This window comes from Gulosibacter sp. GYB002, assembly GCF_036577665.1.
Lineage (GTDB): Bacteria > Actinomycetota > Actinomycetes > Actinomycetales > Microbacteriaceae > Gulosibacter > Gulosibacter hominis.
Window position 1 is genome coordinate 1 of record NZ_JARBDD010000014.1, and the last position, 57,671, is coordinate 57,671.

General features: G+C 61.7%; 51 protein-coding genes, 1 tRNA gene and 1 pseudogene (1 of these 53 running past the window's edge). 16 read left to right on the forward strand and 37 right to left on the reverse strand.

Annotated features, from left to right (window positions below):
- Positions 1-123: 123 nt before the first annotated feature.
- Complete coding sequence (locus PV375_RS07995) at positions 124-576, reverse strand: PaaI family thioesterase (protein WP_332106860.1); 453 nt, start codon at positions 574-576, stop codon at positions 124-126.
- Between the two features lie 129 nt (positions 577-705).
- Here PV375_RS07995 and paaZ point away from each other — a divergent pair, with 129 nt between their 5' ends.
- Positions 706-2,817: a phenylacetic acid degradation bifunctional protein PaaZ gene (paaZ, locus tag PV375_RS08000; protein WP_332106861.1), complete on the forward strand. Its 2,112-nt coding sequence runs from the start codon at positions 706-708 to the stop codon at positions 2,815-2,817.
- A 27-nt stretch (positions 2,818-2,844) separates the two neighbouring features.
- On the opposite strand, the gene PV375_RS08005 is transcribed toward paaZ, so the two are convergent.
- From PV375_RS08005 to PV375_RS08015, 3 genes are all read right to left on the reverse strand, one after another.
- A complete protein-coding gene (locus PV375_RS08005; protein WP_332106862.1) occupies positions 2,845-3,459 on the reverse strand; it encodes a TetR/AcrR family transcriptional regulator in 615 nt (204 codons plus the stop codon).
- Between the two features lie 123 nt (positions 3,460-3,582).
- The gene (locus tag PV375_RS08010) at positions 3,583-4,875 is read right to left on the reverse strand and encodes an AMP-binding protein (RefSeq protein WP_332107100.1); all 1,293 of its coding nucleotides are present in this window, start codon (positions 4,873-4,875) and stop codon (positions 3,583-3,585) included.
- A gap of 111 nt (positions 4,876-4,986) precedes the next feature.
- Positions 4,987-5,463 carry a hotdog fold thioesterase gene (locus PV375_RS08015; RefSeq protein WP_332106863.1) on the reverse strand — a complete coding sequence of 159 codons (477 nt, stop codon included), beginning with the start codon at positions 5,461-5,463 and terminating at the stop codon, positions 4,987-4,989.
- A gap of 230 nt (positions 5,464-5,693) precedes the next feature.
- On the opposite strand from PV375_RS08015, the gene paaA reads away from it, so the two are divergent.
- The 6 genes from paaA to PV375_RS08045 all read left to right on the forward strand — a co-directional run bounded on the left by paaA (position 5,694) and on the right by PV375_RS08045 (position 10,522).
- Positions 5,694-6,680 carry a 1,2-phenylacetyl-CoA epoxidase subunit PaaA gene (gene paaA, locus PV375_RS08020; RefSeq protein WP_332106864.1) on the forward strand — a complete coding sequence of 329 codons (987 nt, stop codon included), beginning with the start codon at positions 5,694-5,696 and terminating at the stop codon, positions 6,678-6,680.
- Between the two features lie 108 nt (positions 6,681-6,788).
- The gene (paaB, locus tag PV375_RS08025) at positions 6,789-7,100 is read left to right on the forward strand and encodes a 1,2-phenylacetyl-CoA epoxidase subunit PaaB (protein ID WP_201517032.1); all 312 of its coding nucleotides are present in this window, start codon (positions 6,789-6,791) and stop codon (positions 7,098-7,100) included.
- Positions 7,097-7,927, forward strand: coding sequence for a 1,2-phenylacetyl-CoA epoxidase subunit PaaC (gene paaC / locus PV375_RS08030; protein WP_332106865.1), 831 nt, complete (start codon positions 7,097-7,099; stop codon positions 7,925-7,927). The genes paaB and paaC overlap by 4 nt, the downstream gene beginning before the upstream one ends.
- 8 nt (positions 7,928-7,935) lie before the next feature.
- On the forward strand, positions 7,936-8,475 hold the full coding sequence (paaD, locus tag PV375_RS08035; RefSeq protein ID WP_332106866.1) for a 1,2-phenylacetyl-CoA epoxidase subunit PaaD: 540 nt from the start codon (positions 7,936-7,938) through the stop codon (positions 8,473-8,475).
- Positions 8,475-9,662 (forward strand): 1,2-phenylacetyl-CoA epoxidase subunit PaaE, encoded by a 1,188-nt coding sequence (gene paaE / locus PV375_RS08040; RefSeq protein ID WP_201614764.1) that lies wholly within the window; start codon positions 8,475-8,477, stop codon positions 9,660-9,662. Before paaD ends, paaE begins: the two co-directional genes overlap by 1 nt.
- Before the next feature lie 83 nt (positions 9,663-9,745).
- Positions 9,746-10,522 (forward strand): enoyl-CoA hydratase/isomerase family protein, encoded by a 777-nt coding sequence (locus PV375_RS08045; RefSeq protein ID WP_332106867.1) that lies wholly within the window; start codon positions 9,746-9,748, stop codon positions 10,520-10,522.
- Between the two features lie 44 nt (positions 10,523-10,566).
- Here PV375_RS08045 and PV375_RS08050 read toward each other — a convergent pair whose 3' ends face one another.
- The 6 genes from PV375_RS08050 to PV375_RS08075 form a co-directional block, all read right to left on the reverse strand.
- Entirely contained in the window at positions 10,567-11,787 is a 1,221-nt protein-coding gene (locus PV375_RS08050; protein ID WP_332106868.1) for an HAD-IA family hydrolase, read from the reverse strand.
- A 66-nt stretch (positions 11,788-11,853) separates the two neighbouring features.
- A complete protein-coding gene (locus PV375_RS08055; protein WP_332106869.1) occupies positions 11,854-12,369 on the reverse strand; it encodes an SRPBCC domain-containing protein in 516 nt (171 codons plus the stop codon).
- Positions 12,370-12,455: 86 nt separating this feature from the next.
- Complete coding sequence (locus PV375_RS08060) at positions 12,456-13,940, reverse strand: S1C family serine protease (RefSeq protein WP_332106870.1); 1,485 nt, start codon at positions 13,938-13,940, stop codon at positions 12,456-12,458.
- An 894-nt stretch (positions 13,941-14,834) separates the two neighbouring features.
- The gene (locus PV375_RS08065; protein ID WP_332106871.1) at positions 14,835-15,866 is read right to left on the reverse strand and encodes a phosphotransferase; all 1,032 of its coding nucleotides are present in this window, start codon (positions 15,864-15,866) and stop codon (positions 14,835-14,837) included.
- A complete protein-coding gene (locus PV375_RS08070) occupies positions 15,863-17,149 on the reverse strand; it encodes an aspartate aminotransferase family protein (RefSeq protein ID WP_332106872.1) in 1,287 nt (428 codons plus the stop codon). Before PV375_RS08070 ends, PV375_RS08065 begins: the two co-directional genes overlap by 4 nt.
- A gap of 9 nt (positions 17,150-17,158) precedes the next feature.
- Positions 17,159-19,138: an FAD-dependent monooxygenase gene (locus PV375_RS08075; RefSeq protein WP_332106873.1), complete on the reverse strand. Its 1,980-nt coding sequence runs from the start codon at positions 19,136-19,138 to the stop codon at positions 17,159-17,161.
- Between the two features lie 238 nt (positions 19,139-19,376).
- Here PV375_RS08075 and PV375_RS08080 point away from each other — a divergent pair, with 238 nt between their 5' ends.
- Positions 19,377-19,556: a hypothetical protein gene (locus PV375_RS08080; RefSeq protein WP_201614757.1), complete on the forward strand. Its 180-nt coding sequence runs from the start codon at positions 19,377-19,379 to the stop codon at positions 19,554-19,556.
- 77 nt (positions 19,557-19,633) lie between these two features.
- Positions 19,634-20,098, forward strand: coding sequence for an SRPBCC family protein (locus PV375_RS08085; protein WP_332106874.1), 465 nt, complete (start codon positions 19,634-19,636; stop codon positions 20,096-20,098).
- 34 nt (positions 20,099-20,132) lie between these two features.
- Here the strand turns inward: PV375_RS08085 and PV375_RS08090 are convergent, their stop codons facing one another.
- A complete protein-coding gene (locus tag PV375_RS08090) occupies positions 20,133-20,909 on the reverse strand; it encodes an SDR family oxidoreductase (RefSeq protein WP_201614755.1) in 777 nt (258 codons plus the stop codon).
- A 46-nt stretch (positions 20,910-20,955) separates the two neighbouring features.
- Here PV375_RS08090 and PV375_RS08095 point away from each other — a divergent pair, with 46 nt between their 5' ends.
- Together PV375_RS08095 and PV375_RS08100 are read left to right on the forward strand one after the other, a co-directional pair.
- Complete coding sequence (locus tag PV375_RS08095) at positions 20,956-21,711, forward strand: glycerophosphodiester phosphodiesterase family protein (protein ID WP_332106875.1); 756 nt, start codon at positions 20,956-20,958, stop codon at positions 21,709-21,711.
- Positions 21,712-21,936: 225 nt separating this feature from the next.
- Entirely contained in the window at positions 21,937-22,446 is a 510-nt protein-coding gene (locus tag PV375_RS08100; RefSeq protein ID WP_201517012.1) for an RNA polymerase-binding protein RbpA, read from the forward strand.
- Between the two features lie 61 nt (positions 22,447-22,507).
- On the opposite strand, the gene lnt is transcribed toward PV375_RS08100, so the two are convergent.
- The 11 genes from lnt to PV375_RS08155 form a co-directional block, all read right to left on the reverse strand.
- On the reverse strand, positions 22,508-24,115 hold the full coding sequence (gene lnt, locus PV375_RS08105) for an apolipoprotein N-acyltransferase (protein WP_332106876.1): 1,608 nt from the start codon (positions 24,113-24,115) through the stop codon (positions 22,508-22,510).
- Positions 24,116-24,169: 54 nt separating this feature from the next.
- On the reverse strand, positions 24,170-26,587 hold the full coding sequence (locus PV375_RS08110) for a DEAD/DEAH box helicase (protein ID WP_332106877.1): 2,418 nt from the start codon (positions 26,585-26,587) through the stop codon (positions 24,170-24,172).
- Positions 26,584-27,432 carry a twin-arginine translocase subunit TatC gene (gene tatC / locus PV375_RS08115; protein ID WP_332106878.1) on the reverse strand — a complete coding sequence of 283 codons (849 nt, stop codon included), beginning with the start codon at positions 27,430-27,432 and terminating at the stop codon, positions 26,584-26,586. The genes PV375_RS08110 and tatC overlap by 4 nt, the downstream gene beginning before the upstream one ends.
- An 86-nt stretch (positions 27,433-27,518) precedes the next feature.
- Positions 27,519-27,755, reverse strand: a complete 237-nt coding sequence (locus PV375_RS08120) for a twin-arginine translocase TatA/TatE family subunit (protein ID WP_201517009.1) — start codon at positions 27,753-27,755, stop codon at positions 27,519-27,521.
- 7 nt (positions 27,756-27,762) lie between these two features.
- Positions 27,763-28,125, reverse strand: coding sequence for a hypothetical protein (locus tag PV375_RS08125; RefSeq protein WP_201517008.1), 363 nt, complete (start codon positions 28,123-28,125; stop codon positions 27,763-27,765).
- Between the two features lie 7 nt (positions 28,126-28,132).
- Positions 28,133-29,116 carry a helix-turn-helix transcriptional regulator gene (locus tag PV375_RS08130; protein ID WP_201517007.1) on the reverse strand — a complete coding sequence of 328 codons (984 nt, stop codon included), beginning with the start codon at positions 29,114-29,116 and terminating at the stop codon, positions 28,133-28,135.
- A complete protein-coding gene (locus PV375_RS08135; RefSeq protein ID WP_332106879.1) occupies positions 29,103-30,125 on the reverse strand; it encodes a helix-turn-helix transcriptional regulator in 1,023 nt (340 codons plus the stop codon). The genes PV375_RS08130 and PV375_RS08135 overlap by 14 nt, the downstream gene beginning before the upstream one ends.
- A gap of 19 nt (positions 30,126-30,144) precedes the next feature.
- Positions 30,145-31,128, reverse strand: coding sequence for an FKBP-type peptidyl-prolyl cis-trans isomerase (locus PV375_RS08140; RefSeq protein ID WP_332106880.1), 984 nt, complete (start codon positions 31,126-31,128; stop codon positions 30,145-30,147).
- 4 nt (positions 31,129-31,132) lie between these two features.
- Positions 31,133-32,032 carry a hypothetical protein gene (locus PV375_RS08145; RefSeq protein WP_332106881.1) on the reverse strand — a complete coding sequence of 300 codons (900 nt, stop codon included), beginning with the start codon at positions 32,030-32,032 and terminating at the stop codon, positions 31,133-31,135.
- On the reverse strand, positions 32,029-33,234 hold the full coding sequence (locus PV375_RS08150; protein WP_332106882.1) for a tRNA (adenine-N1)-methyltransferase: 1,206 nt from the start codon (positions 33,232-33,234) through the stop codon (positions 32,029-32,031). Before PV375_RS08150 ends, PV375_RS08145 begins: the two co-directional genes overlap by 4 nt.
- A 61-nt stretch (positions 33,235-33,295) precedes the next feature.
- Entirely contained in the window at positions 33,296-33,997 is a 702-nt protein-coding gene (locus PV375_RS08155; protein WP_332106883.1) for an HAD family hydrolase, read from the reverse strand.
- A gap of 177 nt (positions 33,998-34,174) precedes the next feature.
- On the opposite strand from PV375_RS08155, the gene PV375_RS08160 reads away from it, so the two are divergent.
- A complete protein-coding gene (locus tag PV375_RS08160) occupies positions 34,175-35,032 on the forward strand; it encodes a proteasome assembly chaperone family protein (RefSeq protein WP_332107101.1) in 858 nt (285 codons plus the stop codon).
- 35 nt (positions 35,033-35,067) lie between these two features.
- On the opposite strand, the gene mshC is transcribed toward PV375_RS08160, so the two are convergent.
- The 3 genes from mshC to PV375_RS08175 form a co-directional block, all read right to left on the reverse strand.
- On the reverse strand, positions 35,068-36,363 hold the full coding sequence (gene mshC, locus PV375_RS08165) for a cysteine--1-D-myo-inosityl 2-amino-2-deoxy-alpha-D-glucopyranoside ligase (RefSeq protein ID WP_332106884.1): 1,296 nt from the start codon (positions 36,361-36,363) through the stop codon (positions 35,068-35,070).
- 70 nt (positions 36,364-36,433) lie between these two features.
- Positions 36,434-37,285: an undecaprenyl-diphosphate phosphatase gene (locus PV375_RS08170; RefSeq protein WP_201516998.1), complete on the reverse strand. Its 852-nt coding sequence runs from the start codon at positions 37,283-37,285 to the stop codon at positions 36,434-36,436.
- 93 nt (positions 37,286-37,378) lie between these two features.
- Positions 37,379-38,695: a M20/M25/M40 family metallo-hydrolase gene (locus PV375_RS08175; protein WP_201516997.1), complete on the reverse strand. Its 1,317-nt coding sequence runs from the start codon at positions 38,693-38,695 to the stop codon at positions 37,379-37,381.
- Between the two features lie 145 nt (positions 38,696-38,840).
- Here PV375_RS08175 and PV375_RS08180 point away from each other — a divergent pair.
- Positions 38,841-38,927: transfer RNA gene (locus PV375_RS08180), tRNA-Leu, on the forward strand.
- 79 nt (positions 38,928-39,006) lie between these two features.
- On the opposite strand, the gene PV375_RS08185 is transcribed toward PV375_RS08180, so the two are convergent.
- From PV375_RS08185 to PV375_RS08225, 9 genes and pseudogenes are all read right to left on the reverse strand, one after another.
- On the reverse strand, positions 39,007-39,858 hold the full coding sequence (locus tag PV375_RS08185; RefSeq protein WP_201516996.1) for a site-specific integrase: 852 nt from the start codon (positions 39,856-39,858) through the stop codon (positions 39,007-39,009).
- A gap of 398 nt (positions 39,859-40,256) precedes the next feature.
- Positions 40,257-40,907, reverse strand: coding sequence for a TetR/AcrR family transcriptional regulator (locus PV375_RS08190; RefSeq protein ID WP_201516995.1), 651 nt, complete (start codon positions 40,905-40,907; stop codon positions 40,257-40,259).
- Between the two features lie 20 nt (positions 40,908-40,927).
- A complete protein-coding gene (locus tag PV375_RS08195; RefSeq protein WP_332106885.1) occupies positions 40,928-43,114 on the reverse strand; it encodes a YhgE/Pip domain-containing protein in 2,187 nt (728 codons plus the stop codon).
- Positions 43,111-45,909 carry a YhgE/Pip domain-containing protein gene (locus PV375_RS08200; RefSeq protein ID WP_332106886.1) on the reverse strand — a complete coding sequence of 933 codons (2,799 nt, stop codon included), beginning with the start codon at positions 45,907-45,909 and terminating at the stop codon, positions 43,111-43,113. Before PV375_RS08200 ends, PV375_RS08195 begins: the two co-directional genes overlap by 4 nt.
- Positions 45,910-46,037: 128 nt before the next feature.
- A pseudogene (locus tag PV375_RS08205) lies at positions 46,038-47,038 on the reverse strand (IS481 family transposase).
- Between the two features lie 437 nt (positions 47,039-47,475).
- Positions 47,476-49,317 (reverse strand): DEAD/DEAH box helicase, encoded by a 1,842-nt coding sequence (locus PV375_RS08210; protein WP_332106887.1) that lies wholly within the window; start codon positions 49,315-49,317, stop codon positions 47,476-47,478.
- Complete coding sequence (locus PV375_RS08215) at positions 49,314-50,531, reverse strand: acyl-CoA dehydrogenase family protein (protein WP_332106888.1); 1,218 nt, start codon at positions 50,529-50,531, stop codon at positions 49,314-49,316. Before PV375_RS08215 ends, PV375_RS08210 begins: the two co-directional genes overlap by 4 nt.
- Before the next feature lie 32 nt (positions 50,532-50,563).
- Positions 50,564-51,382, reverse strand: coding sequence for a TrmH family RNA methyltransferase (locus tag PV375_RS08220; protein ID WP_332106889.1), 819 nt, complete (start codon positions 51,380-51,382; stop codon positions 50,564-50,566).
- Positions 51,383-51,415: 33 nt separating this feature from the next.
- A complete protein-coding gene (locus PV375_RS08225; protein WP_332106890.1) occupies positions 51,416-52,294 on the reverse strand; it encodes an alpha/beta fold hydrolase in 879 nt (292 codons plus the stop codon).
- A gap of 50 nt (positions 52,295-52,344) precedes the next feature.
- Here PV375_RS08225 and treS point away from each other — a divergent pair, with 50 nt between their 5' ends.
- Together treS and PV375_RS08235 are read left to right on the forward strand one after the other, a co-directional pair.
- The gene (gene treS, locus PV375_RS08230) at positions 52,345-54,129 is read left to right on the forward strand and encodes a maltose alpha-D-glucosyltransferase (protein WP_332106891.1); all 1,785 of its coding nucleotides are present in this window, start codon (positions 52,345-52,347) and stop codon (positions 54,127-54,129) included.
- Positions 54,126-54,818 (forward strand): exonuclease domain-containing protein, encoded by a 693-nt coding sequence (locus PV375_RS08235; RefSeq protein WP_332106892.1) that lies wholly within the window; start codon positions 54,126-54,128, stop codon positions 54,816-54,818. The genes treS and PV375_RS08235 overlap by 4 nt, the downstream gene beginning before the upstream one ends.
- 73 nt (positions 54,819-54,891) lie before the next feature.
- Here the strand turns inward: PV375_RS08235 and PV375_RS08240 are convergent, their stop codons facing one another.
- From PV375_RS08240 to glgA, 3 genes are all read right to left on the reverse strand, one after another.
- Complete coding sequence (locus tag PV375_RS08240; RefSeq protein WP_201516986.1) at positions 54,892-55,149, reverse strand: type B 50S ribosomal protein L31; 258 nt, start codon at positions 55,147-55,149, stop codon at positions 54,892-54,894.
- Between the two features lie 165 nt (positions 55,150-55,314).
- Positions 55,315-56,097, reverse strand: coding sequence for an ABC transporter ATP-binding protein (locus PV375_RS08245; RefSeq protein WP_332106893.1), 783 nt, complete (start codon positions 56,095-56,097; stop codon positions 55,315-55,317).
- A gap of 5 nt (positions 56,098-56,102) precedes the next feature.
- The gene (gene glgA / locus PV375_RS08250) at positions 56,103-57,302 is read right to left on the reverse strand and encodes a glycogen synthase (protein WP_332106894.1); all 1,200 of its coding nucleotides are present in this window, start codon (positions 57,300-57,302) and stop codon (positions 56,103-56,105) included.
- A 99-nt stretch (positions 57,303-57,401) separates the two neighbouring features.
- Between glgA and glgC the strand changes: the two genes are divergently transcribed.
- Positions 57,402-57,671, forward strand: the beginning of a protein-coding gene (gene glgC / locus PV375_RS08255; protein WP_201615111.1) for a glucose-1-phosphate adenylyltransferase. It continues 972 nt past the right edge of the window; only the first 270 of its 1,242 coding nucleotides appear in the window; the start codon lies at positions 57,402-57,404; the stop codon falls past the right edge of the window.

The following is a 57,671-nucleotide window of genomic DNA, read 5'->3' on the forward strand; positions in this document are numbered from 1 at the left end:
GGGACATGGAAGACCTCTGTATGTGCGAGATGGCGGCTGTGGTAAGTCCCACACTCCAATCAGAGGTCTTCCCCTATGTCCAGCCGACCCGCCGCGCGTGCCTAACCTCCGTGGTCAGTACACCTAGTCGCTCACCGGCACATATTCAAAGCCGGGGATTTTGCGGTCGATTACGGCATTGGTGATGCGGAAGGTGCACAGGCGAGCGCCGGTTTGTTCGTGTTCAATGATCACCTCGTGTGAGGTGAGGGTGCGACCGAGGTGGATGGCCGTAGCCGTGGCTCGCACCCAGCCATCGCGAGCGGATGCGTGGTGGGTGCCGGATGCGTCGACGCCGACGGCAACTTTCCCGTAGGTGGAAGCGTGAATCACCGCGGCCCACGAGCCAACCGCCTCACCGAGCGCCAGCGATGCTCCGCCGTGGAGCAGACCGTGCGATTGCCGATTACCGGCAACTGGCATCCTGGCAACCACCCGATGTGCCGACTGTTCGACGATCTCAATGCCCATACGCTCATCCAGTTCACCGAGCGTGATGGTCCAGGGGTGGTATCGAACGGGTGAGCCTTGTGACATAGGTGCGTCCTTCTGTTCGGGGCCGCGGTTTTGAGGTGCTTCCAGTAGTGTAGAGACGTATTTCTGACCGATTGGTCGGGATATCAACGCTCGATCGCGCGATGATGCGCAGCGAACAGAAGGACGACGATGACTGCAACTGCACCGGCCCCATCGAATTACGTTGCCAGCTATGTGCGGGGTGATTGGTGGATTCCCGCCGCCGGCACGGTCGGTCGAGAGGTGCTCGATGCCAGCACCGATGAGCTGATCGCCACCGTGTCTGCTGAGGGTCTCGACATCGCGAGCGTGATCGACTATGCACGCCAAAACGGACGTGACCAGCTTGGCGAGCTCACCATCCATCAGCGCGCGCTCAAACTTAAAGAGCTCGCAAAATACCTGACTGAACGCAAGGCAGAGCTCTATGAACTCTCGACCCGCTCGGGCGCCACGAAGGTAGACAATTTCATCGATATTGACGGCGGTATCGGCGTGCTGTTCACCTATGGTTCAAAGGGCCGCCGCGAACTTCCCAACTCAAACGTGGTGATTGATGGCAAGATCGAGCCGCTCTCAAAAGATGGTTCGTTTTTGGGAGAGCACATTTACACCCGCATCCCCGGAATTACGGTTGAGATCAACGCGTTCAACTTCCCGGTGTGGGGGATGCTCGAAAAATTCGCGCCGGCGTTTGTTGCCGGAGTTCCCTCGGTGGTGAAACCCGCAACGCCCACCAGTTACATCACCGAGGCGTGTGTGCGCATGATTGTCGAATCGGGCATCATCCCTGACGGTGCGCTGCAGCTAATCTCGGGCTCGGCACGCGATCTGCTCGACCACCTCGACTACCGCGATATGGTCGCCTTCACCGGATCGAAGCAGACAGCCGACACACTGCGGGCACACCCGAACGTGGCGACCGGCGGGGTGCGGTTCACCGCCGAGGCAGACTCGCTCAACGCAGCGATTCTGGGGCCGGATGCAACCCCCGAAACCCCCGAGTTCGTGGCTTTTATCCGTTCGGTCGTGGGTGAAATTCAAGCTAAGGCAGGCCAGAAGTGCACTGCGATTCGCCGGGTGATTGTGCCGAATGAGCTGGTCGAACCGGTAATCACTGCACTAGCTGAACGGGTCAGTGACAAGATTCGGGTGGGTGATCCGCGCGATGAACACACCTCAATGGGGGCGCTCGCCTCACTTGAGCAGCTGCGGGATGTGCGCGCGGCAGTCGACGCCCTGGTTGCCGGTGGCGGTGAGATTGTGATCGGTTCGAATGAGCCGCGCGAGGGCGCCGGCGCATTTATGGAACCGATCGTGCTGCGCTGGGCCGATAATCGGGCGCCGGCGGTGCACTCGACTGAGGCGTTCGGGCCGGTCACCTCGGTGCTGGGCTACGGATCTGTGTCGGAGGCAGTTGAACTTGCCGCCCTGGGCGACGGTTCGCTGGTCGCCACGGTTTGCAGCAATGACATGGATGCGGTTGCTGAAATCTCCCGCGGTATCGCCGGCTATCACGGGCGCATCCACCTTCTCAACCGCGAGGACGCCAAGACCTCGACCGGACACGGTTCACCGATGCCACACCTCGTGCACGGTGGCCCCGGCCGCGCCGGCGGCGGTGAAGAGCTCGGCGGTATTCGCGCGGTGTTCCACTACATGCAGCGCACTGCGATTCAGGGGTCGCCAAATCTGCTCACCGCGGTGACCGGGCAGTGGCACCTCGGCGCCGATCAGGTGCGCGTCGGCTGCGAGAAGTTCAATGCCACCCCCGAGGGTGTTGATGGCGCCGTGCATCCGTTCCGAAAGTCACTCGAGACGCTGCGAATCGGCGACGCATTCATCAGTGATTTGCGCGAGGTGACCCTTGATGACATCACTCGTTTTGCCAACGACACTGGCGATGTGTTCTACGCACACACCAACCCCGAGGCGGCGCAAGCCAACCCGTTTTTCCCAGGCATCGTGGCGCACGGTTACCTGCTGGTGAGCTGGGCCGCCGGGCTGTTCGTGGCCCCGGGCCGCAGCGCCGTGTACCTCAACTACGGGATGGACAATCTACGCTTTTTGCAGCCGGTGTCGCCCGGCGACTCGGTGCGGGTAGAGCTGACCGCTAAGCGCATCACACCGCGCGAATCGGAAGACTACGCCGAGGTGGTGTGGGATGCACTGTTGCTGAACCAGGACGGTGAGACGATCGCCAACTACGATGTGCTCACCCTTGCGGGTAAGCGTGAGGAGCAGGCCCTCGGAGGTGAGTAGCACAGACAGCAGACACTGCCGGTGCTACTAGTGTCGCAACCCCTCAAATACGATGGCGACCACGAGATCTCCGAGCTGTTCGGGGCCGAGTGAACCACCGGGCTTGTACCACTCGATAATCGAATTGATCATCCCAAACACCAGGCGCGTTGTGGCGCGGGTGTCGCTGCGCCAGGCGAGGTCGCCAGCATCGGCCGCCGCTGCCACCATGCGCGCCACAGCGTGATCGAACTTGCGTCGCCGATCGAGCGCGGCGCGTTCCAGCTCGGTGTTACCGCGCAACCGCAGCAGCAGCGTCGCTGACGGGAGTTCGTCAATAAGCACGTCGACAGTTGCCCGAATCAGAGTTTCGAGCTGCTGCAGGTGTTCGTCCGGCGTTTGAGGATTGTGGGCCTGCGCCGACACAAGGGCCGCTTCAAGCGAGTTCAAGGCGCGGTCGAGAGCCTGTTTGAGCAGTTCTTCTTTGCTCGCCACGTGGTGATAGATGGCTGATTTTGACACGCCGAGTCGTTCGGCGATCATCCCCACGGAAGTTGCCTCGTAGCCGTGCTGGTTGAACAGCGCGACCGCCGCGGCAACCACATCGGCTCGATCGTTACCGGGGCGTCCGCGGCGGGCAGGGGAGTGAACGGTAGTGGACATCGACAGCCCTCCGGAGGCACAAAATCAATCAGTCGGCCGAGCAAAATGGCGGCGGGCGACAGACCTTTGAATCGAGTCTGTCCGCCCGCCGCCATTTGATCTGAACGACCAGCCTACCCGCAATTACCGCAGATGAGCGGGAAGTTCGTGCCGGGCTCGGTCGCGGTAATCGTAGATTCGCTTGGCCTTACCCTCGGAGCGAGCCACGGTGTTGGGGTCGACGACGTGGATACGCACTGACGAACCGATGCGGATTTTAATGTCATGCTGGAGTGCCTTGGCCGCCTGTTCGGCTTCGATCATGGTGAACTCGGGGCGGCGTTCGATCACCACAGTGAGCTCGTCCAGCCGCTTTGGACGGGTGAGTTCGAGAAAATAGTGCGGGCTGAGTGCGGGTTGGGTGAGCGCGAGCTCTTCAATTTGCGACGGGAACATATTTACACCGCGCAAAATGATCATGTCATCGGTGCGGGTAGCGACCTTCTTCATTCGGCGCATATTCGGGCGCGCATCCCCAGGCAAGAGCACCGAGATGTCCTTGGTGCGATAGCGAATAATTGGCATCGCCTCTTTGGTGAGCGCGGTGAAAACGAGCTCACCAGCTTCACCGTCGAGGAGCACCTCTTCGAGGTTGCCGGGGTTGACGATTTCGGGTAGAAACATGTCTTCCCAAATGGTCGAGCCGTCCTGGTGCTCGGCTGACTCACCGGCAACCCCCGGCCCCATCAGTTCAGACAGACCATAGATGTCTACCGCTTTGAGGTTGAAGCCGGCTTCGATCTCTTGGCGCATTTGCTCGCTCCATGGTTCAGCGCCCAGCACCGCAATTTCAAGCGAGGTGTCACGTGCAGAAATCCCTTCGGCCTGCATGCGGTCGAGAATGGTGAGCAGATATGAGGGAGTGCACATGATGATGCGCGGTTTGAAATCGTGGATGAGTTGAATCTGGCGGTCGGTTTGGCCGGCCGACATTGGAATCGCCGTTAAACCCGCCTCTTCGATGCCGTAGTGGGCGCCGAGACCGCCGGTGAACAGGCCGTATCCGTAGGCGTTGTGCACGATGTCGCCCTTTCGGGCGCCGGCGAGGCGCAGCACGCGAGCCACACCGCGTGCCCAGCGTTTCACATCGCCTTCGGTGTACCCAACAACAGTTGGCCGTCCGGTGGTGCCAGATGATGCGTGGATGCGGCGCACCTGATCCATCGGCACCGCGAAGGTGTCGAATGGGTAGTTGCGGCGCAGGTCTTCTTTGGTGGTGAAGGGAAACTTGCTGATATCGCTGAGGGTCTCGAGATCGTCGGGGTGAACGCCGTGCTCGTCGAATTTTTTGCGGTACATGGGCACGTTTTCATAGGCGTGCTTCACTGTCCATTTCAGTCGTTCGAGCTGGAGTGCTTCGAGCTCATCACGGGACATGAGTTCTTCGGGGTCGAGTGATTCGAGATCAAACTGTGTGTCGGTCACTTTGGCGACGCTGCCTTTTCTTGTGTGGTTGTTGAGGGATGTGCGGGGAGCTCGGATGAATAGCTATCGTTTCGACCCGGGCTTTGGAATGGTGCGACTACGACCTCGGAACACGGTGATTCGTATCGGTTCGGGGTCGTTGGGGCCCTGTGCAAAAACTTCGATGTCGTATACGCCGCTGCGCCCCTGGTGGAGTGCTTTGGCGTGGGCCGTGATTGTCTGTCCGGATTGGGCCGGGCGCAGAAAGTTCACATCGACACCGGAAGCGACGGTGATGGTGCCGTCATCCTCGTTGGGGTTGTTGCAGGCCAGCGCGAAAGCGGTGTCGGCGAAAGCAAAAATCATGCCGCCATGAGCTATGCCGAAGCCGTTGAGCATCTCGTGGCGAAGGTCCATCTCAATTTTTGCTTCGCCGGGGGCGACGTGTAACACCCGTACGCCCATCCACTCGCTGGCGAAATCGTCGCGCAAAATTCGGTGCGCGCTGGCGAGGTCGGCGTAGGGCTGTTCGCCTGCGGTTTCTCGACCTGGCTGGTTCATGTGTCACTCCTTCGTGAATTCCTGACCAGTGTTACAGAAAATACGCCGATTTGAGTGTTTTTGCCAGTGAGTTTGTCGGAGGATCGTGCGACGATTGGGGCGTTCTGTTGTTGACCTACATCCGCAGCGGCATATACTGAACGCACGTTCTGTAAATTGATGGCAGTGGAGCCATCAAGTCGCAACTCAGGTCTTCCACCGACCAGTAGGTGGCCAAAGGAGACTCCAGCATGACGAACAACGTGACCAACCTGCCGCCGCGTGACGAGATCGACCTCGAACACGCTCAGGCCTACTTTGACGACATCATTGCTCGCGACTCACGTATCGAGCCCGCCGACTGGATGCCCGACGCTTATCGCAAGACACTCACTCGACAGGTCTCGCAGCATGCGCACTCAGAAATCATCGGTATGCAGCCCGAGGCCAACTGGATCACCCGCGCACCGTCACTGAAGCGCAAAGCCATTCTGATGGCAAAGGTACAGGATGAAGCCGGCCACGGCCTTTATCTTTACTCGGCTGCCGAAACCCTCGGCACACCGCGTGATGTGCTCAATGAACAGCTCCTCACGGGTAAAGCCAAGTACTCGTCAATTTTTAACTATCCGGCACGCACCTGGGCTGATATGGGTGCTATCGGCTGGCTCGTAGATGGTGCCGCGATCTGCAATCAGGTGCCACTGTGCCGCACCTCGTACGGCCCCTACGGTCGAGCGATGGTTCGCATCTGTAAAGAAGAATCGTTTCACCAGCGCCAGGGGTGGGAGATTCTCTACACCCTTTCGAACGGCACTCCAGAACAAAAACAGATGGCTCAGGATGCGGTGAACCGGTTCTACGGGCCGGCACTACAGATGTTCGGTCCACCGGACGACCAGTCGCCGAACTCGAAACAATCGATGGCCTGGAAGATCAAGCGCTTCTCGAACGATGAGCTGCGTCAGCGTTTTGTCGACATGATCGTGCCTCAGGCTGAAGCACTCGGACTGACCCTGCCCGATCCTGATCTGAAGTGGAATGAACAGCGCGGCCACTACGACTTTGGTGAGCTCGACTGGGACGAGTTTTTCGGGGTGATTAAAGGTCACGGGCCGTGTAATGCCCAGCGCCTTGCACGCCGCGTCGAAGCGCACGAAAACGGCGCCTGGGTGCGTGAAGCAGCCGCCGAGTACGCCCGCAAACAGCGAGAAGCAAGCGAAGCGGCGGTGGCTTAACGCGCCCTGGGTGACCAGCTCGGGACCAATCCGGGCGGTGGCATCGCCGAGGCACTCGCATTCCGCAACTCAATGGCATTCCGCAACTCAATAGAGAGCAGGATCAATATGACTGAAAAAAGTGTCGCACCGGCAACCGATAACGAGTGGCCGCTGTGGGAAGTGTTCGTGCGTTCATCCCGTGGCCTGAGCCACGTGCACGCCGGATCACTTCACGCGCCGGACGCCACCATGGCGCTGCGCAACGCTCGTGATCTCTATACGCGCCGCAACGAAGGGGTCTCGCTGTGGGTAGTGAGAAGCTCGGACATCGCCGCATCCGACCCCGATCACAAGGACGCTTTTTTTGAATCGTCGCAGGGGAAGAACTACCGCCACGCCACCTACTACCAGCAGTCGGAGGGGGTGCCTCACCTGTGAGCCAGGGATTTGACTCAGCCACGCTCATTTCGGCGGGCTACGCACTCACCTCGGAAGAGATCCAGCAGCTCGGGGTGAAAGCTAGCGAAGATGTCGCTCAATACGCGCTCCGTCTCGGCGACGATGCGCTCATTCTCGGCCAGCGACTGAGCTGGTGGATTTCACGCGCGCCCGAGCTCGAAGAAGATATCGCGCTCGGCAACGTGGCGCTTGACCTCATCGGTCACGCCCGAGTGCTGCTCACCTATGCTGGCACCGCATGGGGCAAGACCGAAGACGATCTCGCCTACTTCCGTGAGGAAGAAGAGTTTCGCAGTCTCCACCTGGTCGAACTGCCCAATGGCGACTTCGGCCAGACCATTGCGCGTCAGCTTATTTACAGCGCGTACGCTTACGAGCTGTACACGCGCCTTGCCGGACTTGAGGCGGGGGATGAAACGCTGCGAGCGATCGCGGTGAAGGCAGCAAAAGAGCTTGACTACCACTTCGATCACGCCGAACAGTGGTCGCTGCGGCTGGGGATCGGCACTGAAGAAGCAAATCGTCGACTGCAGGCTGGGCTCGACTATTGCTGGCCCTATATCGACGAGCTATTCGAAGATGACGAACTGCATGACCGTCTCGAAGGGATCGCGGTTCGACCAACAACCCTGCGTGAACCAGTGATGGCCAACCTCATCGACATCATCGAGCGTGCCGGCCTGCAGGTTCCCGATGTCAAGCAGGCGGTAACCGGCGGTCGCCGCGGTGAACACCGTGAGCACCTCGGCTATCTGCTCGCCGAAATGCAGGTGCTTGCTCGTAAACATCCCGGCGCAACCTGGTAGGCGATCGCATGACCAACGCTGCACCGCACCCTGATGCCTCCACCAGGCCCGACGATCCGGAAGCGGGTCGCGCGTGGGACGTTGCCGCCACCGTCTGCGACCCGGAGATTCCGGTGCTGACCATTGCCGATCTCGGCATCCTGCGCGACGCCGTTATTGGCAGCGACGGCACCGTGCAGATTGTGATCACGCCCACCTATTCGGGCTGCCCGGCCATGAACACCATCAAAGCTGATGTCGAACACGCGCTGCATGAAGCCGGTTACCCCAGGGCAGAGGTGAGCCTCGTGCTCTCGCCGGCGTGGACTACCGACTGGATGAGCGAATCTGGCAAACGCAAGCTGGAGGTGTACGGGATCGCGCCACCCACCGGCGCCGCACCAAAACTCGGCGAACGCGCTCCAACCTCGCTGTCACTTTCGGTGCGTTGCCCACGCTGCGGGTCTATCGACACCAATCAACTCAGCCGTTTTGGCTCCACCGCTTGCAAGGCGCTCTATCAGTGCGCATCCTGCAAAGAACCCTTCGACTATTTCAAGGTGCACTAGTGACCAACGAACAAGCCAATTTTGAATCCCCAAAAACCGATGCGGTACCGGCAAAACGTCGGGCAACCTTTCACACCCTGAGGGTGAGCGCCGTGCGTCCGCTCACCGAGAAGTCGATCGAGGTCTCGTTCGAGATTCCGGCAGACCTGCAGGATGAATACAACTATGTGGCCGGACAGTACGTCGCGCTCCGCGCCAATATTGACGGCCAGGAGGTGCGCCGCAGCTACTCGATCTGTGAGGCGCCCACAGCTGGGACGATCAAAGTCGGTATTAAACGTGACCACGGTGGCCTATTTTCGAACTGGGCAAACGACCACCTGGCCCCGGGATTCGAAATTGACGTGATGAGCCCGCAGGGCGCGTTTATTTCGAAGCACCGACTCACCGATATGAACGACCCCGAGCAGCTTTCGGCCGCCGCGGTGAAATCGGGCAAGGCCCACTTCGTGGCCGCCGCCGCTGGCTCGGGCATCACCCCGGTGCTGGCAATCGCCAAGTCGCTGCTGGCGCACGAGGGCACCTTCGTTGACCTCATTTACGCCAACCGCGCCACCTCAGAGGTCATGTTTCTCGAAGACCTCGCCGATCTCAAAGATCGCTATCCGGCACGACTGGCCATTCATCACGTGCTGTCGCGCGAGCAGCGGCAGGCGCCGATCTACTCGGGCCGGCTCGATGTAAAAAAACTCAACACGATCTTTGACCGACTCATTGACGTTCCCAACGTTGATGAATGGTTTTTGTGTGGCCCGTTCGAACTCGTGCAGCTGATCCGCGACGAGCTCACCAAGCGTGAAGTGCCGACCGACCGGGTGCGATTTGAGCTCTTCACCACCGGTGAGCCGGGGGAGGGGCCGAGCGCACAGGCCGGTCGCCCGGTAGAGGTTGACCCGGAGGGCGAGAACTTCGATATTTCGTTCAATCTCGACGGACTTTCGGGCGAGGTGCAATCACCCAAGGATGCACGCGAAACCGTTCTTAACGCGGCGCTGCGGGTGCGCCCCGATGTGCCGTTCGCATGTGCCGGTGGCGTGTGCGGCACCTGTCGCGCCAAGGTAGTCGAGGGAACGGTCGACATGGCCGAAAACTATGCGCTTGAAACTGACGAGCTGGAGCGCGGCTATGTGCTCACCTGTCAATCGCGTCCCACCAGCGACAGAGTCGTCGTCGATTTCGACGCCTAGTGCCGACCGACCACACTCACTGAGTCGTTGCGCGACCCGACAGTGTACGGGTTGTTGAGCACTCATAACCGAGGAATGAACACATGATCGATCTGAACTTTGACGAACAAACGGGCCTCGCCGAAGTGGTGCTCAACGCCCCGAAAAAACTCAACGCGCTGGATGGGGACAATTTGCAAGACCTGCTTGCAAAGCTCGAAACGGCAGCGGCAAGCGGCGCGAAAGCGCTGCTTTTGCGGGGCGAAGGCCGGGGCTTTTGTGCCGGGCGCGATATCGCCCTGGTCGATCCGGCCACCGACGATGTTGCGGCCTATCTCGATGGTCATGTGACGGCGGTGATGCGCGCGCTTAGCGAGTTTCCGGCACCCACTTTCGCGGCCGTTCACGGCGCCTGCCTCGGGGTTGGCCTCGGTCTGGCGCTGGCCTGTGATGTTGTGTATGTGGCTGAAAGCGCCCAACTTGGCTCACCGTTTGCCAACCTTGGAGCCACCCTCGACTCGGGCGGGCACTGGCTGTTTACCGAGCGCCTGGGCCCGCATCGCACCCTCGATCTGATCTACACCGCCGAGTTTATGAACGGCCGCGAAGCGGTCGAGCAGGGCCTGTTTAGCCGCTGGGTCGCTGATGATGAGCTGCTTGAGTTCACCAGGGAGCGGGCCATTCGAGTCGCTGGGGGCGCGCAGCTTGCCTTTGCCGCATCCAAAAAACTGGTGCATGAAATTCGTGACCAGCGCATCGGCATGTGGCAGTCAATCGCGCATGAAAACAGCGCCCAGGCCGAGCTGTGCTCGAGCACAGACTACGCGGAGGGATTTGCGGCTTTTCAGCAGAAGCGCCGGCCAAATTTCACCGGCCAATAATTTGCGCCGGGCCCGAGCGGGGCGGCTTTTTGGCCCGGCTGCAACTAGCGTTCGGTTGCGGTCGGAACCTCGCGCAGGATGCGTGCCGGGTTACCGGCCGCAATCACATTTTCGGGCAGTGAGCGGGTCACCACCGAACCGGCGCCAACAATTGTTCGGGCACCAATGGTGACGCCGCCGAGTACCGTGACATTGCCGCCGAGCCAGACATCATCGCCAATCATGATGGGCGCGGCGGATTCGATACCCGTTGCACGTTCGGCCGCATCCAGCGGATGCGTTGGCGTGAGTAGCTGCACTCCCGGACCAAACTGGACGCGATCGCCAATGGTGATCGGGGCGACGTCGAGGAATATCCCGTTGAAATTCACGAAACAGGCGTCACCGAAGCGAATATTGGTGCCATAGTCACAGTGGAACGGCGGCTGCAGATCAACTCCACCGCTTCGGCCCAGCAGCTGCGTCAGTAGCTCCGCGCGCTCGGCAAGCGCATCCGGTGCTGAACAATTGAACTGCTGGCTGAGCGCACGGGCACGCACGCGAGCGGCCGCAAGTGTCGGCACATCTGCGTAGTAGGGCACGCCAGCGATCATTTTCGCGTGTGGGGTGTCGAGGGGGATCAAGCGAACAGCTTCGGCAAGCGATCCAATGCGGTCTACGTATTTGTCGCTGCCATTTGTTGCGACATCGGGTACGAGATCGCCGGGATGCGTGAGCAGTACTGCCGTGCATCCCGCCGCCTCGGCCGCAGCGATATCGATCGCTCGGTCACCGATCGCCAGCGTCTGTTCCGGGTCGAGATCAAAGCGGGTGAGGGCGGCATGAAACATTGCCGGATTGGGTTTACGCGCGAAGCCGTCCGACACGGTGATCATGCCGTCCATAGCAAGCCCGGTGCCGGCCAAAAGCGAGCTGGCGCTCTCACGGTCGCGATGCGTGACCACGATGTTTTTGCCGCCGGCTGCCTGAACGCGTCGGATCAGGTCGGCGGCTGCCGGCATCACCGGGGGAGTGGCACCGTGCTCCCACGAGGCTTTGAGTGCTCGATAGGCGTCTTCGAGCACCTTGGACGAGACATCGTATTCTGCTGCCAGCGACGCGATCGTTTCTGCGATCGAGGTGGCGCGCATCCGTTGCGTGAGGCGCTGCTCATCAGGGTCTGCATCCACGCTGGCCCGAATGGCCTGGCTGAGTGAATGCGCCACACTCGGATAGGTGTCAATGAGCGTGCCACCCATATCCCAGATGATGTGCCGCAGTGCCATGGTGCTGTCTTTGTTCGCCGCATAAAGCGGAAAGTTCAGGAGAGTGAGCTGAATTCGATCGGGATGCTAGACGAGCGTTTCCTCGTCGATTCCCGGAGCCGCTGCGCCGGTCGGGAAACCCTCGTCGACATAGCGCTCGTAGATGGTGTTCCAGTCGAGTTCGGGGGAGTCGACCCCGTGCAGGCGTTCGAGCTTCGATACTGCCGCGTGCCAGCTGGCAGCGTTTCGGGCAGCCTCGTTTTCATTTGCCAGCCGCTCAACCACTGCGAACGTTGTTTCTTTGCCATCGCTATTGAGCGTCATCGTCACGTGGCTGTGTTCACCGAAGGTGAAGGCCAGCTCTTCGGGGTCTCGCAGGCTGGTGATTTCGCCGGTGAAGTTTGTGGACGCATCCGAGGTTGTGTCTGTGAAGGTGATGCACGAGCCGATCTTGGGAGCGAATTCGACCTGAAACGGGAACCATGTGGCGAGGCCCTCGGGTGTGAGTGCCTGTGACCAGAGTTTACCCGCCGGAATCGGGAACTGGGCCGACAAGCGAACCGCGGGGGAGCCGTCTCGAACCGTCAACTGTGCGTGCGTCATGTGGCCGACACTAGTGGACGAGTCTGATGTTCAGTCGACCAGAAGGTGACATTCTCGTAAGCGCTATCTGTTACGGCGTTCGCTGCTTACAGGTCGGGAGCGGTTCCGAGCTTCACCTCGAGGTCAACGCGTTTGCCTTCGCGAACCACCTGCATCGTGACCTGCTGATCCACTTTTAAGGTGCGCACCGTGCCGACCAGATGCTGGGAACCGAGTATTTCGTGACCGTCGAGGGTGACGATCACGTCGCCAACCTCGAGGCCGGCGTGTTCGCTGGGGCCGTCTGGCACGACCGTTTTTACTTCAGCACCAAGTCGCTGTTCGCCGTCGACCTGCACCGCACCGTCGACGGTGGCGGTCCCCAAAAAGGCGTGCGAGACCTTGCCGTTTTCAATAAGCTGACTCGCGATGTTTTCGGTGAGGGATATCGGGATTGCAAAACCGATGCCGATATTGCCGCTCTGTTTCCCAGAGTCAGCGCCGTTGACACTGGCAATCGCCGAGTTGATGCCGATGAGTGCGCCATTACGATCGACCAGCGCGCCACCCGAATTACCGGGGTTGAGTGGCGCGGAGGTTTGGATGGCGTTGGTGATGACCGGCTTGGTGCTGCTACCACCGGTGGCAATCGGTCGGTCGAGGGCTGAAACGATACCGGTGGTGACCGAGCCCGAAAGCCCCAGCGGATTACCAATGGCGGCCACCTCTTGACCCACCACGAGCGAATCCGAATTGCCGTGCTGAATAGGCGTGAGCCCGTCCGGTACCCGCTCAAGCTTGAGCACGGCGATATCGGTGGCAGCATCGCCGCCAACAATCGAGGCAGCGTAAGTGTTATTGCCGACAATCACGACTACGCCGTCGGGTGAGGCGCCATGAATCACGTGATTGTTAGTGACGATGTGGCCCTGGTCGTCCCAGACCACGCCCGATCCCTGGCTACCGCGAGATTCACCATCAACGACCTGGATAGCCACTACCGAGGGCTCCACTTTTTGGGCAACGGAGCTCCAGTCACTCGGTGAAGTTGCCGGGGTAGCGTGCTGCGCTTGCTGTGCGGGATTACCTGCGCTGGCGGGCTGTTGACCGACAATCTGGCCAGTGATCAGCGCACCGAGCGAGCCCGCCACCAGGGCGGTGGCTGCGGCGGTGGCGACAATTGCGGCCCACGGGGTGCGTCGCCGTGACCGGCCCGCATCCTTACCCGGCTGTGTTCCATCGGATACGCCGAGCTGAGGCAGCGGCGGCAACTGGGGCAGCGGTGCCAGTGGTGATGGATCGACGGATGCATCGGCAGGCGAATGTGGCGTCGAGCCCTGTGACACTGATTTGATCAGCGGCAGCTCAGGAAGAGCCCGAGGGTTGTCGTCGTCGCGGGGCAGCGGCACGGTGTCGTGTCGCTGAGCCTCCACGGCGCTGTTCACAACTTCCGCGCTGTTCACAACTTCGTTCCGGCTGGCTGCCGCAGTGTCGTTGTATTTTTCGTGCTGTGTGGCAGCCGCGCTGTCGGGTGCGGTCGATTCGGGTTTCGAATTACCGCGTTGGAAGTTGAAGTCGTTCTGTTCGTTCACCCGTCCACCTTGCGACCTGGGCGCTGAAAACCGCCTGAAGCTCAAGCAGTTTTTTGGGTATCACAGCCAACACCCAGCGCATATGCCATCGACACTCAGCCTATGGCGCGCCATTCTTCGTATCCTTGACATACCTCGTTGGGGGGAAATCGGGAATCAGAACATCGTGGGGCTGCCAGTCTGGTGGTCCCACGATTTTTTACGTCCGGCCGGTGCAGTGAGGAGGAGTGGTGCCCTATGCGTCGTGGTGCTATCCGCACGTCGAACGGATAGCACCACGGTTGCGGAATGACATAATGTACATTATCGGATGCTACGCGTAAGGCTGCACGGTGCCGCCAGTATTGCCCAGGTCTATTGAGATGCGTGAGTGCTCTCAAAATTGCACAGACATACGCAGCTTTCCGAGCACACCATCCTGACCAATGTCGCAAAGATCACCGGCTCTACAGTGAGCCGGCTCTGCTGCGCTCTGCTTCGGATGATCGACACTGACCTCACAGCGCCGCGTGTTTTGCATACATTGCCAACTCAGCGCGACCTAGTAAGCCGTTGTGCTGCGTTCTGTGCTCACGTGGCCGTCCCTACAGTGCGCGCTCATAAAAAGCCGGTGGCAAATAACGTTCATGCGCAAATATCTCAGCTCGAGCGAAATCTGCGCCCTGGGCGCCTGCGCTCTGGGTGCCATTGCACTGCACAAGCACCTGCCCGCTTGCTGATCATGGTCGAAAGCTGCACGCTTGCACCAGTGCGCAGCGCTCTCGTAAGCACTACTAGAATGACATAATATACACGATTGGGCAATATCATCCCGCCTCTCAGTGCTGCAAAAGCCCACGTTCGGCTGCGATGGCCACCCAGACAATCCCCGCAAGCGCTATACAGCCGGCAGGCCTACTGCTGATCCGATTGCAATAGGAGCGCCAACCGCTCCGCGGCCGCGGGAATCCTTTCGGCCAGGAGTAGCTCCAGAGTCGGCCTCGTGTGCAATGAGCGGGCCTGCGCATACCCTTCTCCCCCGGCACTGCCTCGTGCAGCCCACGTGAGCCAGTTGATTGCCAGTCGCATGGCCGCGGCGGGCAAAACCACCCGTAGCTCCTCGGCACTAAGTGCGCGAAATTCGCGATATCCCTGTACAACCTCAGCCACCGCCACTACCGGATCCGATTGCCGAAGCATCCCGTATGCCCCGGAAATCGCGAGATCGGCAACCAGCGCAGTCGGGTACGCATCATTGAAGTCAATGGCCCCGCTCACTCGGCCGTTCTCGACATCGACCATCACGTTTTGGTCGTGCAAATCCTGGTGCACCACACCCTGTGGAAGGTTCGTAAATACCGGTTTGACCTGGGCAAATTCGTCGCGAATCGCATCCAACTCGGTAGCAAAAGCGGCAGCTTCGCCGGTGATTAGCGGCAGGACCGCGTCGAAGGATTCCAGCGCGTCCTCAATGAGCCAGTGGTGCCGCGGTGGCATTGTCTCGGGTGCGAAACCCTGATACGCATTCGTCAGCTGCGCGGATGCCTTACCGATTGAGCGCAGCAGTGCCGGCGTAACCTGCGGCACATCACACAGCAGCGTGCCGTCGACCCAGCTAAGTATCCGAATAATTGCCGTCTGGCCGTTATCTGCTGCAAACTCGATGTGTCTCGCGCCGGTAGTTGTCGGCAAAAGTCGCGGCACCGCAAAGTCGAGCGGCTGCTGCTCGATGTGTGTTAGCAGCGCTTCCTGCCACGCCACGGCCGGCGCTGCGGAGCCATCACTGATTTTGACAACCCAATACGCGCCGGCATCGTCAATAAGACGCAGGTTGCGGTCGTACTCGCCCTCGAGCCAGCGCGGGTCCCGCACCGTGAGCCCGTAGGCCTTCGCCAATAGTGGTGCCAGCTGATCGAGTGAAAGCGCCGGAGCCGCTACGCCGCTCATTGGCGCGGCTCCGAAATTTCGGCGAGCACACGGTCAACCGCGGCGACAATTTCGTTGATTTCACTCGACTGGATGCACAGCGGCGGACGAATTTTGAGTGCCTCACCGTTCGGGCCCGTGTGACTCACCAGCACTCCCCCGCTCCGCAGCCCGTTCACGAGAGCCCGAACCTGCGCACCCGCAGCCGCGGGGTTTTCGCCCGTTGGATCAAGATCCACGCCGACCATGAGGCCGGCGCCACGCACCTGCGCAGCACCGCCGTGCGCGGCAAACACACGGCTGAGCCCACTGCGAAGCTGCTCTCCCAGCTGCGTGACGCTATCCGGCGCCGCCATCGACTCGAGGCGACGCAACACGACGCTCGCAGCAGCAACCGGTGCGGCCGTGCCGGCAAAGGTGTTGAAATATCGGAACTCGCGGCCGAACCGTTCGAACAGCACGGCCGGGCCCACCACCCCGGCCATCGGCATCCCGTTCGCCATCGGTTTTCCGAGCGTCACGAGGTCTGGCACGATCTGAGCGTGTGCAAATCCCCACCAGCGTCCGGTTCGACAAAAGCCGGCCTGCACCTCGTCCGCGATCACGAGCCCGCCGTGCTCTTGCACCAGTGCTGCCGCATCCGCAATAAACGTCGCCGGCGCAAAAATACCGTCGCTGGTCAGCGCGGTATCAATGAGCAGCGCAGCCACGCCGTAGCCGCGTGATTCCAGCACTTTCATTGCGTCAGCGACCGACTGCGCAAATTGTGCCGCGCGCTCATCCTCTGCGCCGGCCCTCGGAACAGCGACGGTAACTGCGTAGTCGGCGATGCCATCTCGCCCGACAAGGCTGGGCGACACTTCCCGCACCGCTGTTGTGGTGCCGTGATACGCATGCTCGGTAACAATGATGCCCCGCGCCCCGGTTGCGTGGCGGGCGAGCTGCAGGGCGAGATCGTTCGCTTCGCTACCAGAACAGGTAAATGCTGCCCGGTCGAGGGGCTCGGGAAAGTGCGCGAGCAGTGCCTCGGCATAGGCCACCACACCCTCATCGGCATAACGCGTGTGTGTATTGGCGCGCAGCATCTCAGAGTGCACGGCTTCGGCTACCTCAGCGTCGGAATGGCCGATGCACGGCACATTGTTGTAGGCGTCAAGATATTCGGCACCGGATGCATCCGTGATGCGAACTCCGTGGGCCTGTGCCACGGTCAAGGGATCGTCATAGAAGAGCCGGTAGGTGCCAGCGAGCACGTGTTCGCGACGGGTAAGGATGCTTGGCACGCTTCCGCTCTCGGACATCATTGTTGCTCCCTATTCGGCCGATAGTTTGGTGCGCTCAGGCGTTGAAACGTCCATCTTTGCACGCTCCTGGGCCAGCATATCGCTGTGCTCGCCACTGCGATCGAGCAGGAAGCCCCGGAAAAAATCGGCCAGCTCGTCGGTTGCGGTCAGCGGCAAAATATTTGCCACATACTGGTCGGGACGCACCACGATCACGCATCCGCTGTCCGAAATGCCGCGCTCGGAATAAAAATCTGCCGGGGTGCGCCAAGTGGTGCCCTGCGCAAAACTATTGTTCACGTTCACAAGCCCGAGCGGGCCACCGACCGGTTTGAATGCATCCGGTACCTGGGTGAGTTCAATCTCGGTGTAGTCGTGGGGATAAATTGCTTTGACATCAAAGAGCGATTCGGGATCATCGGCCTGGGGCACGTGCGTATTGAGGGGCGAGTGCTCGTCGCTCGACCACCACTGGGCCCAATTCGCGAATGGACCGTCGGCTGAAATATCGGTTCCGGTGCACACATACAGCCGCCAACGCCCATCAGCCTCGTGCAGGTGTCCGAGATGCTGAGCGGTGCGGTCGCTGAGGCGAATTGCCCTTGCCGATCGAAACCGCTTCCCCACCGGAAATCCGGTGGCCAGATGCTGATAATCATCGGCGCCGGTGATCATCGACGGTTCATACTGGGTCATGAACCCGGCCGGGAATTCAAATGTCGACTGGTAAAAATCTTCCAGCTCGGTGGGGCTCGAAAACTCTTCCGGCTTTTTTGCCATCATCGACGACCACTGCATATCGAAATCGATGAGATTTTGTGCGATCACCTGGCGTTCTCCGGTGTAGGTGCGCAGCAGCGATGCGGGGCTGCGCCCTTCAAGCACGTGGGCGAGCTTCCACGCCAGATTGAACGCATCCTGCATCGAAACGTTCATTCCCTGGCCCGCCTTGGCCGAGTGCGTGTGACAAGCATCCCCGGCGATGAACACGCGCGGTTCAAGATGCTCACGCTCGGGCGAAATATCGTCAAAGCGGTCGGTGACGCGGTGGCCAACCTCATAAACGCTCCACCAGGCAACCTGCCGCACATCCAGACTGTACGGGTGCAGGATGCTGTTGGCCCGCCTAATGATTTCGTCGAGGGGTGTGTTGCGCACCTGATGGTTATCGTCTTCGGCAACTTCACCGAGGTCGACATACATGCGGAAGAGGTAGCCGCCCTCGCGCGGGATATGCAGGATGCTGCCGCCGTCATTTGAGGTGATCGCGCATTTGGTGCGGATATCAGGGAAATCGGTATTGGCAAGCACATCCATAACGCCCCACGCATGGAAAGCCGCCTTTCCCTGACGCTTCGCACCGATTGCTTTTCGCACTCGCGAGTGGGCGCCGTCAGCGCCGAGCACGTATTTTGCTCGCACCTGTCGCCGCTGGCCCTCGCGTGGGCCCGCGACATATTCGACATCAACGATCACCGGATACTCGGCCCCGTCGTCGAAGCTCAGCTCGATAAATTCGACGCCATAGTCGGGGGTCACGCGGCCGGGCCGCTGCCGGGCATATTCGGCAAAGTAGTCGAGCACGCGTGCCTGGTTCACAATCAGATGCGGAAACTCACTGACGTTCGCGGGATCGTCAGGGGTGCGTGCGGCCCGGTGAATATTTTCGGGATGCTCGGGGTCGGGTTTCCAAAATGCCATCTCGGTGAGATGGAAGGCCTCTTGGATGATCCGGTCGGCGAACCCGAATGCCTGGAAGGTTTCGACGCTGCGCGCCTGAATGCCGTCGGCCTGGCCAATTTCGAGCCGTCCGGCGCGGCGCTCAATGATGCGTGTGTTGATATTCGGGAATCGGGATAGCTGCGCGGCAGCGAGCATGCCCGCCGGGCCGGTACCGACGATGAGCACGTCGATCTCATCGGGTAGGTCGCTGGCTCGATCGATGCCATAGCCAGCAGCTGGTTTGACCCGTGGATCATCCGAGTGATAACCGTGATCGTGAAACAGCATGGCGTTCTCCCCTTCATTGCGGATGCCAAACTTCGCCTAGCTACGCCAGATCATATATGGTCCAGTGCACAGACTGCCGATGACGATCTTGAACTGTCGCGCGCATGCCTAAATAAGTTTTTGCGCCCTGACCACCAAAACACGCGCGTCGAACGCACGAACCCGCGGAATCGCGTAGAGTGTTTGCCAGCGCCTTTTGCGCCACAATTTACGGTTCTTGCCAACTAGGGAGTTATTCATGCGCTGGATTCTCACCATCCTGTGCCTGGCAGTATTTGCCGCTGGCCTCTACTGCTTCGCGCTCGCATTCCACGAAGACCAGGGCACTGGCAGCCTGCTGCTCTTCCTTGCCGGCATTGGCCTCAGCTGCCTCGCGTTCTTCCTGCCCTGGCAGGTGTTCGGCCACAGTCGCAAATAACTGCCGCAGGCACTAAGCTGCACCGCCCCCGGCTCGCAATACCGGGGGCGTTTGTTATTTCCGCAACTGGAGCCGTCATGTCTTTCACCCCGACAGCTGATATTTCAACCCGTTTTCCGGTGAGTGCCGATATTGTCTGGGCTGCGCTAACCAAGCACCGCTACACGAGCGAGTGGTGGCCCTCGCTGCAGCTTCCCAAGCGCTCAGGAGCGCGCGCATCCTTTCAAACCCCGCGGCCGCGCAAAAAGCGCCCGCGTGTGGCAACCGGCCGGGTTGTGCGCGTAACAAAGGGCGAGGAAATTCAGCTCAGCCTCTTGTCGCAGCCACGTGGCGTGCACTCTGAAGTGACCATCACTGTGACGCAGCTCGCCCACAAAACCCGCGTTCGGGTGGTCGAGCAGGGATTCGCCGATGCCGAAGACCCGCAGCGTTTCATCGCCGAAAGTCGGGATGGTTGGCGTGAATTTCTTGGGGCGCTCGGTGAATATTTGGCCGATAACAAAACGGTTGCCCGAATCGAGCGCCGCATCCACGACGCATGATCCGGGCAACCGCAAAGCAGCGCGTGAGGGGTTGCTATTCGTCGTTAAAACTCGAAACGTCGCCAACCAGACGCGTATTGTCGGCCGGCACTGGTTCAACGGCAGCCAACGCTACTTCGGCTGCAAACTCGGCGACATTGTAGAGCCGACCGGCGGTTTCACGACGTGCCTCAATGGCGCCCGGCTCGAGTCGGTTCAGCAAGGTTGCGGTGATCGTGCCCTCAATCATGTCGCCCGAAACCACAACGAACTCGATCCCCTGCTCGGTCAGCGACGGGATCATCTCGCGCAGCGCATCCTCACCGGCACGCTTCGACTCTGCCACCGGCACATAGGCGTCCATCGTGGGAGTGGTGCGAATGAAGTGCGCCTGGTGGCTCGTGACAAAGACGACTCGGCCACCGGCACCCATCAGCTCACGCGCAGCGTTGAGCATCCCCACCTGTGCGTCACGGTTAAGCCGCAGCGCGTAGTCGGCTCCCATGTTTTGTTCCATACCGCCCGATGCGTTGAGCACGAGTATGTCGAGACCGCCCAGCCGCGCCTTCACTTCGGCAAGCATCGCTGCCACCGAATCTGTGTCGGTGAGGTCGGCGCCGACGGCGAAGCTGTCGCCGTCATACTCGGCAAATTCAGCAACGAGTTTTTCGGCACGAGCCGCCTTGTTTCGGTAGTTGATCACCACGCTCGCGCCGGCCTCAGCAAAATAGCGGGCGGTGTCGGCTCCGACACCGCGCGAGGATCCGGTGACAAGTACGCGTTTGCCAGCGACATCGTGGCCGGCAAGAGGGTTGGTCGCATTTGATTCCATAGCGCGAGTCTACCGATCTCTCATCCGCGCACGGCACACTGGGAGTGTGCACTATTTTGATCAGCCAACACCGAGAGTAATCGCTCACCGGGGAGAATCGTCCACCGCCCCTGAAAATACTGCGGCCGCCTTTCACACGGCACTCGAGGCCGGTGCAGACGTGCTTGAGACCGATATTCACGTCACCGCCGACAATCGCGCGGTGCTCTGGCACGATCCGGTGCTGGCGCGCTGGGACGACACCCCCACAGCGATCAACTCGCTCACCCTCGCACAATTACAGCAGCGCCGACGCGGACCCCACCACATTCTCGAGCTTGGCGAGGCACTCGAACTGTTTCCGCGAATACGTTTCAACATTGACGTTAAAACTCCGGCAGCAATCGCGGCGACTGCGGGGACCATTCGTGACGCCGGCGCCAGTGAACGCGTGCTGGTCACTGCTTTTGACCAACGCACTATCGATGCGCTGCACAAACTGCTGCCGGATGCATTTTTCGGCACCGGACAGCAGGCGGTCCTGTTGGCGGTAATGGCAGTCGCGGCACGTTCGCGACGGCTGCTGCGCCGGGCCCTAGCCGGTGCGGATGCGGTGCAGATTCCGCCTGCGGTGCGTCGGCTGAGTCTGGTGTCGCCACGACTTTTGGATGCTTACCTGCAGCATGCCAGGGAGGTACACGTGTGGACCGTCAATGACCGTGAACTCATGCAGCGTTTGCTTGCGGCGGGCGTCTCGGGCATCATCACCGATGAAACAGCTCTGGCACGGAGAGTCATTGATCGCGGAGACTTCGACGGGTGAGCGGTCGAACTAGAACCAGCTGCTCGCCGCGCTTGAGCACTGGCTTCGGCAGCCTCCCATTGAACGGCAGTGCACAGATGCCGTGGAATAAATTGGGTCGGCTTTCGTTCTCACCCGTTACTGACCCGGCCTTGAGCGAAAGGCAGGTAGGCTTGGGCGTTGGATCATTTCGTATCAGCACGGATTGATCCAAAACATGACTTGAGGCGGAGAGGAGCCGGAACGATGGCAGACCGCAGTCTTCGTGGAATGCGCCTGGGTGCGCAGAGCCTACAGAGCGATGAGGGCGTCGTGCTGGTCGATCACCAGTTGCGTACCTATCAGACCGAGAAGGGTGAGCGCTTCATCGTCACCTTCGCAGCCGACGCCGAGGCTCCCGAGGTGTGGGAATCTCCAAAGACCGGTGATGAGGGACGCCTGCTTGACGCCGATGGTGACGAGGTCCCCTACACTCCCCCGGAACAAAAACCGCAGCGAACCCACTGGGACATGCTGCTCGAGCGCCGCACCAAAGAAGACCTCGAAGAGGTCCTGCAGGTGCGCCTCGACTATCTGCGTGAGCGTCGCGGCACGAAGAATCGTGAGCAGCGCGAGCCCACCGCCGGTGCTCCACAGACCACGGGCCGAAGCGGCGAAACTCCCACGCGCGTGATTGATATTGAGGGGCGCCCGCAGGCACAGACACGTGCCGAGAAGGAAGCCGAAGCCAAGGCGGCTAAGAAAAAGAAGAAGTAACCCGGTTTAGCCACCGGCCATTGCCGGGCCGACGCCCTTCCCTCGAGGTGCTGTCGGCGGGCTAATACCGCTGCCGGCGTCGACGAGCTGCTCGCTTATCACCGAGCTCGTGACGCGGTTTGCTCATAATCAGCAGCACCATGCCCACTCCTCCGAGCAGGAATTCAATTGCCGGCCCGAACGCAATAGCGGGCGTTACGCCCGTGGTGATTGGCGCATCCACGACAAATATTCCCGGCTGGTACCAATCGAGTGCCGCTAATTCGCTCCCGTCAGGGCCGTAGGCGGCGCTCCATCCCACGGTCGACGCCTGCACGAGCGTGCGGCCCGATTCAACCGCCCTCAGTCGCGCGGTCGCCAGCTGCTGTGCCGACTCGTCGGTGCGGGCAAAATCGGCGTTATTGGTGGGCGCCAAAAGCAGTTCCGCACCGTAGTCGATGGCCTCGCGGGCGAGTCGATCGTCAACGATGTCATAGCAAATAAACACGCCGTACTGGTGCCCGGCCGCGCTCAGCACATTGGGTCGCGTGCCCGGCGTGTACTCACGCTGAATGAGATTGATAAGGTCCGGTGCAAGCAGTTCGTAAAACTCGCGGTCGGGCACATATTCTCCGAATGGAATTGGATGCGCCTTGTCATACTGCTGGGCGCCGGCTCCTGCCGCGGTCCAAATGAACTGGGTGTTGAAATAGCGGGTTTCGGGGTCGTTCCAATCGCCGGTGCGGGTGACTGTATTTGCCAGAATCGGGGCGTCGTAAGCCGCCGAAAGTTCGCTCAGCCATGCCGCCGCCCGCGGCGATTCAAAGGGGCTGATGTCGACCGATCCCTCCGGCCAGAGGATCACATCGACCTCGGTGCCTTCCGCAAGCTGCGACATCGCCTCGGCGTGCGCGACCATGATTTCACCCGGATCTGAGGGAATGAAATAGCTCGCTCCAGGGGTATCGCCCTGTACCGCCAGCACCCGCACCGTACCGGTTTGCGGCAGCGGGAACTGCGGGGTGCCCATGATCACGAGCGCCAGTGCTGTCAGCACGGCACCACGCGCAAGCCAGCCGTACGGTGGGCGAACCGGTTTTCCGAGCTCGTTGAATGCGCGGCTTGTGGTCGTCGGTAGCACGCACAGCTCGAGAGCGAGCGCGCTAAAGGCGACCAACACGAATCCCAGCCCGGCAAAACCGAGCCACGAAACCAGTTCAACGCTCGGCGCGGCCGATTGCGATTGGGCGATGCGCCCCCAGGCGAATCCGCCGTAGGGAACGGTTGCTGAAAAACTCTCGCGAGCGATCCACAAACCCGCAACTCCGATGCTTGTCAGCGCAATGTTTCGCCCCTGTCGCCGGCGATACAGCAGTGCGATGAGCGCGTGGCCGGCTGCCCACCACGCCGCCATAAAGGTCGAGAGCGCAATCCACGGTATCGGCCCCAAAAATTCGCTGGTCCATGACACATGCACCAGAAAAAACACCAGCCCGGTAATGAACCCCAAGCCCGCCGCACCGGCAGTGGAGCGGCCGCGCACCGACCACAGGCTGAGCATCACTGCCGGTACGACAAGCACCCACAGCGCCCAGCCGGGATAGGCCGCCGCCAGTAGTAGCGCAGCGGCTGCGGCGGCCAACGCAGCGGTCGGTGTGGTAGCGGCTGGCAGCGTAAATCGTGCTTTCATCGTGGCAAACACAGTAATTCAGCAGTCACGGTATTTCGGCAGAAACGATGCGGACTATTGCTCGGTGCCCGTGTAGGCAACGATGCCGCGCCTCACCAGCTCGGATGCTTGCCGGGCGGTGCGAGCGAGATTGCCGGTGGCGACCGTTCCCAGCTGATCGAGCAGATCAAGGGTCTGTTTGCTCCAGCGCACAAAGTCACCCGCAGACATTTCAGCATCTTCGAGCACGCGTTCGAGCGGGGCACCGCTTGACCACTTGAACATTGGTTTGGCGAGCGAGGTCGCAAGCGGCCGGGTGCGCGGAACCCGCAGTTCGTCTTCGATTTCGTCGAGCTCTTCCCAAAGCTCTTCGGTGCGCGCGAGCGCGGTTCGAAACTCGCCCTTGGGCAGGTGCCCCACCGGCGGGTTCACCTCATCGCGTCGCGGCTCGTAGGTGAGCACACAGCACATGGCGGCCAATTGCTGCGCATCCAGCTTCAACCACAGCTGGCGACGGATGCACTCGGCAACCAGCAGATCACGGTCGCCAAAGATGCGCCGCAGCAGTTCACCGTGAACGGTGGCGGTAATGGTGGGCTCACCGCCAGCTGGATCGGCAGTCGACTCGAGATAGCCGCGACGCAGCAGCAGCTCGGTGAGGCGGTCAAATACGCGGGCCACAGCCCCCGTGCGCCGCTCGATTTCGCGCAGCTGGTGGTCGGTGTCGCGCTGTAGCCGCCAGTAGCGCTCGGCCCAGCGGGCATGCTGCTCTCGCTCTGGACAGCGGTGGCAGGGATGCGATCGTAGCTGGTCGCGTAGCTCGGCAAGCCGTCTGCTGCGGGCGTCGCGGGCGCCGTGGTCACCCGGCAATACCTTCTGTCGTTCAACATCGGTGAGTTCGCGGCGGATCGCCGAATAAGCCATGAAGTCGCCACGCTCGCAGCGCATCGACTCGGCATAGCCGCTGAGCGCATCCTGCTGCTGTCGCACTCGACGTGCCAGATCAACCACCGCCCGGTCGGCCTGGAACTGTGCGAACGACGACTCGAGAACTCGCCGAGTTCGCTCGCGGCCGAATTGGTTAATGAGGTTGACCGTCATGTTGTAGGTCGGCCGGAACGAAGAATTGAGCGGGTAGGTGCGCTTGGATGCGAGCGCGGCAACCGATTCGGGTTGCATCCCTTCACGCCACTGGATGATGGCGTGCCCTTCCACATCGATTCCGCGGCGCCCGGCGCGACCGGTCAGCTGCGTAAATTCGCCGGGCGTGATCGGCACCCGCGAAATCCCGTTAAATTTTTCGAGCCGCTCGAGCACCACAGTGCGCGCGGGCATATTAATTCCGAGCGCGAGCGTCTCGGTGGCAAACACCACTTTCAGCAGTTTGCGCTGAAAGAGCACCTCAACCACTTCTTTAAAAATTGGCAGCATACCGGCGTGGTGGGCGGCAACACCCCGCTCGAGCGCCTCACGCCACTGGTAAAAACCGAGCACTCCGAGGTCTTCATCGAGGAGCGTGCGGGTGTATTCGTCGACGATCCAGCGAATTTCGTCACGTTCGGTGCGCGTGGTGAGCTGAACTCCCCAATTGCACACCTGTCGAACCGCATCGTCGCAGCCGTTACGCGAAAAAATAAAAAAGATGGCCGGCAGCAGCTGCGCCTCGTCCAGCAGTTCGACAAATGGTCCCCGATCGAGCCGCGCCGCGGGCCGCCGGTGCCCTCCCCCGCGACCACGCCTGCTACTCGGCCCGCGCGAAGCGCCCACCGCTCGCAGCAGGTCGGGATTCACGCGCCGCTTCTTTTTACCGCTTTTTTCGGCATAAAGATCATGCAGCCGCGAGCCGACCAGCACGTGATGATACAGCGGCGTGGGGCGGTGTTCGGAGACGATCACATCAGTATCGCCGCGCACTGTCTGCAGCCAGTCGCCAAACTCTTCCGCATTCGAAACCGTTGCCGAAAGCGAAACGAGGCGCACCTCGCTCGGCAGATGAATGATGACCTCTTCCCACACCGCGCCGCGGAATCGATCGGCAAGATAGTGCACCTCATCCATGACGACATAGGCGAGGTCGGTGAGCAGATCGCTGCCAACATAGATCATGTTGCGCAGCACCTCGGTGGTCATGACGACAACGCGTGCTTGCGGGTTGATGCTCGTGTCGCCGGTGAGTAGGCCCACTTCACTGGGGCCGTATTCGGCGACCAGCTCCTGGTACTTCTGGTTCGACAGCGCCTTAATCGGGGTTGTGTAAAAAATTTTGGCATGCGGGTCGCGCATGGTGAGAAACACCGCGAACTCGGCAACCACGGTCTTCCCAGCACCGGTGGGAGCCGCGACGAGCACCGAATGCCCGGCCTCGAGGCTGTGGCAAGCTGCCACCTGAAATTCGTCGAGATCGAATCGCTGCCCCGACCGAAACAGCTCCGTTTCTGGGTGGCGGGCACGCTCGGCGGCCCGGGCATAGCGTTCGGAGGGGCTGAGATTCACGCTTCGAACCTACCCGTTCGCGGATCAGAACTGCCGGTGCCATCCTGATCGACCGGCTCGGGCTCGCGCACCGCCGTCGCTTCCGCTGCGATATCGGCCTCAATTTCAGCCTCGAGCTTTTTGCGGCGTTTTACGCGCGCACGATCGAAGAGCGACGCCACGCCCGCCGCCAAAAAGTACAGCAGCACCATCGGCACCATCAGCAGCAGCATGCTGATCACATCCGCGGCCGGAGTGGCGATAGCCGCAAAGAGCGCGGTAATCAGCACCGCCCAGCGCCAGCCAGCCAAGATCTGCCGACCGGTGAGCACACCGGCGAGGTCAAGCATCACCAGTAGCACCGGCACAATATAGGCGATACCGACGGCAAGGCAGAGCGTCAATACGAACGAGTAGTAGGTTTTTGCGTCGTAGAAGACGGTGTCTTCAAACGGTACGAAACTCGTCATCACCTGCACGATGCGCGGCTGGATTGCCAGACCAGTCACCACGCCGGCAAGAAATAGCGGTATGCCGGTGCCCAAAAACCCCAGTGCATAGCGGCGCTCGGTCTTTTTTAGGCCCGGCATGAGGAACATCCACACCTGGTAGAGCCACACCGGTGATGCGATCACCACGCCGAGTGTGAGCGCCATTTGCAGACGCAGATCAAAGCCGGTGGTGACATTCGTGAAGTTGATCGATACCCGACCGCCGCGTTCTTGGGCGATCGCGAGGATCGGTCGACGAATGAGGTCGAGCGCCGGTTCAGACAGGATGAATCCGATCACCATCGAAACGACGATGGCGATCAGGCAAATAATGAATCGGTTGCGGAACTCGATCAGATGATCGGCCAGCCTCATCCGGCCTTCCGGGTTCCGTTTACGCGAATAGTGCGGGCGTTTGGATGCCGACCGCCGCGTTTTGCGCGCCGTGTCGCTCACGAACGTTAGTTCTGTGTGTTGTCGCTTGCGCTGCTGCGGTCGCTATCGGTTTTTTCGGCTTCGTTGTTGACGGTGCCACCGGTGGGCGCGTCGTCGTCGCGCATCTGGCGAACTTCCTTCTTAAAAATTCGCATTGATTGGCCGAGGTTTTTGGCCAGCGACGGAAGTTTCGGCGCGGCGAACAGCAGCAGGATGATGATCAGCAGCACCAAAAAGTGCGCGCCCGACAATCCTTGGAACATAGTTGATCTAAGCCTCTCGCCGTTTGTATTCGGTTAGGTATGCGTACTGCATCGGATCTGCAGCAATGAGTGCCCGCGCCCGGGCAATTTTAGCTTCCCGGCGCCGTTCACGCCGTGCATCGCGCGCGATAGTGAACTCGCGTCGCTCGGCGGCCACGGTGGCACGGCCACGCACTATGGCGTTGGGGGTTGGGTGAATCTGCACATCCTCGTCGGAGATTTCGAGCTGCGCAATCGCGTCCAAGAGTCGGCTCCCTTCCTCGCCGGTGCCCATCACCGCGCGAAAAAGCGCTCTGCCGCTGAAAAAGAGCACGACAACCAGCAGCGCCGTCAGCGCCACCCAAATTAAAAGCCACATCCACCAGGCCATAGTCCGGCTAGTCTACGCGAGGTTCGCGCTGTGGTGCGAGCGGCTCGTCGGGGGCGAACAGGTCTGTGGCAAGCAGATCACTCGCCGCGTCAAACACGGCTTGTCGCACCGACGGCGGGCCCACCACCTCGATCTCTCCGGCGTTTTCGCACACCAGTCGCGTCACGAGCTGTTGACTGCGCATCCCCACGAGCACTCGGTGGCGACCATCAGCAGCTGTTTCAGCTCGGCCAGTAGTCGACAGGTAGGGGCCGAGTATTTCCAGCCCGAGCGGTGTGGCAGAAAACTCAACCTCGATAAGTTCCGGCGAGTTGACCACCAGCGGTGCCTCGAGCACTCGTTTGGGATGCTTGGCAACCGGTGTGTCGAGTTCGGTAATCGACTCAATTCGGTCGACACGAAACCATCGCTGTTCGTCGCGCCAATTGCACCAGGCATTCAAATACACGTAGCGGTCTCGGGCTTCGATGCGGAGCGGATCAACAGTGCGTTCGGTGAAACGGTTGGAAGATTCCGCCCGATAGCCGAGTTGCAGCTGATGTCCGTTCGCAATGGCAGCCTTGATCACGCCAAGTTCACTGCTTACGCCGGTTTCGGGCGTCACACTCTGTGTCGGATCAAGTTGCTGTACGAGCTGCGCAATCGCATCCTGCTGGGCGCCATCCGCAAACGGCAGCAATTGCAACAACCCCATGAGCGCCGTCACCCGTTCGATCGGCGATAGCGGCAATTCAAACGTTTCCACCGGATTATGCGTGAGCCGAATATGGTCGCGTTCGTAGTCGTCATAGTCAAAATCGAACATTCCGTACGGATCTTCAAACCCGTCTGGTTCGGGCACACCGAGTGTCCATAGATAATCAATGAGCTTGCGTGTGGCCTCGACGCTGGTGTTGATCCGGCGGGCAAGCTCTGGCAGCGGCAGGCCATCTTCGTGACGTTGCAGCAGTTCAAGTACAGCGGCTGCTGTCAGCGCATCAAATTTCGCCACGGTCACCTCCGCCGTGGTGCGTGGCCACCACACGCGCGAGCCGTGACCGAACGCGTTCTCGCAACGATTCGGGCGAAATCGCTCGAATATCGGCTGCGAATGCAGCCAGTTCGTCGGCGAGTAGTTCATGATCCCAGTTCGGGATGCGCAGCTCGACACCGTCGGCATGCGTGACGGTGTCGAGTGCCCGGCGGCTGAGGGCCTGCTGTGCGCGTGAGCCCTCAGCAACGGTCACTGTGACTGCCTGCCGCTCCCCCAGCGCGCGCAGTTTGGCGGCGAGGTTGGTTGACGGCTCGTAAGTGGTTTTGCGCGCGCCGGTTAGTGTCACGTCACCGATGATGCGACGCAGCAAAAAATTGCGTTCGTCGTCACGCGCATAGTCGTAACAATTGCACAGCCAGTGTCCCTCCACCTGCACCAGCTGCAGGGGCGCGACCGAACGCGTGTCGGGGGCAGCGGTGCCGGGCTTTGCGTAGTCAAACTGCACATCCTGTCGTAGCGCAATAGCGTCGCGCAGTGCGGCAAAAGCCCCGCCGGTGCGTCGCACATGGGTGATCTGCGGCAAATTGGCTGCGGCCGAGTCGGCCTCGCTGCTGCCAAGCAATTTCAGGTAGGCGCGCCGCGCGTCTGCCGCGATATCCGGAGCCTCCCAAACCCTGGCCGCGGCATCGAGCAGCAGCAGCTGCTCGGCGCTGACGGTGAGCGGTACTGGTTCCGATGAAGCCGCGACCGCGTCGCGGTCGAGGGCAAATCGCCATCGGGATCGGTCGCCCGGTGCATCAGGATCAACCACCGTAGTCACCGGAAATCCGAGCTCCGTGAGGGTTTCACGGTCGCGCGCCAGCCGCTTTTCAAGCGCGTCTGTACTAGCTGGAGATTTTCCGGGTTCGTGTCGGTAACCGCTCACCGAATTAAAAATCTCTTCGCTGCTCACCGGCGTTGTGGTGCCGCTGAGCAGCATGAGCAGCCGCAGGTGCCGCTGACTATTCGGCGCAACCGCATCGGTCACTGCTGCCCCGTTTGCATCTCTACTGGTTGGTGGTCTTCGGGTAGACGGCAAGAATGTCAACGACGAACACAAGATGTGAATTTGCCGGAATCGAAGCCGTTTCTTGATCGCCGTAGCCGAGCTCGGGAGGAAATACGGTCACCACGCGCGAACCCACCTGCTGGCCGACAAGCGCATCCGCAAAACCGGTCACCACACCGTCGGTCGAAAACATTGTGGGCACACCGCCGCGAGCCCAGCTCGAATCGAACTCGGTGCCGTCGAGCAGCACACCACGGTACTGCACCACAACCTCGTCACCGGCGTCAACCTCGGGGCCGTCGCCCTGCAGCACCGTGCTGATCAGCTGCTCGGTGGGTTTCGGCGCATCAGCTGCAATTTTTACCTGGGGTGAACCGTCGTCGCCGTCACTCACCTCGATGAAATCGATGGAGTTATCGGTCGGTTTGCCGTCTGCGGCCTGGTTTTTTTCGACGCCGATTACGTCAATGACGTACATCGGGGTTTGCTGCGAGCCTGGCTTCTGGGCCGCTTCGGTAGCCGGCGGGAGTAGCACGATGCGTGAGCCCGACGGGGTGCCGAGCAAGCCCGAGTGCACTGGCTCGGGCAGCTGCAACTCAGCCAGTGTGCTCTGCACCGGTAGTGAGGCGTAGTCGCTCAGCGGCTCGCCGCTTCCAAAATCGAAGGTGGCGACTTTCAGCACCGGGTACATGTCTTCGGTCAGAGGCGCGCCATCGCCCTCAACGAGCACCTTGCGCTCAACCTGCTCGGTGAGCTTTGCCGAGTCGCCAGCGGTCACCTGGGGAGTTTCGCCGAAGCCGCCGGTCACAGTGGCAGTGTCAAGCGCCGGGGTGCCCTGCGCTGCCGCGGCACTGGTACCGTCAGCACCATCGCCGGCATCGGTGCCGCTGCATCCGGCGAGCGTGAATGCGAGCGCTGTTGCGGCACAGGCGGCAACGACGCGCCCAAGGCGACGTACACGAACTGGATAGGGGTTCGACAATTCGCTATACCTTTCCTAGCAGATCGACAACAAATACCACGGCATCCCCATAACCGAATGGCTGGCGACCCGCAGCGGCTTCTTTTTCTAGCGTGGCAGCAGGCACCACCACAACGATCTGGCTGCCAATGCGCCGGTCAATGAGCGCATCCCCGAGGGTGTAAACCTGCCCGGGTGCTGCCGGAAGCACCATGGCCTCTGAGACATTGGTCCAGCTGTTAAAAAGCTCTTCTCCGGTGCCCCACGTGTAGGCCGACATTTGGACGACAACCAGATCGTTCTGCTGCACGGTTTCACCGAATCCCGAAATAGTTTCGGCGATCCGGCGGTCGGTAGGTGCCGGTTCCTTCGGCATGGTCACGCCATGGCCACCATCCGGGGCATTCACCACGGCCGGAATGCCATTGCGCTGCGGGGCAATACGGCCCGAGGCAGCCGAGTGGTACACCTTTGACACCCGCACGGTGAGATGCTGTTCGCCATCGGCTGCCACTTGGCCGCTGGCGATAGCGGCATCTGGATAAAACTCGCTGTTCGGAATATCGGCGCTGATGGTCTGCCCGGCCTGTGAGCAGCGCAGCAATTCGCTCAGGCCGGGTGTGAGCCCAGCAAGTGGAATGGGCGCCGGTTCGCCGGTATTGGGATCGGTGCGCACCGCCTGGTTTTCGGCAACAAGCTGGCCCTTATCATCGCGAATGTCGATGGTGAACGTCGCGATTCCGTTGTCCGTGATAACCGGGCCAGATCCCTCGCCCGCGCGTTCGACCGCAAATCGATCTGTGGGGATGCAGGCGCTGGCGTTGTCGCTCGCCGGCAGCTGGGAGCATCCCGCCAGCCCGATCGCGGTGAGTGCGATCGCCGCCGCTGCAGCGCTGCGTGTGGCACGAATTTGGTGACCTGTCACTGGCCGTCCCCGTTCTCGGTGGTGCGTTCATCGGTTTCACCGTTGACTGGGTCAGCGGCGCTTGTCATTGTGTCAGGTCTTGGCGTCATCGGGTGGGTGGTAGGTTCGGCGATCGCGCCGTTGCCGTTACCCGCTTGCTTTTCGCCATTGGCGATGACCGCGGCGGCTACCGCGCGAGCCGCGGCACGCTGTGCCTCGCGGGCACGCTTGCGCAATACCTTATCGCTCACGGTTCGCACGCCCACGGCCTGCTCGGTCCAAGCTGCGGGGTCCGACGGTGTCCACGCTTCCCAGTCGACGCTGGAGCCAACCGCCTTATTGGCACGTGGCCCTTGCTGCGGCGTTTGGGTGTTGGGGGCGAGCCGGCGGGCGGTCAGCAAAAACCCCGTGTGGCCAACCATGCGGTGTTCGGGGCGCACCGCGAGTCCCTCGAGATGCCAGCCGCGAATCATGGTTTCGTCGGCGCTCGGTGTGGTGTACACGCCGGTGGCGCGAATCGCTTCGGCAATTCGCGAGAGCTGTGTCGCGGTGGCGACGTAGCACACGAGCACGCCGCCAGGGATGAGCGCCTCGGTTACCGCATCCAGGCAGTCCCAGGGCGCGAGCATATCGAGTACGACACGATCGACGCTTGCGGGTGGGCATTTTTTGGGCAGCTGCTCGCCGAGGTCGCCAAGGTGGATGCGCCAGTTTTCGGGTTCGCCGCCGAAGTAGCTTGCGACATTGCCGTGGGCCACATCCGCAAAATCGGCACGGCGTTCAAAACTGTGCAGCTCGCCGCAACCCGCGAGGGCCCGCAGTAGCCACAGCGAGAGCGCACCCGAGCCGACACCGGCCTCGACCACGCGCAGACCGGGGCGAATATCGGCTCGTGCCAGAATTTGCACGGCATCTTTCGGGTAGATCACTGCGGCACCGCGAGGCATCGAAAGAATAATGTCTTCGAGTAGCGGTCGCAGCGCCAAAAAACTGTGGCCGGTTGTTGAAACGGCCACCGACCCGTCGGGGGCACCGATGAGCTCGTCATGGGCGATTGAACCGTTCGTCGAGTGGAACTGCTCCCCCGCTGTGAGCCAGATGGTGTTCATCCGACCTTTGGGCCCGGTCAGCTGAACACGTTCGCCCTCGCGCAGCGGCCCCGAGGGCGGATAGACCACATCGAAGCTGGCAGGGATGGTGGCATCCGGTTGCGGTTCAGTCATCGTCCTCATTCGTTCTGGCTAATGTGGCGGGCGGGCAGAGCAGCGACAGCCCCCACGGCACCTACTGGATCGGGTTTGCGAGCAGCTGCTCGAGTTCAGCAATGCCCATCCCGGCAAGTGTCGGGCGCACGTGGTAGCTGTCACCGGCGGCAATGCCGACACCGTGGGGAACTGCCAGCACAGTACAGCCGGCACTAACGGCGCTGGCCACACCCGTCGGTGAGTCTTCAATTGCGACCGCAAATCGGGTTGTCACACCAAGATCTGCGGCGGCCAGTTCATAGGGTTCGGGATGCGGTTTGGGGTTGGTCACCCGCTCACTTGTTACCACCGCGGCGAAACCGTGGCCAGGCAGGCGTGTGAGCATGGCATCGACGATACTTTGGCTTGAGTTGGTGACCACCGCCATGGGAATCCGCGCCGCCTGCAGTTCAGGGAGCAGCTCGGTCACACCGGGACGCCAGTTCACTCCGGTAGCGACGCGTCTGGCCACATCGTCGGTGATCTCGCGGGCAATATCGTCGGTCGATAGCGGGACACCGAGTTCTTGAAAGCGCAGCGCAGCCTGTTCAATAGCAACGCCCACGAACTGTGCTTCGACTGCAGGGCTGAGCGCCGGCAGGCCAAACCGTTCAAGTAGCGCCGACTGGGCGCGCGTCCACTCAACTTCACTATCGATGAGCGTGCCGTCCATATCCCAAAGCACAGCCTGCAGCGCAGTGCTGCTGCGGTGTTGCTCGCTCGATTCTGGCCGTACAGTCACAAAGGTCATTCTAGTGTGAGCGCCAAGTAGGCTTGAGCAAGAGGATGCTACTGAGGGCGTACCCGTAGAGGTGCGAAGCCCCACCAGCGCATCCGTTTTGTAGTCAAAACACCCGGGAGCAACTCAACTATGTCGGTAGGTCGTCTCTTCAATGGAGAACGCGTGCTAGTGTGCGCGATGCGTGGTTGGAGCGACGCCGGAGACGCCGCCTCAGACGCGGTCACCGAAGTACGCAAAACCCTCGGTCTCGACCAGGTTGTCGGCGGTATCGACGACGAGCGCTTCTACGACTACTCGACAACCCGCCCCTGGGTGTCAATCACAAACGGTAAACGCCGCATCGAGTGGCCACACGCTGTTATCTACGGGCCACGCCCCGAAGATGAGCACGGCATCTATGTGCTGATTGGCGACGAGCCGGCGTTGCACTGGCAGAGCTATGTCGACCAGCTACTCGACCTGTGCGTTACAGAGGACATTACCGCGATCGTGCAGGTGGGCTCACTGCTTGCCGACACCCCGCACACTCGCGATATCCAAGTAAACTCCTATTGCGACGATGACGAGCTGCGACTTCAGTATTCGTTCGAGGTCTCGAAATACCAGGGGCCGCTCGGAGTGCTGTCAGTGTTTGCCGAGGCCGCTGCACTTGAAGGCATCCGCAGCGTTGCGCTGTGGGCCTCGGTGCCGCACTATGCGCAGGCCCCCGACCTCCCCGCGGCGAAGGCGACGCTGGCACTCACCGAAGAGCTGTCTGAGCTGCTCCTTTTCAACTTTGATCGTGAATCGATGCGTGAAGCGGCCGATGCCTGGGAGCTGCGGGTGACGCAGGCGGTTGAGCGAGACGAAGAACTCGGCCAGTACGTGCAGTTCCTCGAGCAGACACGTGACATGGTCGATTCGGAGGCCGCCAGTGGTGATGCGATCGCTGCCGAGTTTGAGGCGTTTCTGTCGACAGATGCGGATGATCGCAACGATGATCCCAGCGGCGAAGACGAGGAGCCCGGCCAGCAAGGCGCGAACGGCCGCGACTAACGTCGTTTTGCGCAACGGCGAGCTCGGCTAGTTCCTCAGCTCGTAAGCAGCGGCACGCCCAGTAGCGCGTCAACCGCTTCAATCACATCGGCCTGGGGTTTTTCGAGCTCAGCCCACGCATCCACCACTTCGATCATGGTCGGGGTGTCGAGATCATTGGCGATCGCCTCGCGCAGCTGCCGACGCACCACCGACTCTTTCGAACCCGACTCTTCCGAACCCGAGACTTCGGCCCGCTGCGCCGCCGCAAGCCACCGCGACAGGCGAGCCTGAGCGGCATCGAGGTCAGTGGCAAACCACTCCCAGCTGCTGCGATAGTGATGCGCCAGCACTGCCAGCCGCACCGCCATCGGATCATGACCCGCGGCCACGAGCTGCGAAACCAACACCAGGTTGCCGAGTGACTTCGACATCTTTTCACCCTGATACGCAACCAGTCCGGCGTGGGTGAAATGGCCTGCGAATTCACGTCCGGTCAGCGCCGATGCATGAGCAGCCGACATTTCGTGGTGGGGATACAGCAGGTCACGGCCACCGCCCTGGATGCTGATGAGCGTGCCCTCGGCCGCCACCGGAAGCGCGCCGGTTGCGATTACCGAACACTCCACATGCCATCCCGGTCGCCCCGCAGGAACACCGTCGGCAGCCTGCCAGCTGGGTTCGTTCACACGCGCTGCCCGCCACAGCAGCGGATCGAGCGGCGAGCGTTTACCGGGACGATCGGGGTCGCCACCGAATTCGACAAACGCGGCGGCAAGCTGCTCCGGCGCAAAATGGCTGATCGCACCGAGCTCATACGGTGTGCGTGCCTGCACCGCCTGCACGTCAAGATAAATATCGTCATCGACCGCATCCGGTGTAGTTACCGAATAGGCAAACCCGTCCCGCAGCAGCTGCGCAACGGCCGCCGCAATTTCGTCAATCGCATCCTGTACCCGCACAAATGCGTCGGGAGCGATCACTCGAAGCTGGTCCATATCCGAACGAAAAAGATCGGTCTGCGATTGCGCGAGTTGCTGCCAATCAACCTGATCACGCTCGGCACGTTCGAGCAGCGGATCGTCGACATCGGTGATGTTTTCGGCGAAACGCACCGCCACTCCCCCTTGCCGCAGCGCCCGATTGAGTGTGTCGAAGGCGAGATAGGTTGCGGCATGTCCCAGATGGGTGGCGTCGTAGGGCGTGATGCCGCACACATACAGTGTTGCAACCCCATCAGGAGTCGTCACCTGCCGCACCGAGTCAGTTTCAGCGTCATAGAGCGCCACCGGGACGCTCTCGCCCGCTAGCTGTGGAACCTGAACCTGAGGCCAAGAATTGACGAACTGCACGATACGAGTCTAATTCGTATCGGCACGCAATCATTGCCTGCCGTATCGCAGCCGTCCGTTACTGTGCCGGCTATCCCGTCGGGGCCCCGGCCAGCGGATCAAGAACACCGGTGATCAATAGCACCATCAATAGCGTGCCAAGCGCGATGCGGTAGAGCACGAACGGCATGAAGCTGCGCTGCTCTACCCACTTCATGAGAAATTTGATTACCAGCCAGCCAACGACGAACGAGATGACCGTGGCAAGCGCGGTGGGACCGAACGCGATCGCGTTCACTTCGGTGGGTTCTTTGATCGCCCCGTAGAGCTCGTAAAGACCCGAGCCAAGTACCGCAGGAATAGCCAGCAAAAAGGCGTAGCGCGCGGCGGATGCGCGATCGTATCCGAGCAGGCGTCCCGCCGTGATTGTGCCGCCCGAGCGCGAAACACCGGGGATGAGCGCGAGTGCCTGCGCGAACCCGTAGATCAGGCCGTCCTTGGCGTCGAGCTGGGTGAGATCTTTTTGGCGCCGGCCGAGCACATCGGCCAGGCCCAGGATGATGCCAAACAAAATGAGTGTGGTGGCGACAATCCACAGCGAACGGAACTGGCTGCGAATCAAATCTTGAAAGAGCACGCCCAGCACCACGATGGGAATGGAACCGAGGATGATCCACCAGCCCATGCGTGCATCCGGATCGTTTTTTGGCACCCGACCGCGCAGAGCTCCGAACCAGCGGCTGATAATCCGCACGATGTCTTTCCAGAAGTACACGAGCACGGCCGCCTCAGTGCCAATCTGAATGATCGCGGTGAAGGTGGCGCCGGGGTCGCCGCTACCGATCCACTCGCCGACAACGCGCAGGTGGGCGCTGGACGAGATCGGCAAAAACTCGGTGAGTCCTTGCACGACCGCCAGCACGAACGCTTCAAACCAGTTCATCCATCCGCTTTCTATCGACAGTAAGTGCGCTGCTTTAAACACAGTGAGTTTACGCCTCCATTAACACCCCCGGCGCCGGCGCGCCGATTCGAGCTACGACCCGTCGAAGTCGCGGAGAAACGCTGCCAGCACTTCTCTACCGAACACCAGCGATTCGAGCGGTACCCGCTCGTCAATACCGTGAAATAGTGCCGGGAAGTCGAGTGTGTCGGGCAGCAGCAGCGGTGCGAAACCGTAGCCGTCAATGCCGAGCCGAGCGAGTGATTTATTGTCGGTTCCGGCGGGCAGCAGGTACGGCACGACCACCGCATCGGGATCAAATTTGCGCAGTGCGCGCGTTGCCGCGGTAACGAGATCCGATTTTGCCGGGGCTTGGGCACCGTTGAACCGCCAGTCGATGGCGATCTCTACATCGTCGCCGACGATCTGCTGCAATGTTTCGAGCACCGCATCCTCGTCGCCCGGTAGCGGGCGGATGTCGAGGGTGACGGTTGCCGTTGCGGGAACAACGTTTTGTTTGCTGCCGGCCTCGAGCACCGTGGGGCTTGCGGTAGTTCGCAGCGAAGCGGTGAGCCAGGCAGCCGCCGAGCCGCAGCGAAGTGCCAGCTGGTCGGCCCCGATTTGTTCGACGTCTTCACCGGTCAGCTCGCACAGCGCGGCGATCATCTCGCGGCTTGTGTCACCCAGGTGCATCGGCCACTCGTGCTCGGCCAGACGCACGATGGCTGCGGCCAGCACCTGAATGGCATTGTCATCGGGATGAATATGTTTGGATCCGTGTCCGGGACGGCGGCGCACCTGCAACCGGGCCCAAATCATCCCCTTTTCACCGGTTTGCAATAGATAGGCACGGCGACCATCGACGTTGATTGAATAGCCGCCAACCTCGCTGATCGCCTGAGTTGCGCCGGTAAAGAGTTCGGGATGCTGTTCTACCAGCCAGTGCGCACCAAGTTTGCCGCCGTCTTCTTCGTCGGCAAAAAACGCAACAATGAGATCCCGAGCGGGCTGTTCACCGACTGCCTGCAGCTGTTCGAGGGCGGTGATCATCATGGCGTCGACGTTTTTCATGTCGACCGCTCCGCGCCCCCACAGCATGCCGTCACGAATTTCGCCAGCGAACGGGTCGACCTTCCAGTCATCGGCATCTGCCGGCACGACATCGGTGTGGCCGTGTACCACCAGCGCCGGCAGCTCTGGATTACGGCCGGGGATGCGTGCCACGATGCTCGTGCGGCGCGGTGCGGCCTCGAACACGTGTACGCGGCTCCCCAACGCCGTGAGCCGTGCCTCAAGATATTCGGCGGCTTCGCGCTCTCCCCGCGCCCGACCATTACCCCAGTTGGTGGTGTCGATGCGGATGAGCTCTTGAGCGGTGCGGACAGTAGCGTCGTGTTCGAGGTCGGTCATGGCACCACTCTAGGAGCTTTGGTTGCATCCGCGAGGCACGACCGGGAGTTTCGACGCGCCCACGAGTCTTGATTTGCACATTCCATAATGTGTGCAGTAAAGTTGTCATTCGTGCCGCGGCGCTAAGCGCCGAAACACGACACCTGCGCGGGTGGCGGAATTGGTAGACGCGCTAGCTTGAGGTGCTAGTGACCGCTTTTAGGTCGTGGGGGTTCAAGTCCCCCTTCGCGCACGCGAATGAAATGGCCCCTGACCTGGGATTTAGTTCTCCGGGTTGGGGGTCATTCGCGTCCGAAGTGCTAGAAAAAGTGCTAAGCCTTGCCGAGATGGGCCGCGAAACGGTCAACTGCCGACCTCTGCATGGTCGGGGTGACGTGGGAGTAGATGTTCATCGTCGTCGTGATCGTTGAGTGGCCCAACCGCTCCTGGACGACCTTGGGGTGCTCGCCGAGATCGAGTAGCAGGGTCGCGTGGGTGTGACGCAGGCCCTTGGTCGTGACTCGGTGCAGGGTGTCGAACTTCGCGGTCGCCCACTTGAGGCGGCGATCCCAGCGGCTGGTCATCGCGTCGGGTGAGCGGAGCTTCCCGTCGTCGTCGCCGAAGACGTAGGCGTCGGCTTTCGCCAGCTCGAACGACACCTCAGCGCGGGCGACCTTGTACGAGGCGAGCACCTTGAGGGTATCGGCGTCGACGTCGATGACGCGGGCCCCGCCGGTCTTGGTGGTCTTCGTCTTCGTCCAGTCGTCGGTATCGACGGCGCCGCGGATGCTGACCCGCATCGTCTTCGCGTTGATCTCCGACCACTTGAGGGTGAGGGCTTCGGAGCGGCGCATCCCGGTGTAGGCGATGAGTCGCCACAGCGGGAACAGCTCGTCTTCGAGGGTATCGCGGTAGTGGCGGGCGATGCGGGTGGCGGTGAGTTTGTCGAGCCGGATCGTGCCGAGCTGGGGGCGGATGTGGTTTCGGATGATCTTCTTGTACCCGGTGATCGTGGACGCCGCGAGCTTGAGTCCCGCTACCCACTCATCCGCGTAGGTTCCGACGGTGGGTACCTTGTTTCCGAACTTCTCGTTCTGCTTGCGCTGCTTGAGCGCTTCCTGCAAGGCGTCGTTGGCCTCGTCGGTGCTGGTGAACCCGGAGCGGGTGAGCCTGCGCGATCCCATCTCGGGGTATTCGGGGTCTTTCAGGACGTAGATCTGGAACCGCCACCGCTTCCCCGTGTCGGTGTCGTAGGACTGGATCGAGCCGGGCTGCCGCGAGCGGGAGCGCCGCTGTTGCTTCGTAGTCGGCGGCGTTGAACACGCGCCCCTCCGGGTCGAGCTGCACGCCTCGCTCTTGGATGACGCGGGCGCGTGCCCGTGCCGTCTCTAGGCGTTCCTGGTAGGCGGCGATGGTCTTGGGGTGCGCACTCGGCTTCTCGGGGTCGTCTCTGCTCGGGGCGGTCATGCCCGCGAGGGTGGTTTCGAGATGGTGGATGCGATCGGTGCAGATCACCCATTCCTGCTGCCAGTAGTTGAACAGCCCCTCATCGGTGAGCACAAGTTCCCCGCGCATCCACCGATCAATCTCCTCCGGCTTGCACTCGCTGGGCATCCCCGTCGAGCTCCGCTTGCTCCGCCCAGGACAAGCCGGCGACGCTCAAGATGACCTTGGCGACGATGGCCCCCGCGTCGTGCGTCTCGAGGCGGAGTCCGCGCAGCACGGAGCGTGCCGTTTCTTCGATGAGGAAGGCGAGCACCTCTGGCGTCATGTCTTGACGGAAGACACCCGACCGGACACCGTCATTGGTGATCTCGCGGATGCGACGCCGCAGCGGCTCGAGAGCGCGAGCGGTGTCGGCGACGTGGTGCTCGTCGAGCGCGATGTTCGCTAGGGCGCGCACCGTCGAGACTTCGTGCCACAGACGCGCGGCCATGCGGGCGAGGGCGATACGCGGGTCCGTATCCGCGGTGGCCTCGGCGATGAGGTTGAAACGTTCCGCGCCGATGGCGATGACTTCGCGCAGCAGGCTTTCACGGTCGGCGAAGTGCCCGTAGAGTGCACGCCGGGACAGGCCCGCCGCATGTGCGATCGCGTCCAGCGAGGCGTGCGGATTCTCGGCGAGAACCGCCTGTGCGGCGTGGAGCAGCGCTTCGTGGTTGGTGGCGGCGTCGCGACGGCGGGTGCGTGGTGGCGGCGTGGCGCTCGGCGACGGAGAGTCGTCTGTGGGCATGTGAACGCTCATATCGCCACTCACATTAGCTTCGTCGACTCGAGGGCCTCAGTCAGGCCACGGTTGTAGGCCACCAGCGGACGTCGCAGAACGAGCCCGAGGAGGAGCGCGGGAAGCACGAACAGGGCAAGCATCCCGAGTGAGATCCAGAAGTCGGCTGCATAGACGCCCGCGATGGTCGATCGCATGGCTCCGATCGCGTATGTCGCGGGAAGGAAGGGACTGATGTTCTGGAACCACTCCGGCACGAGCTCCAGAGGATACGCTCCTCCCGAACCAGAGATCTGGATGACCAGCAGCAGCACGGACAATGCTTTCCCGGCGTTGCCGAAGGCGACCACCAGCGTGTAGACGATGAGCGTGAACACGAGCGAGGTGACCCAACCCGCCAGGATCATCAGAAGCGGATGCGCAGGTTCGATCCTGACGAAGAGGATGAGCCCGAGCGTGACAAGCGTGCTCTGCGCGAGGCCGACGAGCGCGAAGATGCCGTACCTTCCGAGGTACTTCCGCGTCGGGGTGAGCTCGGCACGGTCGGGAAGCGTCTCGCTGTCGACGTCGACGCGGATCGTCACCGTCATCAGCAGAGCGCCCACCCAGAGGGCGAGGATCGTGTACAGCGGAGCCATGGCCGCGCCGAAACTCCCGACCGGGAACACGGCGATGCGGTCGACGCTCACGGGGTCGGCCAGCGACGCGGCCAGGATACCAGGATCGGAGCCGATGATCTCGCTGAGCTCACTCAGATCGCCGGTGTCGGCCGCGTCGCCCAGTGCCCGTTCGATCTCGTCGAATCTGTCGGCAGTCTCGTCGAGCAAGTCGGAGAGCCCCTCCGTCACGGTCTTCGCGCGGTTCATCGTCGAGAGCACCGAACCGGATGAATCCGAAAGACTCGATGAAATCTCGTCGATGTCCGCACGCAGCTCGGAGATGTCGGATCCGATGTCTCCGAGTGTCGACGACAGTTGGTCCAGCTGCGGCTTCAACCCGTTCGTGTAGGCAGTCTGTGCGTCCCCGATCGCGCTCTGGGCGTCCGCGATCGCCTCCTTGATCTCCTGATGGGAGCTCTGCGTAGATTCGTTGCCCTCCTCGACGTCGCGCGCGGCCTGTTCGAGACGGTCGTGCACCGCCTGTTGACGTGCGATCGCATCGTCGAGCGCGTCGACGACCGCGTCGAGGCTGCCCTGTGCGGACTCCGGCAGAGTGGGGGCGATGTCCGTCTCGACGGTGTCGCGGAGGGACTCATACCGGTCGATCTGGTCCTGTACGCGATCGGCGAGGGTCTCGAGCACCGTCACATGCTCTCCGCTGAGCGTGTCGCGTTCGGAGTAGAGGTCGTCGATGCGATCCCCCACCGTGTCGTAGCTCGACGCGGTCGCCGAGAGCGCCTGCGTCACCGACTGCGTCGCGGTACGCAGCGTCGATCGGAGCTCGTCCACGGCCTTGCTCCCGCTGCCGACCGCGTTCGATGCGTCGTCGAACGCGTCGCCGGCGCCATCGACCAGACTCGACGCACTGTTCACCACCGGAATGCTCGACTCGATCAGCGCCGTGAACATGTCCGCCGTCTGCGCGCTGGAACGCAGCTGCGTGGACACGTTCGCGACACGCGCTTCCAGGCGGGTGAGAGCAGCCTGGGTATCCGCGTCCGTGAGGTAGTCGGAGAGCGAGGAGATCAGGCCCAGGGCGATCTCGCTGAGCGTCTGTGTGAACGTCTGGGTGATCTGGGAGGAGACCCCCTCGGCGCCCTGCTCGGTGATCTTCGGAGCCAACGCGTTCTTCTTCTCGTTGGTGTACAGCGCGATGTCCGTGTGATCTGCGCCGTCGACATAGAACGTCATCATGTCGGTGCTGAACGACGGCGGGAGGACGATCGCCGCGTAGTAGTCGCCCGACCTGGTTCCGTCGATCGCATCCTCTTCGTCGGTGATAACCCAGTCGAAGTCGTCGTTCGCCCGCAACTCCGACAGCACCTGTTCGCCGACGTTGATGCGGATGGGCACGAGGTCACTCTCATATCCCTCGTCGGTGCTCGCGACGGCGACTTTCAGATTGCTTGCGTTGTCGAACGGATCCCAGGTCGCGATCACGTTGAACCAGGTGAAGAGCGAAGGAATGACGGCGAGTCCGAAGATGACGATACCGGCCATCACGTTCCGGGTCGCATGACGCACGTCGCGGAGCGCCAGGGCGAAGATGTCTCTCACGCGCGCTCCTCGCCGTCGTCGGCGGGGTCGGTCTCGTCCTGTTCGTCGACCACATCGAGTTCGGTCGTCTCCGCGTCCGGATCCGGCTCGTCCCGTTCGGCGGGCTCGCCGAGGGTGAAGATCTCGTCGAGCAGATCGGCCTCCTCATCCGGCCCCGCGGGGGCATCTCCCTCATCGATCTCGTCGATCTCGAGCGTCTGCGCGGGCACATCGATCCTCGTCGTCTGCGCCGATGTCTGCGCCGAGTCCTCCGAGAGGCCGGCGGCGTCCCCGGCGAGGACGACCTCTCGCAGCTCGGCATCCTCCAGAGCCGCAACCGCGTAGGCCTGGGCGAAGTTCCGCTTGGCGTACTCGATGGCGACGAGGAACCCGATGACGAGCAGGCACCACAGGCTCCACAGCCCCAATAGAAGCGCCTTGGCCTCCGGGAACAGCCATGCGACGACCGCCAGCAGCAGTATGCCCGCAAGACCCACGACAAGCGTTAACCGCAACAGCGTCGGATAGTGCCGGGTGAACGGCCGGGCCCGGCGGGCGAGCTCGTCGCGGTACTCCCGACGGTTCGACAGCGCGTGGATCACCTGGCTCAGGCGGTAACCGGTTCCGGTGACTTGCACCTTCTCACCGATCAGGAGGTCGGTCGAGGCGATCTCCTTGTTGAACAGGATGTGGAGGTTGGCCAGGCGACGCCTCAACACGAGGCCGAGCAGGAACGCGAGAGCGACGAACACCGCGAGCGCGCCCATGAACCGCCAGTAGTGGTTGCCGTAGAAGCCCGCGATCGTCTCGCGCATGGTATCGATGCCGTACGAGAAGGGCAGAAGGGGATAGATGGCTCTGAAGAAGTCCGGCATCATCTCGATCGGATACAGGCCCGACGCACCGGGAATCTGCATGATCACCAGCAGGATGCACAGCCCCCGACCGACATGCCCGAAGGCGACGCACAGGGCGTAGATGATGCTCACGTAGGCCAGCCCGATCAGCACGGCCGTGCCGACGAACGCAACAGCGCTCGCTGTTTGAACACCGATAATGAGATTGCCGATCGAGACGATCAACGCCTGGGCGACGGCGAGCATTGCGAACAGACCGAAACGCCCCAGATAGGCCTCGAGCACGCTCACGCCTTCGACGCCCTCGGTGTCGACCTCAATCTTGAAGATCACCATGAGCACGAAGGAGCCGATCCACAGCGAGAGGTTCGTGAAGAGGGCCGCCATCGCGGATCCGTATGACGACACCGGGAAGAGGATCTGCTCATCGACCTCGACCGGCGAGGCGATGAACTGCGCGATGTCGTCGGGGTCCAGACCGGTGAGGGTGCTCAACGCCCCCAACTCCGACGCGGCGACGAGCGCCTCGACGTCGGTGCGCGCCGTCTGAACGCTCGACTCGATGTTCGCGATGTCGTCGTCGAAGCTGCCGAGCGCCACCGAGGTCGACGCCAGCTGTGTATCGACCCCGAGCAGCAGTTCCCCCGCCTGCGCCAGCACCCGACGCTGCGACCCGACGGCGGCCGAGAACTCGCCGGCGCTCTCCGACAACTGCGACATCGCGCTGTTGAGCGCGGGCAGGTTCTCGGTGAGCGCTACGCGCAGGTCGACGGCGGCCGACTTTGTGTCCTGCATGGCGCCGTCCATGGCATCCGCGGCCGCTTGAAGCGCCTGAACGGTCTCGGCCACGCTGGAGCTGAGCTGAGACAGTTCTGAGAGGAGCTGTTGATCGGCCGCGTTGCGCTCTTCCAGGGCCTCGATCACACCGGACAGCCGCTCCGCCGTGTCCGGATCGAGGCCTGCGTCGTCGAGAACCGTCCGCAATTCGGCGATCGCCGCCTCGTTCGACTCCAGAACCCCCTGCAGATCCTCGATTGCGGCTTCCACCCGCACACCCGCGGCGTCGAGGCTCTGAGTCAGCTGCGTGACCGAGGTGTTCGCGCTCGACGAGGCGTCTGCGAGCAGAGTCGTTCCCTGCAGGTACGCGGCCGTCGCTGCGTCTGTGAAGTCGATCACCTGGGTCCGCGCCTCCGCGATGATCCCCTGCGTCTCGTCGATCGCCTGCTGCACGTCTCCCAGCGTCGCGTCGATGTCGCCCAGCGTTCGCCGGGTCGACGAGAGGGACTCGCGGGACGAGTCGATCCCCTGCTGCAGATCGTCGATGCTCTCCCGTACGGAGGCGAGTCTCTGCGACGTGCTGTCGAAGGTGTTCAGTGCACGATCCTGTGCGTTCAGCAGTCGCTGCTGCGCATCGTCGCCGGCGTCCCTGACCGCCTCGCTCGCGGCGGACGCGACCTCTTCGGCGAAGGCGGACGTGATCTGCCTGTCCAGCTCCGTGGCCCCGACGTCGGTGATCTTCGGCGCGATAGCGCTGGATTTCTCGTTGACGTAGTACTGCAGCGCCGGTTGGGCGAAATCACTGGTCGTGATGCTGAGGAGGTCCTCGCTGAAGCCTGCTGGGATGACGATCGCCGCATACGCGTCGCCGCGCTGGACTGCCTCGAGGGCTTCCTCGTGGGTCATGAAGTCCCAGCCGAGATCGTCGTTCCCCCTGAGCTGCTCCTCGACCTGATCCCCGATATTGACAGCACCTGTCAGATCGGACGTCGCGCCCTCATCGAGGTTCGCCACGGCGACGCTGACGTTCTCCGTGTTCGAATACGGGTCCCAGAAGGCGCTGATGTTGAGCCACGCGTACAGCGCCGGGGTGATGAGAACCCCGATCACGATGATCCACGCCTTGCGTACGCGGGCGAGTCGGCCGACGTCGCGCGCGAACACCTGCCAGCTCTTCTTCACGTCATCATCGTACATGAAACATGCACATCGATATGCACAATGAGACGAGTCCGCGTCGCGACGCGTTCCGGCAGGGAGCATCTCTGGTCTACCGGCGCGGCTGCGAAACGCCTGCCGGCTACGCCGTACTAGGTGTTCTTCCCCGTGAGGTTGTGAACTCGTTGGGCGGGGGTTGAGCCTGCGAGTCCGGTATGGGGTCGGTGGTGATTGTAGTGATGGAGCCAGGTCGCGTAGGCGGCTTCGCGTTCGATCTCGGATCGGTAGGGCCGTGCATAGGCCCATTCGGCGGCGAGGGTGCGGTTGAAGCGTTCGACCTTGCCGTTGGTTTGTGGTCGGAACGGGCGGGTGCGGCGGTGCGTGATCCGTGGCCCGAGCGCGGCGGCGAACGTGTGCGATCGGTAGCAGGAACCGTTATCGGTCATCACTGCGGTGACGATGATGCCGTGCTCGGCGAAGAACGCGTTTGCGCGCTCCCAGAACCCGGCAGCGGTGTCCTTGCGTTCGTCGGGCAAGCGTTCGGAATAGGCCAGTCGGGTGCAGCCATCGACTGCGTGGTGTAGGAACGCGTATCCCCTGGAGGGGGACGCGCCCTGACGGGGCGCGCGATCAGATGCCACGCCGACGCGGCGGGCTTGAGCGGAATCGCGGCCGCGGACGCGCCAGCCGCCGCGTCCGGGATGATCCCGAGTTTCTTGATGTCGACATGGTCCAGCTCGCCCGGTGTCTGCTTTTCGTAGCGGACCGGTGTTGGCTTGCGGACCGGCAGCCCAGTGCCCTGATCCAGATGCGCCAGCAGCGGCATCCGGTAGCGGGCGAGCACCCGCCCGACCGTCGACCGAGGGACTCCGAGGTGGTAGCCGATGCGATGCGGTCCCCAGCGGCGCGTGAACCGCAGGTTGACGATCCTGCGTTCCAGATGCTGCAACGCTCGACTGAGCGAGTGGTGCGGGCGCGAGCTGCGATCCGTCAGCGGCAAGCCCGCCCGATACCGGCGAGACCACCTCGACGCCGTCGCCGGCGAGCACTGGAACCGCTCCGCCGCCCGTCTCACCGCCCAGCCCTCATCGACGATCAGCGAAGCAAGACGACGACGCCCCTCCGGCGTCAAAGGCGCGTTAGCGTGAGTCACGAGGGCCTCCGTGGCGACGATCTGAGTGTGGTAACCCACATCGTCCCCGGAGGCCCTCGCCTTACCTCACACGATCACAACGTGTCGGGGAAGAACACCTAGGCCCATTGCGAGAGTCACTGAAGTGAGAATCGATGGCTTCCACGGCCGAGAGAGTGCTAACGAAAGTGCTAAGCAACCCGTAGGTCGGGGTATCGCGGTGGAGTTATCCACAGGGCACATGCCGTAGATCGTTGTTTTTATGCGGCAGAACGGGCCGCCGAGATTCGCGGTGCGAGGGGGTCGAGGTCAGTTCAAGTCCCCCTTCGCGCATAGGAAGGCCGAATCGGAGCAATCCGGTTCGGCCTCATTGTTTTCCCGGTGTTATCGAAACCCACGCGCCCGCGCGGGTCAGCAGCAGTTGCGAGACACCGGCTTTACCAGTGCAACTGGCCCAGCTAGTGCAATTTGCGGCGCAGGTAGTCGATGCGCTGTTGAATCTGATGGGCGGTTGCCTGCCCCACCGCAGGGCCCCCGCAGGTGACACGCAGCTGCGAATGAATCGCCCCGTGCGGCTGACCTGATTGTCGCGCATAGAGCCCCACCAGCGAGTGCAATAGGTTTCGCTGTTCTTTTAGTGAGCGGTGCATCGGCTGCACGGTTTGGTGACCGTCATTCAGCGAACCGCGCGCGCGTGCATCCTGGATGCGATGCTGCCGCTGGGCGCGCTGTTCAAGCACAGCGGCAACCTCATCGTGGTTCAAAATTCCCGGCAAACCCAAAAATTCGAGTTCTTCAAGCGACCCCACTTCGGCCGCATATCCGTAGTCACCGCCGTCGTAGAGCACCCGGTCGAACTGGGCTTCGGATGAAAGCGCCTCAAATTTGTATTTGGTGAGCTCTTCCGAGGCTCGGTCTTCGGCCTCTGCTTCCCGCAGTTCGCGCTCCTCGGGCGTCATCCCGGCCGCGTCGTCACCGTCGTTGCCGTCTTTACGGTCGAGCGCGTGATCGCGCTCAAGTTCGAGTTCGTGAGCCAGAGCCGAGAGCTTTGGCACCGACGGCAAAAACACGGTGGCAGTTTCGCCCCGGCGACGCGCCCGCACAAAGCGGCCGATCGCCTGCGCAAAAAAGAGCGGCGTCGATGAGCTCGTGGCATACACGCCGACGGCGAGCCGGGGCACGTCGACGCCCTCAGAAACCATCCGCACGGCCACCATCCACCGCTCGCTTCCGTTTGCCGAGAACGAATCGATGCGGGCAGAAGCCCCGGGATCATCGCTCAAAATCAGCGCCGGCGCGGTGCCGGTGATGTATTCGAGCAATTTTGCATAGCCGCGGGCAGCCTGATGATCGGTGGCAATTACCAGGCCGCCGGCATCCGGAACCTGCTCACGCACCTCGGTAAGCCGCCTATCTGCGGCCCGCAGCACCTGCTGCATCCAGTCGCCCTCGGGATCCAGAGCCGTGCGCCACGCCTGCGAAATAATGTCTTTGGTGTTGTCGTCGGCAAGACCGGCGCTCATCTGCTCGCCGCTCGTGTCACGCCAGTTCATCGACCCGGCATACGACATGAACATCACCGGCCGCACGACCCCGTCACGCAAAGCCCGACCGTAGCCATAGTTGTAGTCGGCCTTCGACACCCGCACACCAGAAGCATCCGACTCGTACCGCACGAACGGAATTGGCGCGGTATCAGAGCGGAACGGCGTGCCGGTGAGTGAGAGCCGGCGCTCGGCATACTGGTAGGCGTCGCGCAGCCCGTCACCCCACGAAAGCGAATCGCCACCGTGGTGCACTTCGTCCAAAATCACCAGCGACCGTGCGGAAGAACACAGGTGCTCATGCACATAGGGCTTCAGCGCGACCTGCGCATAGGTCACGGCAACGCCGTGATAGTCACGCGAAAGTGCGCCGCTCGAGTTGCGAAATTTTGGGTCGAGATGGATGCCCACGCGCGCCGCCGAAGCCGCCCACTGCGTTTTTAAATGGTCGGTTGGCGCAACCACGATGACGCGATTGACCGTGCCGCGGCGCAGCAGCTCGCTCGCCAAGCGCAGCGCAAAGGTGGTTTTCCCGGCGCCGGGAGTTGCGGATGCGAGAAAATCGCGCGGCTCGGTAGCAAAATACTGCTCGAGTGCCTCCTGCTGCCAGGCCCGCAAATTGGATGCGGTGCCCCAGGGCGCGCGGCGTGGGAAAGATGGCGACAGATGCTCGGCAGCATAGCTACCGAGCTGTACTTCGCCATCACCCGGGCGCGGCTCATCGATCGGGTGTGAATCGGATGCGGGCTGGGTCATGCCTGTGCGGCGCCGCCTTGGGAATCCGAATCCTCAACTGCCAGGCGTTCAGCTGCCGCGTCGAGAATCCAGTTGGCGATGCCGGCGCGCACCCCGCGATCTTGCGAGGGCTGGAATATGCCCGCGGTGATGTCACGGTATAGCCGGCCCATTTCGTGCCCAGACCGGTACGCGCTGCCGCCGACAACTTCGAGCGCGTCGGTTGCGGTTTCGCGAGCTGCGCGGGTGCCCACGTATTTGGCGAGCGTCAGGCGCGGGAACCACTCCGCACCCAGGTCTTCCTGCTCATCCACCGAGCGGCACACCGACTCGACTTGCAGGCGAGCCGATAGCTGCCGCGTGCCCATCTGCGCAATGAGTTCGCGGATGCCGGGGTCGTCTGCGTAGGGGGCTTCGTTTACTCGACTGTGGCGGCGGTGTGCGGCCTCAGCGGCAAGCTCAATCGCGCGGTCGCCCATACCGACATAGCAGGCACCGATCAGCGGCAAGAAGTTGGCAAAAATACCGAACACGATCGGCGAGGCGTTCGGCCCGGCAGGTGCATAACCCACCACGCGCTCGGGCGCCGCATAGGCGTCCTCGAGGCTCGTGGTGTGCGACTGGGTGCCACGCATGCCGAGCGTGTCCCAGTCGTCGTGGCTGCGCGTGCCGCCATCCTCACGGCGCAGCACCGCGTGTACAACGCGCGGGTCATCGTGCTGATCGTCCCGACCAAAAACCCAAAGCCGGGTCCACACCGGAGCAAGCGAAGTAAAAATCTTGGTGCCGGTAAAGCAATATCCGCCATCGGGTTGCGCCGCTGCCATCACGGTTGAGTCGAATGTGACAGCATCATTACCGGGTTCAGAAATAGCGAGGCCGAATACTTCGCCGGCCGCTGCATCCCGCAACAGCCAGTCAAGACTGTGGTCACCGCGCTGATAAAAATTACGCGCGATCCCGGTGGTAATGAGGTGCATATTGATCGCCAGCGCGGTCGATGGGGATGCTTTGGCCAGCTTCATCTGTGCCTGAGCGGCCTGCAGCAGTGTCGCTCCCCCGCCACCAAGCTCGGTCGGCACGAGCATTCGCAAATAGCCCGCATTTTTCAGCGCCCGGAGGTCTTCATCGGGGAAAACATTTTCCCGATCAACTCCTGCGGCACGCTCATGAATTTCGTGCAGCAGGGATGCGGGCAGCAGGTCTTCAATACGGAACGGTTGCACTTCAGTCACCCCACTACGGTAGCCCGTGCCACCGACACATCTCATATTTCGTTAAGCAGTGCGTAGAGCGCCACAGCGCTCGTTGCCGCAACGTTCAGTGAATCAACGCCGTGCTGCATGGGGATGATCACCGTTTGGTCGGCGGTTTGGAGCGCCGCACGGCTGAGCCCGTGCCCCTCGGTGCCGAGCATCAGCGCTACTCGCGGCGCGCGCTTGGCCGCATACTCACGAATCGGAATCGCCTGCGGGTCAAGTGCCAGCGCGACCGTTTCAAAGCCGTGCAGTCGAAATAGTTCACCGGCCCGCTGCCAGTTTGGGAGTCGTGCCCACGGAATCTGCAGCACCGTTCCCATTGAAACCCGTACGCTGCGTCGATACAGCGGATCGGCGCACTCTTCGCTCACCAGTACCGCATCGGCGCCGAGCGCGGCGGCATTGCGGAACGCCGCACCAACATTGGTATGGTCGACAATATTTTCGAGCACCAGCACTGTGTGCGCATTTTGCAATAGCTCGCCCGGATCGGTGGGCTCGGGCCGGTGCATTGCCGCGATCACGCCGCGATGCATCCGATAACCGGTCAGTTCGGTGAGGAGTTCTTCTGCGGCCACGTACACGGGTGTTTCGGGCCACTTCGCGAGCAATCGCTCGGCCTGTTCGAGAAACTTGGGCTGGGTCAGCAGCGATCGCGGACGGTGACCGGCTGCAATCGCCCTGGCGATCACTTTTTCTGATTCGGCGAGATAGAGACCACCGGCTGGCTCAAGTTTTTTGCGCAGCGCCACATCGGTCAGGTTGAGATAGTCGTCGAGCCCGGGATGCTGTGAACTATCGAGCTCGGTAACGCTGATGATGTGCATCGTCCAATTATCGCGCCTTGAGCCGGGGCCCGCTCAACCGAGCCACTCGCGCAGGATGCGAGCCAATGCCAGCGGCGCTTCATAGTGAATGAGATGCCCCACACCGCCGACAATGTGCAGTTGCGAGCCCGGCATCGCTTCGTGCAGCCGGCGCGAAGCCGCAAGTGGCGCAATTGCATCACGCTCCCCCACCACCAGCTGAGTGCCGGGCTGGAACTCAGGCGCGTGGGCGCTGACCGCATCTGACACCGAGGCCTGGAACGCTTCAAGCAGCACCTCGCGACCGGTGAACCGCGAAAAATAGCGGTGATGCTGGTCGTGAATCCAGCGGCGCAGTGCAGACGAACGCGTGGTCACCATCAACTCGCTCATGATGCGGGTGATCACCGGTGACGAAAGCAATGCCTGACCGAGAGGCGCAGGCAAAACCGCCCCCAAACGGTAGTAGCCCACCGCAATCGCGGTGCCGATGCGCTCGGGGCCACTGAGGGCGTTTTCGCTGATCGGATTCACCAGAACAATGCGGCGGTCGCGCAACCGCTGCACCTGACGCGCAACGATCAGCGATCCAAACGAGTGACCGAGCACAATCGCGGTGCCGGCTGGATCGAGCTGATTGAGCGCATCCTGTAGCCATTCAGCGTAGGCATCCAGAGTGTGCGGCCTCGGCAGCGGCGAAGATTCACCAAAGCCGGGCAGATCGGGCGCAATAAAACGGACATCGGGCATCGCCGCCACGAGCGACAGCAGCCCGTGATGGGTGCCGCGAAAGCCATGCACCAAAAAAATGGTGTGGTCCGCAGTTTCCGGGCCGTAGCTCCACACACGAGTTTCGCTGCCACAAACCGTCAGGTGTTGTTCACGCACCGGAATATCAGTCAGGCGCTGTTCGAGGGGGTTGTGCAGACTCATCGTGAAAGAGTGTAGGGGTTGCCAGCCGAATAACCGAGAGGAGCAACGCAATGAGTTTTGGTGGCTCAGACCTCCTGCCCGGACTCCAGCGCGATGAGAACTGGTACAAGCGGGGCGTTTTTTACGAGGTGCTGGTGGGCTCTTACGCCGACTCTGATGGCGATGGTATCGGTGACTTCCAGGGGCTCATTTCGAAACTCGATTACCTGCAGTGGCTCGGCATTGACGTGATCTGGGTGCCACCCTTTTATGAGTCACCGCTGCGCGACGGCGGCTATGACGTGGCTGACTACCGTGAGGTGCTCAAAGATTTCGGCACCCTCGATGACTTTCGCGAACTGGTCACACAGGCACACGCCCGCAATATGCGCGTGTTAATCGACATCGTGATCAACCACACTTCCGACCAACACGAATGGTTCCAGCAGTCGAGGCAAGACCCTGACGGTCCCTATGGCGACTACTACGTGTGGAGTGACACCGACGAGAAGTACGAGAACTACCGCATCATTTTTGTCGACACCGAAGAATCAAACTGGACGTTCGACCCGGAGCGGCGCCAATACTTCTTCCACCGCTTCTTTTCTCACCAGCCCGACCTCAACTTTGAAAACGAGGCCGTACAGCAAGAGGTGTTCGACGTAATTCGATATTGGCTCGATCTCGGCGTCGACGGTATTCGATTGGATGCGGTTCCCTACCTTTTCGAAAGCGAAGAGGGGAACGGTGAAAGCGAACCCGCCACGCACGAGTTCCTACGCCGACTGCGCGCCATGGTTGATGAGGAATATCCCGGTCGTGTGCTGCTCGCCGAAGCGAACCAGTGGCCGCACGAGGTGGTCGAATATTTTGGCACCGACGACGATCCCGAGTGTCACATGGCCTTCGACTTCCCCACTATGCCGCGCATCTTCTACGCCCTGCGATCGCAGTACAAGGCCGAACTCGAAGAGGTGTTGCGCAAGCAGCTCGAAATTCCTCGCGATGCCACCTGGGGTGTGTTCCTGCGGAACCACGACGAGCTCACCCTTGAAATGGTGGATGAGGAATACCGGCAAACCATGTACGGCTGGTATGCCTACGATCCGCGGATGCGAGCGAATGTCGGAATCCGCCGACGCCTCGCACCACTGCTTGAAAACTCACTCAGCGAAATCAAACTCGCTAACGCAATTTTGATGTCGCTTAAGGGCTCACCAATTCTCTACTACGGAGACGAAATTGGGATGGGCGACAATATCTGGCTTCCCGATCGGGATGCATCCCGCACCCCGATGCAGTGGTCGCCCGACCGCAATGCCGGCTTCTCGACGGCCGACCCGGGCAAACTCCGTCACCCTGTGGTGCAGTCGCTCGTCTACAACTACCAGCACGTCAATGTTGAGGCGCAAATGGCACAGCCCTCGTCGCTGTTGCGCTGGGTCCGCAATATCATGCAGGTGCGCCGTCAGCATCCCGCCTTCGGTCTTGGCGACCTGCACGTGCGCGACACCACTCACGAATCGGTGCTGGCCTATTTGCGCGACTATGCGGGTGAGCCGGAACACCCCCACAGCGGAGCGAAGCCCGAGCGCATCCTCTGCGCGTTTTCATTCGCCGAGACCCCAACTCAGGCAACAATTTCGCTGCCTGGCAATGAGGGCCGTCGCGTATTCGACATTTTTGGTTGGCAGGAATTTGAACCCGTGTCGGATGAGGGCACGATCACTCTCACTTTTGGGTCGAAACAGTTCTACTGGCTGCTGCTGGCTGAACCCGACACGGTGAGCACCGCAACGAGTGCCATCCCCATTATTCGTGGGCTCGGCGGCGCAAACGACGGAGATGCGGCATGAGCTGGACCGAACGCCTCGCGGTATTTGACACCGAGACCACCGGCACGAACCCGCTGACCGACCGCATTGTCACCGCTTTCGTGGGCATTATTGACGCCAATGGCGAGGTCGAGCGTGGCTCAGATTGGCTCGCTGACCCGGGCGTGCCGATCCCGGAGCAAGCAGCAAAAGTGCATGGAATCTCAACCGAGATGGCTCAGGAAAACGGCGAACTGGCACGTGATGTGGTGGAACGCATCCGCGATTCGCTCAACTGGATTGCCCGAAACAAATTGCCGCTGGTGGTGTACAACGCACCGTTCGACCTGACGCTGGTTGCCGCCGAGTGTCGCCGCCACGGCCTGGATGCGCCGGTGCTCGGCCCGCAGGTGGTTGATCCGCTAGTCATTGACCGGGCAGTCGACCGCTATCGGCGCGGTAAACGCACGCTCACCGATACCGCTGTTGAGTACGGCGTTGAGCTGCTCGACGCACACGATGCCAGTGCTGATGCAGTGGCATCGGGCCGGCTCGCGCTGGCCCTGGCGCAGCGCTATCCGGACGAGCTGCTGGTCGATCTGCCCACGCTGCATGAAAAACAACGCGAGTGGGCCGAGACGCAGGCGGCAAGTTTTGAGGACTATATGCGCCGCACCCGCGACGCGAATTTCACGGCCGATCGCGGCTGGCCGATGCGCGCTCTCAATTAGCCGCTGCGCGCATCCGCGCTTACGCAAATGGCGGGCACCATGAGAGTGGTGCCCGCCATTTGCGTAAGCGAACTTAGTTGCTCTTGCCGAACTTCGCGTAGCGGTTCTTGAACTTTTCGACGCGACCGGCCGAGTCCATGATGCGCTGCTTACCGGTGTAGAACGGGTGCGATGCGCTCGAGATTTCGACGTCAACCACCGGGTAGGTGTTGCCGTCTTCCCACTCGATGGTCTTGTCGCTCGTGATGGTCGAGCGGGTGATGAACTTCTCGCCCGACGCGAGGTCGTTGAACACCACGTAGTGGTAGTCCGGGTGGATATCTGCCTTCATCGGGTTCCTCTTCTGGAAACGGTTGAACTAGGTAACTGCGCCACAGGCGCCAACGTGGACGCTCGGACGTGACAAGCCAAGCATTGAGCTTACCACGCAGGCTCGCAGCAATCCAGCATCCAATCGGGCGCGTTTCGCGCCAAACTTTGACTTGCCGCGGCGATCTCAGCTGGCGCGTGCCGAATAGCGGCCCGATTGCACCATCACCTGCAGCGGCAATCCAAACGTGGCGGTGAGGTTTTGCGAGGTAAGCGTGTCTGCGAGTGGCCCGGCCGCCACGACTTTCCCGTCGCGCAGCAGTAGTGCGTGCGTAATCCCCACGGGAATTTCTTCGACGTGGTGGGTCACCATAATGATTCCCGGCGAGAGCTCGCTGGCCGCGTATTCGCGCAGTGATGCCAGCAGAGCTTCCCGCGCACCGAGATCGAGCGACGCGCTCGGCTCGTCGAGCAGCAACAATTCGGGGTCGGCCATCACCGCTCGAGCGATAAGCGTGCGCTTACGCTCGCCATCCGAGAGCGTGCCGAATTTGCGGTCGGCAAGGCCATCGAGCTGCCATGCCTCGAGCACCGCATGTGCCTGAGCCAAGTCGATCTCGTCGTATTCTTCCCGCCAGCGGCCCGATACGCCGTAGCTCGCGGTCATCACGCAGTTCAGCACGGTCTCGTTCTCGGGAAGCAGCTGGCTCTGACGGGATGCGGCGAGCCCCACTCGGGTGCGCAGCTCGGTGACATCGGTGCGACCGAGCTGTTCGCCGAGAACGGTCACCCTTCCGCGCGTGGGATGCATAAAACCGGCTGCCAGCATGAGGAGCGTCGATTTTCCGGCGCCATTGGGGCCGAGTATCACCCAGCGGTCTGCCTCATCAACCGACCAGCTGACACCGTCAAGAATCGACTTACCGTCACGAACAACACTGACGTTTTCAAATCGCAGCACTTCGCTCATGATGGCTACGCTACCGCCGACTCTTCGAGAATCTCGCGATACAGCTGCTGTGTCTGCTGCGAGATCCGCTCCCAAGTGAATTCGGCTTCGACCCGCTCGCGACCGGCACGGCCATAGGCTTCGGTGCGTTCGGGGTCGGCGAGCAGATCATCAATTGCGGCCGCTAGGTCGGCGACATAGCGCTCGGGATCGGTCGGCGTTCCGGTGCCGTCTTGGACCTGGTCGATCGGAACGATGGTGCCGGTCACCCCGTCTTGTACCACCTCGGGGATGCCGCCGGTGCCCGACCCAACCACAGCGGTACCGCAGCTCATCGCCTCAAGATTCACGATCCCAAGAGGTTCGTAAATCGAGGGGCAAACAAACACATCCGCGTTCGTGAGCAGCGCCATGAGCTTTTGTTTGGGTAGGTGCTCTGAGATCCAGAACACCCCGTCACGCTCGGTGCGTAATTCATCGACGAGTCCGCGCACCTCGCGCTCGATCTCGGGGGTGTCAGGCGCACCCGCGCACAACACCACCTGCACCTCGGGGCGTAGCGAACGCAGTGCCCGCAGCAAATACGGCAGCCCTTTTTGGCGGGTGATGCGCCCCACAAAAAACACGCTGGGGCGGTCGGGGTCAATACCGTGTGAGCGCACATAGTCGGGGTCGTTCACCGGCTGCCACACCGAAGTGTCGATTCCGTTGTAAATCGTCACGACCTTATCGGGATTCAAGTTTGGGTAGGCGCGCAAAATATCGGCGCGCATCCCGTTTGACACCGCGATAATGCGGTCGGCATTGGTGTAGGCATCGCGCTCCATCCAGCTCGACAATCGGTAGCCACCACCGAGCTGCTCGGCCTTCCACGGGCGCAGCGGCTCGAGCGAGTGCGCCGAGATCACATGCGGGATGCCGTGTAGCAGCTTGGCAATATTGCCGGCCTGGTTCGCATACCAGGTGTGCGAGTGCACGATATCGGCACCGGCCACATCGGCGGCGATACGCAGGTCGGTCCCGAGGAAGCCGAGCGCCGCATTCGCATCTCGCAGATCGGTCGGAACATCGTAAGCGTAGGTATTCACCTCATCACGCTCGTCACCGAAGCAGCGGACGACCACGTCAATGTCGTTTCGCATCGCTTTGACGAGCTCGGTGACGTGCACCCCCGCTCCCCCGTAGACGGCCGGTGGGTACTCACGAGAAATCACGTCGACACGCATGTTTCCACCCTATGCGAATCGGGTAAACACAGGCCTCAAAATGCCTCCCAAATCTCGACAGATTTGGTTACCTGGCTGGGCTATTGTGACCCCATGGTAATGGCGCAGAAAAAGGTCTTCGGAATCGTACTTGCTGGCGGCGAGGGTAAGCGCCTGATGCCGCTCACGGCCGACCGGGCAAAGCCCGCGGTGCCGTTCGCGGGACAGTATCGGCTCATCGACTTCGCCCTCGCGAACCTGATCAATTCTGGTCTGAGCAAGATCGTGGTACTCACCCAGTACAAGTCACACTCGCTCGACCGGCACGTTTCGCAAACCTGGCGCCTACCGGCCATTCTCGGCTCTTATGTTTCGACCGTGCCGGCGCAG

Bases quoted from the DNA above. Each gene is read 5' to 3' on its own strand.
- paaD (WP_332106866.1), top strand. From the start codon at position 7,936: ATGACCAACGCTGCACCGCACCCTGATGCCTCCACCAGGCCCGACGAT.
- PV375_RS08175 (WP_201516997.1), bottom strand. From the start codon at position 38,695: ATGACCGACCTCGAACACGACGCTACTGTCCGCACCGCTCAAGAGCTC.
- treS (WP_332106891.1), top strand. From the start codon at position 52,345: ATGAGTTTTGGTGGCTCAGACCTCCTGCCCGGACTCCAGCGCGATGAG.
- PV375_RS08080 (WP_201614757.1), top strand. From the start codon at position 19,377: ATGCGCTGGATTCTCACCATCCTGTGCCTGGCAGTATTTGCCGCTGGC.
- PV375_RS08235 (WP_332106892.1), top strand. From the start codon at position 54,126: ATGAGCTGGACCGAACGCCTCGCGGTATTTGACACCGAGACCACCGGC.
- paaA (WP_332106864.1), top strand. From the start codon at position 5,694: ATGACGAACAACGTGACCAACCTGCCGCCGCGTGACGAGATCGACCTC.
- PV375_RS07995 (WP_332106860.1), bottom strand. From the start codon at position 576: ATGTCACAAGGCTCACCCGTTCGATACCACCCCTGGACCATCACGCTC.
- PV375_RS08070 (WP_332106872.1), bottom strand. From the start codon at position 17,149: ATGATGTCCGAGAGCGGAAGCGTGCCAAGCATCCTTACCCGTCGCGAA.
- PV375_RS08125 (WP_201517008.1), bottom strand. From the start codon at position 28,125: ATGGCCTGGTGGATGTGGCTTTTAATTTGGGTGGCGCTGACGGCGCTG.
- paaB (WP_201517032.1), top strand. From the start codon at position 6,789: ATGACTGAAAAAAGTGTCGCACCGGCAACCGATAACGAGTGGCCGCTG.
- PV375_RS08190 (WP_201516995.1), bottom strand. From the start codon at position 40,907: ATGCCCACAGACGACTCTCCGTCGCCGAGCGCCACGCCGCCACCACGC.
- lnt (WP_332106876.1), bottom strand. From the start codon at position 24,115: ATGAAAGCACGATTTACGCTGCCAGCCGCTACCACACCGACCGCTGCG.
- PV375_RS08160 (WP_332107101.1), top strand. From the start codon at position 34,175: ATGCGTGGTTGGAGCGACGCCGGAGACGCCGCCTCAGACGCGGTCACC.
- PV375_RS08010 (WP_332107100.1), bottom strand. From the start codon at position 4,875: ATGTCCCGTGATGAGCTCGAAGCACTCCAGCTCGAACGACTGAAATGG.
- PV375_RS08090 (WP_201614755.1), bottom strand. From the start codon at position 20,909: ATGGAATCAAATGCGACCAACCCTCTTGCCGGCCACGATGTCGCTGGC.
- PV375_RS08210 (WP_332106887.1), bottom strand. From the start codon at position 49,317: ATGACCCAGCCCGCATCCGATTCACACCCGATCGATGAGCCGCGCCCG.
- PV375_RS08150 (WP_332106882.1), bottom strand. From the start codon at position 33,234: ATGACTGAACCGCAACCGGATGCCACCATCCCTGCCAGCTTCGATGTG.
- PV375_RS08075 (WP_332106873.1), bottom strand. From the start codon at position 19,138: ATGCTGTTTCACGATCACGGTTATCACTCGGATGATCCACGGGTCAAA.
- PV375_RS08015 (WP_332106863.1), bottom strand. From the start codon at position 5,463: ATGAACCAGCCAGGTCGAGAAACCGCAGGCGAACAGCCCTACGCCGAC.
- PV375_RS08050 (WP_332106868.1), bottom strand. From the start codon at position 11,787: ATGGCACTGCGGCACATCATCTGGGATATGGGTGGCACGCTCATTGAC.
- PV375_RS08085 (WP_332106874.1), top strand. From the start codon at position 19,634: ATGTCTTTCACCCCGACAGCTGATATTTCAACCCGTTTTCCGGTGAGT.
- PV375_RS08055 (WP_332106869.1), bottom strand. From the start codon at position 12,369: ATGACGCACGCACAGTTGACGGTTCGAGACGGCTCCCCCGCGGTTCGC.
- tatC (WP_332106878.1), bottom strand. From the start codon at position 27,432: ATGAGGCTGGCCGATCATCTGATCGAGTTCCGCAACCGATTCATTATT.
- glgA (WP_332106894.1), bottom strand. From the start codon at position 57,302: ATGCGTGTCGACGTGATTTCTCGTGAGTACCCACCGGCCGTCTACGGG.
- PV375_RS08170 (WP_201516998.1), bottom strand. From the start codon at position 37,285: ATGAACTGGTTTGAAGCGTTCGTGCTGGCGGTCGTGCAAGGACTCACC.
- PV375_RS08245 (WP_332106893.1), bottom strand. From the start codon at position 56,097: ATGAGCGAAGTGCTGCGATTTGAAAACGTCAGTGTTGTTCGTGACGGT.
- paaZ (WP_332106861.1), top strand. From the start codon at position 706: ATGACTGCAACTGCACCGGCCCCATCGAATTACGTTGCCAGCTATGTG.
- PV375_RS08240 (WP_201516986.1), bottom strand. From the start codon at position 55,149: ATGAAGGCAGATATCCACCCGGACTACCACTACGTGGTGTTCAACGAC.
- PV375_RS08045 (WP_332106867.1), top strand. From the start codon at position 9,746: ATGATCGATCTGAACTTTGACGAACAAACGGGCCTCGCCGAAGTGGTG.
- PV375_RS08065 (WP_332106871.1), bottom strand. From the start codon at position 15,866: ATGAGCGGCGTAGCGGCTCCGGCGCTTTCACTCGATCAGCTGGCACCA.
- PV375_RS08120 (WP_201517009.1), bottom strand. From the start codon at position 27,755: ATGTTCCAAGGATTGTCGGGCGCGCACTTTTTGGTGCTGCTGATCATC.
- PV375_RS08185 (WP_201516996.1), bottom strand. From the start codon at position 39,858: ATGGGATCGCGCAGGCTCACCCGCTCCGGGTTCACCAGCACCGACGAG.
- PV375_RS08005 (WP_332106862.1), bottom strand. From the start codon at position 3,459: ATGTCCACTACCGTTCACTCCCCTGCCCGCCGCGGACGCCCCGGTAAC.
- PV375_RS08225 (WP_332106890.1), bottom strand. From the start codon at position 52,294: ATGAGTCTGCACAACCCCCTCGAACAGCGCCTGACTGATATTCCGGTG.
- PV375_RS08100 (WP_201517012.1), top strand. From the start codon at position 21,937: ATGGCAGACCGCAGTCTTCGTGGAATGCGCCTGGGTGCGCAGAGCCTA.
- PV375_RS08220 (WP_332106889.1), bottom strand. From the start codon at position 51,382: ATGCACATCATCAGCGTTACCGAGCTCGATAGTTCACAGCATCCCGGG.